The following is a 55669-nucleotide window of genomic DNA, read 5'->3' as shown; positions in this document are numbered from 1 at the left end:
CGGCCACGTCGAACTTGGGCAGCGTCAGCAGGCAGCAGCCGCTCATCAGGCTCACCAGGATCGACAGCGTCGTGCCGGCCACGTGGAAATACGGACGGATGCTGAAATAGCGATCGTCCGGCCGCACGCCGATGCGCTGCGCCGCGGCCCAGGCGTTGGTCAGCATGTTGGCGTGCGTCAGCATCACGCCCTTGGGAAACGAGGTGGTGCCCGAGGTGTACTGGATCAGCAGCACGTCGTCCGGCGCCACCGCGCGCAGGCAGGCCTGTAGCGCCGCGTCGTCCACGGCCTCGCCGGCCCGCAGGAAATCAGTCCAGCTGCGCGCGCCCCGCGGGCAGCGCTCGCCCAGCACCACCACCTGCCGCAGCAGCGGCAACGCCGCGCCCGGCAGGGCCCGGTCCAGCGCCGGTTCCACCTGCGCCAGCAGGTCGAGGAAATCGATACCCAGGAAGGTATCCGCCGTCAGCAGCACCTTGACGTCGGCCTGCTTCAGGCAGAACGCCAGCTCATCGGTCTTGAAGCGCGTGTTGACCGGCACCGTCACGGCGCCGAGCAAGGCGCAGGCATAGAACACCTGCACCCAGGTGCCGCCATTGCCCAGCAGCACGCCGACATGGTCGCCGCGGCGCACGCCGGCCGCATGCAGGCCGCGGGCGATGCGTCGCGCGCCGTCTTGCAACGCGGCCCAGGTGTGGCGTTCGCCGGGCGCGACGAAGGCCTCGGCGGCGCCGCGTTCGGCCACCTGGCGCGCCAGCGCCTGCGACAGGGTCGTCGGGCCGATCATGCCTTGTCTCCCGCCGCGCCGAAGCCGGCGATGGCCTGCTTCCAGTCGGTGCCGCGCAGGTTCTCCTCGATCGCCAGCAGCTCGATCGCCATCGCGCCTTCGCGCGTCGTCGCCAGCCCCTGGTCGATGCTGCGCTTGGTCAGCCTGACCGTCAGCGGCGCGGCGCGCGCGATGGCGGCGGCCATCTGCGCGGCTTCGCCCGCCAGCGCCTCGGGCGCATACACCTGGTTGACCAGGCCGATCTCGCGCGCCTCGGCCGCGTCGAAGCGACGGCCGGTGAACAGCAGTTCCTTGGCCTTGCGCGCGCCGGCCACGCGCGGCAGCCGCTGCGTGGCGCCGACGGTGCCCCAACCCACTTCGGGATAGCAGAACGTCGCCTCGGACGAGGCCAGCACGAAGTCGCTGGCCGCGGCGATCTCGCAACCCGAGCCGAACGCCGCCCCCTGCACCACCGCGATCACCGGCTGCGGCATGCGCTCGATGGCGGCATAGGCGGCGAAGCCCTGCACCCGGCGCGCCGTCATCTCGGCGTTCGACATGGTTTTGCGCTCCTTCAGGTCAGCGCCGGCGCAGAACGCCGCACCCGCCGCGGCGATCAGCACCACGTGCGCGTCCGGATCGTCCGCCAGGTGCTGCATGGCCTGCACCAGCTCGGCGCACATGAGGGAATTGAGCGCGTTGCGGCTGTCGGGCCGGTTCAGCGTCACCGTGGCGACACGGTCCTGCACGTCCAGCAGGATCGTGTGAAAAGTCGGGGTCATGCCTGCTCCTGGATGTTCTAGGTATGAGGCCGGGCCGCGCGCGGCGTCCGGCCATGCCAGGAAATATAGGGCATATAGTTGATTTAATCCACTAAATTTCGGCGACACTCAATGGTGTTACACTTGCGCCCCTGGTCTTTCCCTGGAATATCAAGGCACTAGGCTCCCCGCGAGCCCGGTGCGATTCCGGCGCGAAGCCATCCCGCCCGCCTCGCCGTAGTTAAATGGATATAACCGGCCCCTCCTAAGGGTCAATTGGTGGTTCGATTCCACCCGGCGAGGCCACGCTCCCGACCGCGGTTCCGCAGGTCGCTTCCCACGAAATCCCCGCGCGTTCAGCCGGATGAGGGTTAATCCGGGCTACGCTCACGCGCCGCGCGCCGGTAGCGTCTCGGGACGCCGCGGGCGACGAATAAGCTACCCGTCAATACGTCCCTGATATTTTTTTAGGCGATGATAGCGAATCGCCTTGCGCCGAACTTGAAATTACTGTTTAAATTCGACGCGTAAGCCTCTAATTCATCTGGACTTTTCCCGAACCGCAGCAAGCCCGGCCGGGGAAATAATTCTTCACAGACTGACAAGCCTGCTCAAACCATGGCATTTACCTGGAAACGTGCAATTGCGAACGCGATAGCGCCGGCGGCGCTGGCGATGTGCGCGCTCCTGCCCTCAGCCGCGCTCGCCGCGAAAAATACCGATCCCTGCAAGACCAACGCCAAATCGGCGGCTTGCAAGGCGCAACAAGCCAAGAAGGCCCCCGCCCCCGCCAAGAAGGCCGGCGCCGGCAAGGTCGCCGCCCCCAAGCAGGCCGCGGGCAAAACCGCCCCCAAGGCCGCCGCCGGCAAGCAGGCCGCGCCGAAATCTGCCGCCGCCAAGGCCCCGCCCAAGGGCGCCGCCGGCAAACAGGCCGCGGCCAAGGGCGCGCCCAAGCAGGCCGCGGGCAAGAAAGCCCCGCCCAAGGGCGGCAAGCAAGCCGTCGCCCAGCAGAGTTCGTCCAAGAAGGGCGCGGCCGGCAAGAACGGCAAGCCCAACAAGCCGTCGCGCGCGCAGCGCACGGCCGCCGCCGCCGCGGCAGCCGCCATGCCGCCGCCCGCGGTGTCGGTGCGCGCCGAAGCCGCCGCGCTGCGGTCCAGCACCGCCTACGTGCAGGACCTGGCCACCTCCACCGTGATCATCGCCAAGAACGAAAACGTGGTGCGCCCCATCGCCTCGATTTCCAAGCTGATGACCGCGGTCGTGGTGGTGGACGCCAACCAGCCGATGGACGAGATGCTGGAGATCACCGATGAAGACATCGACGGCCTCAAGCACACCACCTCGCGCCTGCGCGTGGGCACCAAGCTGTCGCGCGGCGACATGCTGCACCTGGCGCTGATGTCGTCCGAGAATCGCGCCGCCAACGCGCTGGGCCGCCACTATCCGGGCGGCCTGCCGGCTTTCGTGGCCGCCATGAACGCCAAGGCGCAGTCGCTGGGCATGACCAGCACGCACTTCATCGAACCCACCGGCCTGTCCAGCAACAACGTGTCGTCGCCGCACGACCTGGCCCGCCTGCTGCGCGCCGCGTCGCAGCGTCCGCTGATCCACCGCTACTCCACCGACACGGAGTACGACGTCGAGATCAACAACCGCACGCAGACCTTCCGCAACACCAACCTGCTGGTGCGCAAGCCCGACTGGGACATCAAGGTGTCCAAGACCGGCTACATCAACGAAGCCGGCGAGTGCCTGGTGATGCTGGCGCGCATCAATGGCCGCGACCTGGCCATCGTGCTGCTGGACTCGCAGGGCAAGCTGTCGCGCATCGGCGATGCCGTGCGCATCCGCCGCATCGTGCAAAGCGAAGTGGCCATGGCCTCGGCCCAGCCGGGCGGCTGATCGCTGCCCAGTTCCAGCCACGAAAAAGCCCGATCCAGGATCGGGCTTTTTTTCGTCCGTCGTGGCGCCCGCCTAGGCCGCCACCGGCCGTTTCGGACGCAATGGCTGCGGGTCGTACATCGACGGCGGCAGGCCTTCCAGCACCGCCTGGGGGTTGAGCGAGCGGATCGGCACCGCGGCATCGGCAGGGATGCGGCCCTCGGCCTGCAGCAACTGGTAGCGCAGGCAGCACACGCGCAGGAACGAGGTGAAGTTGGCGGCCTCGCCGCGGTACTCCACCAGTTCGTCGTACAGCCGCTCGATCAGCTGGGTCACGCGCATGCCGTCGCGCGCCGCGATCTCTTCCAGCACCTGCCAGAACAATTGCTCCAGGCGCAGGCTGGTGGCCACTCCGTGCAGGCGCAGGGAGCGGGTTTCGGGCGCGTACGACTGTTCGCTCGCGCGGATGAAGATTTCACACATGGGAGCTCCTGGGGCGGACACGGTGCTTGCGGGCCACTGTACGACGATAGCCACCGGGGCGGCAAGGCTGGGTAGGGACGGTGACCGGCTGGTCAATCTGCAACCACACGTTTCTCTCGGCCTGCCCATCGGGACAGCGTTGATATAAATCAAGGTCTCGGACGCGTCCCCATCCGAGCATGCTAAGACTGATCTGACTTCGGAGGTAGCGATGAACAAAACCATGAAGGCCGCCGTGGCTCGCGCATTCGGCAAACCCCTGGAAATCGAAGAAGTCGAAGTACCCCGCCCCCGCGCCGGCGAACTGCTGGTGAAGATCGAGGCCTGCGGTGTCTGCCACACCGACCTGCACGCGGTCGAGGGCGACTGGCCGGTCAAGCCCAATCCCCCCTTCATCCCCGGCCACGAGGGCGTGGGCCACGTGGTGGCCGTGGGCGAAGGCGTGACGCACGTCAAGGAAGGCGACCGCGTCGGCATCCCCTGGCTGTATTCCGCCTGTGGCCATTGCGAGCATTGCCTGGGCGGCTGGGAAACGCTGTGCGAGCAGCAGCAGAACGCCGGCTACTCGGTCAATGGCGGCTTCGCCGAATACGCGCTGGCGGCCGCCGACTACGTCGGCCTGCTGCCCAGGAATGTGGGCTTTGTCGACATCGCCCCGGTGCTGTGCGCCGGCGTCACGGTCTACAAGGGCCTGAAGATGACGGACACGCGGCCAGGCAACTGGGTCGTGGTCTCCGGCATCGGCGGCCTGGGCCACATGGCGGTGCAATATGCGCGCGCCATGGGGCTGAACGTCGCCGCGGTGGACATCGACGACGACAAGCTGGCCTTCGCCAAGAAGCTGGGCGCCGAGGTGGTCGTGAACGCCAGGACCACCGATCCGGCGGCGTACCTGAAGAAGGAAATCGGCGGCGCCCACGGCGCCCTGATCACGGCGGTCTCGCCCAAGGCCTTCGAGCAGGCGCTGGGCATGGTGCGCCGTGGCGGCACGGTGGCGCTCAATGGCCTGCCGCCGGGCGACTTCCCGCTGTCGATCTTCGACATGGTGCTCAACGGCGTGACCGTGCGCGGCTCGATCGTGGGCTCGCGCCTGGACCTGCAGGAATCGTTGCAGTTCGCGGAAGAAGGCAAGGTGCACGCGACCGTGGGCACCGAGAAGCTGGAGAACATCAACAGCGTGTTCGACCGCATGCGCCGCGGCCAGATCGAAGGCCGCATCGTGCTGGACATGGCGGCCTGACCGGCCGCGCGGGGCGGGCCATGTGCATGGCCGCCGCGCGGCGCGCGATACTCAATGCGTGATCTTGGTGCCGAGCACGGCCAGGAACTGCGCCAGCCACGCCGGATGCGCGGGCCAGGCCGGCGCCGTCACAAGGTGGCCGTCGGTGTAGGCCTGGTCGATGCCGATCTCGGCGTAGGTGCCGCCGGCCAGCCGCACTTCCGGCGCGCACGCGGGATAGGCCGAGCAGGTGCGGCCTTCCAGGATGCCCGCGGCCGCCAGCAACTGGGCGCCGTGGCAGACAGCGGCGATCGGCTTCTTGGCCTTGTCGAAGGCGCGCACGATCTCCAGCACCTTCTCGTTCAGGCGCAGGTATTCCGGCGCGCGGCCGCCGGGGATCACCAGGCCGTCGTACGAACCCGCCTCGACGCGGTCGAAATCGTAGTTCAGCGCGAAGTTGTGGCCACGCTTTTCGCTGTAGGTCTGCGCGCCCTCGAAATCGTGGATCGCGGTGGCGATGCTCTCGCCGGACTTCTTGCCCGGGCAGACCGCGTGCACCGTGTGTCCCACCGCCAGCAGCGTCTGGAACGGCACCATGGTTTCGTAGTCTTCGGCGTAGTCGCCGACCAGCATCAACAGTCTCTTGCTCATGATTGTCTCCTGGGGATGGGGGATCGCCGGCTGGAGCGCCCGAGGGCCGGGCGGCAGGTTCTTGATGTTCTGCGATCCATTGTGCCCCCGCCCGCGCGGATGGGGGTGGTAACGGGATACCACGCCAGGCCGTGGCCGGCGCCCTACTCCAGCGCCACCGTCACCGGCTTGGCGCCCAGCAGGCTCACCAGCACGTTCGGGTCGATGCCGATCAGATAGCCGCGGCGGCCGCCATTGATGTAGACGACAGGGTATTGCAGCACCTCGGCCTCGACCCACACCGGCATCTTCTTGCGCGTGCCGAACGGCGAAGTGCCGCCGACCTGGTAGCCCGAATGGCGCTGCGCGACTTCCGGCTTGCAGGGCTCGACCTTCTTCAGGCCGGCCTGGCGCGCCAGGTTCTTGGTGGAGACCTCGCGGTCGCCGTGCATCACCACGATCAGCGGCTTGGCCGATTCGTCTTCCATCACCAGCGTCTTGACCACCGCGTGCGGATCCAGCCCCAGCTGGCGCGCGGCCTCGCCGGCGCCGCCGTGATCGATGTAGTCGTAGGTGTGCTCGGTGTAGGCCACCTTGTGCTGCTTGAGGAACTGGGTGGCGGGCGTTTCGGAGACGTGGCGGGCTTTGCTCATGGCATTGCGTTGGAAAGGCGAAGGCAAAAGTGTAGGCAGGCGGACGGCGGCGCGCAAACGCCGGCTTCAACCGCGCGGATGATGCGCGGCATGCAGCGCCTTCAGGCGCTCGCGCGCCACGTGGGTGTAGATCTGCGTGGTGGAGATGTCGGCGTGGCCCAGCAGCATCTGCACCACGCGCAGGTCGGCGCCGTGGTTGAGCAGATGGGTGGCGAAGGCGTGGCGCAACACGTGCGGCGACAGCGGCGCATGCACGCCCGCCAGCACCGCGTATTTCTTGACCAGCTGCCAGAATGCCTGGCGCGACATGGCCTCGGCCCGGCCGGTGATGAAGAGCGCGTCGCTGACGCGGCCGGCGGCCAGCTCGGGCCGCGCGGTCTTCATGTACTGGTCGATCCAGTGCGCCGCCTCCGCCCCCAGCGGCACCAGGCGGTCCTTGCCGCCCTTGCCCAGCACCACGCGCACCACGCCCTCGTTCAGGCTGACGTCCAGCGCCCGCACCCCGACCAGTTCGGACACGCGCAGGCCGGTGGCGTACAGCGTTTCCAGCATGGCGCGGTCGCGCAGGCCGCGCGGCTGGCCCAGGTCGGGCGCGCGCAGCAGCGCGTCGACCTGCTGCTCGGACAGCGTCTTGGGCAGGCGCGGCGGCTGCTTGGCGGCCACCAGCGTCAGGCAGGGGTCCTGCGCCGCGCGATGCTCGCGCAGGGCCCAGGCATAGAAGCGCCGCAGCGCGGCCAGGCGCCGGTTGGCGGTGGTGGCGCGGGTCTCCTCGTGGCGGAAGGCGAACCAGGCCTCGATATCGGCCTTGCCGGCCTCGGCCAGCGCCTTGGCGGGGCCGGCCGGCAGCGCGTGGGCCGAGGCCGCGTCGCCATAGCGGTCGGCCATCTCGCGGGCATAGGCCTCGGGGTCCTCCAGCCAACGCGCGAAGCCGGTCAGGTCGCGCCGGTAGGCCGCCAGCGTGTTGGCCGACAGGCCGTCCTCGAGCCAGACGGCGTCGATGAAGGCGTCGATGTCGGCCTGGGAGGCAAGCGGCTGGCGGGCGTCGGACATGGGCGGGGGCAAGGCGTCAGGGAATGGCAGGTCGGCGGCAGGATCGCCGGTCGCGGGATGGGCCACATTCTACGGCCGCGGCCCCGCGCCGGGCCGGACCATCAGCGCCCCGCCACCGCCGCGGCGGCCGACTTGAGCCAGGTCTCGAACAGCTTCAACGCCTCGGAGCGCTCGCTGCGCTGCGGATAGCCGAAGTAGTAACCCTGGCTGACCGTCAGCGACTGCGGCACGGGCATCGCCAGCGTGCCCTGGTCCAGCGCCGGCTGCGCCAGGAAGCGCGGCATCAGGCCCACGCCCAGCCCGGCCTGCACCGCCGCCATCACCATGGTGAACAGCTCGTAGCGCGGCCCGCCCGCGGCCTGGGGGCCATAGAGATAATTGTTAGCGCCGTACCACTGGCGCCAGGCGTCGGGGCGCGAGCTCAGGTGCAGGTGGGTCATGCCCGCCAGCGCGCCAGCCCCGGCCTCGGTCACGCGCGCCGCCAGTTCGGGCGCGCAGACCGGCACCAGCTCGCGCTCCGGAAACAGCAGCACGCCCTGGGTGCCCGGCCACAGCGTGTCGCCGTGATACAGCGCGCCATCGAACGGCTGGTCCTTGAACTGGAACGGCAGGGTGCGCACCGACAGGCTGACGGTGATGTCCGGCTGCTCGCGCTGGAAATCCGCCAACCGCGGGATCAGCCAGGTGGTGGCCAGCGTCGGCACCACGGCGATGTGGATGCTGCGGCCCATGCCCGTGCGGCTGACCAGGCCGAAGGTGTCCTTCTCGATCTGGTCGAGATGGTGGCGGATGCGTCCCGCATATTCCGCGCCGTGGTCGGTCAGCACGATGCGGCGGCGCACCCGGGTGAACAACTGCACGCCCAGCCGCGCCTCCAGGCTGGCCACCTGGCGGTAGACCGCGCTGTGCGTCAGGGACAGCTCTTCGGCCGCCCTGGAAAAACTGCCCAGGCGGGCCGAGGCCTCGAAGGCCTGCAGGGCGCTGAGGTTGGGAATGCCGTTTCTCATGGAGCGGGAACCGCCAGGAAGGAACCGAAGAACGCCGGAAACACCCGCCGCGCCTGCCGCGGCGCAACATCCGGGTCGTGCCGGCGGGTCACTAGATTGTGCAATTTTATCAATTGCGTTGTGCGATCAAGGAACATTATGCTCGGATGTCTTAATCTCGGCTCATCCTGACACCCACCATGTCCCAGCAAGCATCCCGCCTCGGCGGCCACATCCTGGTCGACCAACTCGTCGCCCAGGGCGTCAAACACGTTTTCTGCGTTCCCGGCGAAAGCTATCTGGCGGTGCTGGACGGCCTGCACGACGCCGACATCAAGGTCACCGTCTGCCGCCAGGAAGGCGGCGCCGCCATGATGGCCGACGCCCATGGCAAGCTGACCGGCGAACCCGGCATCTGCATGGTGACCCGCGGCCCGGGCGCATCCAACGCGCTGGCTGGCGTGCACATCGCCAAGCAGGACTCGACCCCGATGATCCTGTTCGTCGGCCAGATCGAGCGCGGCATGCGCGAGCGCGAAGCCTTCCAGGAAATGGACTACCGCGCCGTCTTCGGCACGCAGGCCAAGTGGGTCACCGAGATCGACCAGGTCGAGCGCATTCCCGAACTGATCTCGCGCGCCTTCCACATCGCCACCTCGGGCCGTCCCGGCCCGGTGGTGATCGCGCTGCCCGAAGACATGCTGGTCGAAGCCGCCCAGGTGGCCGACGCGCCGCGTTACGACATCATCGATTCCGCCCCCACCGCCGGTCAGCTGGCCGACCTGGAGCAACTGCTGGCCAAGGCCAGCAATCCCGTCGCCATTCTCGGCGGCACGCGCTGGGACGCGCGCGCGGTGCAGCAGTTTGCCGATTTCGCGCAGCGCCACGCGCTGCCCACGGCGGTGTCGTTCCGCCGCCAGATGCTGTTCCCGGCCGACCATCCGTGTTTCATCGGCGACGTCGGCCTGGGCATCAACCCCGCCCTGCTCAAGCGCGTGGCCGACGCCGACCTGGTGCTGCTGGTCGGCGGCCGCATGTCGGAAAACCCCAGCCAGGCCTACACGCTGCTGGACATCCCGGTGCCCAGGCAGAAGCTGGTGCACGTGCACCCGGACGCCGCCGAACTGGGCCGCGTCTACCGCCCCACGCTGGCCATCAACACCTCGCCCGCCGCCTTCGCCGAAGCGCTGGCCGGCCTGAAGGCCCCCGCGCAACCGGCCTGGGCCGACGGCACGCAGGCCATGCGCGAGTCGTACCTGAAATGGAGCGATCCGGGCGCCGTCACCACCCCGGGCGCGCTGCAGATGGGCCAGGTCATGGCCTACCTGGAAAAGACGCTGCCGGCCGACGCCATCATGACCAACGGCGCCGGCAACTACGCCACCTGGCTGCACCGCTTCCACCGCTTCACCCGCTTTGGCACGCAACTGGCCCCGACCTCGGGCTCGATGGGCTACGGCCTGCCGGCGGCCGTGGGCGCCAAGCGCGTCTGGCCCGACAAGACCGTGGTCTGCTTCGCCGGCGACGGCTGCTTCCTGATGCACGGCCAGGAATTCGCCACCGCCGTGCAGTACGACCTGCCCATCATCGTGGTGCTGGTCGACAACGGCATGTACGGCACCATCCGCATGCACCAGGAAAAGCACTACCCCGGCCGCATTTCCGCCACCGAATTGAAGAACCCGGACTTCGCCGACTACGCCCGCGCCTTCGGCGGCCACGGCGAACGCGTCGAGACCACCGAGCAGTTCGGCCCGGCCTTCGAACGCGCGCTGGCCAGCGGCAAGCCGGCCATCCTGCACTGCTTCATCGACCCGCAGACCATCACGCCGTCGACCACGCTCGACAAGATCCGCGACGCGGCGCTCAAGGCCCAGCACTGATACCCGAGGCGGCGGCAACCCCACGGCGATGCGCCCGCGCGCGTCGCGTAAACCCCGGGTTGCCGCGCCAATTATTTTAGGTTTAAACTTTCCAGATTCCGAAAACGGAAATCCATAGCGGAGACCCAGCATGTCCTCGAATCCCTCGTTCCATTGGCAAGATCCCCTGTTGCTGGACCAGCAGCTCACCGAAGAAGAACGCATGGTGCGCGATGCCGCCCACGCCTACTCGCAGGACAAGCTGGCCCCGCGCGTGCTGAATGCCTTCCGCAACGAAAAGACCGATCCGGAAATCTTCTCGGAAATGGGTGAACTGGGCCTGCTGGGCGCCACCATCCCCGCCGAATACGGCGGCGCCGGCCTGAACTACGTCAGCTATGGCCTGATCGCCCGTGAAGTCGAGCGCATCGACTCCGGTTACCGCTCGATGATGAGCGTGCAGTCGTCGCTGGTGATGGTGCCCATCAACGAATTCGGCAGCGAAGCGCAGAAGCAGAAGTACCTGCCCAAGCTGGCCCGCGGCGAGTGGATCGGCTGCTTCGGCCTGACCGAGCCCAACCACGGCTCCGACCCCGGCGGCATGGAAACGCGCGCGGTCAAGACCGCCGACGGCTACAAGCTGACCGGCAACAAGATGTGGATCACCAACTCCCCCATCGCCGACGTGTTCGTGGTGTGGGCCAAGTGCGTCGGCGGCGAGTTCGACGGCAAGATCCGCGGCTTCATCCTCGACAAGGGCACCAAGGGCCTCTCCGCCCCCGCCATCCACGGCAAGGTCGGCCTGCGCGCCTCGATCACCGGTGAAATCGTCATGGACGAGGTGGAAGTGTCCGCCGACCAGATGATGCCCGGCGTGTCCGGCCTGAAGGGTCCGTTCACCTGCCTGAACTCGGCTCGCTACGGCATCGCCTGGGGCGCCGTCGGCGCCGCCGAGGCCTGCTGGCACACCGCCCGCCAATACACCCTGGATCGCAAACAGTTCGGTCGTCCGCTGGCCGCCAACCAGCTGATCCAGAAGAAGCTGGCCGACATGCAGACCGAGATCACGCTGGCGCTGCAAGGCTGCCTGCGCCTGGGCCGCATGAAGGACGAAGGCACCGCCGCCGTCGAGATCACCTCGATCATGAAGCGCAACTCGTGCGGCAAGGCGCTGGACATCGCCCGCCTGGCCCGCGACATGCTGGGCGGCAACGGCATCTCCGACGAATTCGGCGTGGCCCGCCACCTGGTCAACCTGGAAGTGGTCAACACCTACGAAGGCACGCACGACGTGCACGCGCTGATCCTCGGCCGCGCGCAGACCGGCATCCAGGCCTTCTATTGATTTGATTTGCAGTACGCCGCGCGGACGGAGCCCGGCTCTGCTCCCGACGCGCGGTTCGCCGGCGTGGCGAAGACTGTGCGCCCCTTTCGAGGGGCGTTTTTTTTTGCCTGCGGAATGACATGCCAAAGCATAGGTAACAAGGGAAAATAATTATTGATAACGATTCGCGCTATCAATAATATTCAACCCTTTTACGCTGGAGACCCATCTTGGCCCGCCCCACCTCTTCCCGCGGGAAGAACCGCCGCGGCACGCCCGTGCGCCCCATCCTCACTCCCGCGGTCCTGGCCGCGGCGCTGGGCCTGGCCCACAACGCCACCGCCCAACAGGCCGCCCCGCAAGGCGACGCCGTGCAATTGCCCGCCGTCACCGTGAACGCCACGGCGGTCGACGAGTCGCTGGTGCACCTGGATCGCCCGGTCAACGGTGGCGCGCTTGGCAGCCGCACGCAGCTGGAAACGCCCTTCTCCACCACTGTCGTCACGGCGGCCGACATGGAAGCGCGGCAGGTCGCCAAGCTGGGCGACGTGTTCGCGCTGGACGCCTCGGTCTCCGACAACAGCTCGGCCAACGGCGCCTGGGCCAGCTACCTGACGGTGCGCGGACTGCCGCTGGACTGGCAGAACTCCTACCGCATCGATGGCAAACCGTTCCTGAGCTACGTGACGACGCTGCCCTACGAGCATTTCGAGCAGATCGACCTGCTCAAGGGGGCCTCCGGCTTCATGTACGGCTTTGGCACGCCCGGCGGCCTGGTCAACTACGTGACCAAGAAACCCACCGACGAGCCCGTGCGCGCCATCGACCTCGGCTACGGCTCCAAGGGCCTGCTGCGCGAACACGTCGACCTGGGCGGCCGGGCCGGCGCCAGCGGCGCCTTCGGCTACCGCCTGAACGCCACGCACGAGGAGGGCAAGACCTACAACGACGGTTCGCTCTACCGCGACTCCGTGTCGCTGGCGCTGGACGCGCGCCTGAGCGAGCGCCTGACCTGGGACTTCCAGTCGATCTACCAGGACCGCAAGGCGACCGGCATCGAGCCCACCATCACCACCAGCGCCATGACCGGCGGCAAGCTGCCGGGCACGGTGCGCAACAGCGACACCCTGGTGGGCGAAGGCCCCTATGCCGACAACCACTTCCGCTTCTACGCCACCGGCCTGAAGTACCAGCTGAACGACGCCTGGACCTTCAGCACCAACTACAGCTACAGCTCCACCCGGACGCGCCGCAACGAATCCGTGCTGACGCTGCGCAACGGCGCCGGCGACTACGACGACTACCGTTCCGACTACGGCGAGGCCTACCAGTACAACCAGTGGCAGGGCATGGCCGAGGGCAAGTTCAACACCGGTTCGCTGCGCCATCACGTGGTGCTGGGCGCCTCGTGGCAGAAGCAGAAGAACGACTACAGTTCCAACGGCGTCTACCAGCTGATGGGCACCGGCAACCTGCGCAGCCAGAACACCAACACCTACTACAGCGACGGCAACCTGCACCTGTATCGCGCGGCCGAGATCACGCAGAAGGCGCTGTTCGCCAGCGACACGATCGACCTGACGGACCGCTGGTCTGTGCTGGGCGGCGTGCGCTACACCAACTACGAGCAGACCGGCTTCGACACGACCGGGGCGCGCACCACGCGCTACGAGAAGAACGGCGTGCCGACGCCGACGGTTGCGCTGATGTTCAAGATCACGCCGCAGACCATGGCCTACGCCAGCTACATGGAGTCGCTGGAGCCGGGCTCCTCGGTCGGCACGCAGTACGCCAACTACGGCGCCCTGCTCGATCCGCTCAAGAGCAAGCAATACGAACTGGGCGTCAAGACCGAACAGGAAGACTGGGCCGCGTCGGCCGCGCTGTTCCGCATCGAGAAGAAGGCCGAATACTCGAACGCCGACCGCGTCCTGGTGCAGGACGGCAAGTCGATCTACCAGGGGCTGGAACTGGCCGGCTCCGCGCGCGTCGCGACCAACTGGAACGTCGGCGGCAGCCTGATGCTGCTGGATTCCGAGTACCGCAAGGGGGTGGGCTTCAGCGGCAACCGCGTGGCGGGCGCGCCGAAGTTCGTGGCGGCGGCGCAGGTGGCCTACTCGGTGCCGCAACTGCCGGGGCTGAAACTGCGTGCCGACGTCAAGTACACCGGCAAGACCATGCTCGACCCCGGCAACGTGATCGACGTGCCGGGCTACGCCATCGTCAACATCGGCGCCACCTACGACACGCGCATCTACGGCTACGAGACCACTTTCCGCGCAGGCATCAACAACCTGGCGGACAAGCGCTATTGGCTGTACCAGAGCCCCAACTACGTGAAGGTCGGCGACCCGCGCACGTATGGGTTGAGCGCCAGCCTGAAGTTCTAGGAACCTAGGGTTATCAGGAACTAGCCTGGCCCGGGCCCTTGCCGTACGCTTTGCGGCATTGGCCTGGTGCCGGCCCGCAGCATCCGCCCGCCCGACCCCGGATTTTTCGTCACGACCAGGAGTCGCGCATGCTGGGCAGTCCTTCCATCCGCCTGTGGGCGGGCATCGCCATCGCCTTTGCGAGCCACGGCGCATTCGCCGCCACCACCCTCACCATGACCACCGAATACCCGGCCACCTCGATGCCCGGGCAAGGCGTGTCCACCTTCGCCGACCTGGTGCGCAGCAAGAGCGCCGGCCAGGTGCAGATCGACGCCAGCTTCGATGCCGCCCGCGGCATCAAGTCTGGCGACATGATCGACGCCGTCGAGGCGCGCAAGGTCGATGCCGGCGACGCCTTCGCCGGCGCGCTGGCGGCGAAGTATCCGCTGTTCGGCGTATCCTCGCTGCCGTTCCTGGCCGACTCGCTGGCCAAGGCGCGCGCGCTCAACAAATCGGCGCGCCCGGCCTACGAGAAGCTGCTGGCCGCGCATGGCCAGAAGCTGCTCTACACCACGCCCTGGCCGGCGTCCGGCATCTGGTCCAAGGACAAGGTGGACAGCGTCGCGGCGCTCAAGGCGTTGAGCATCCGGACGTATGACGCAACCTCGCAGGACGTGATGCAGAAGGCCGGCGCGCGCGCGCAGAACATCTCGTTCGCCGACGCCATGCCGCGCATCGCCTCGGGCGAGGTCAACGCGGTGCTGTCCTCGGGCGACGGCGGCGCCGGCCGCAAGCTGTGGGAACACCTGCCGCGCTTCGCCGAGATCAACTATGCGATGCCGATCTCGGTGGCGACGATGAACCTGAAGGCCTATCAGTCGCTGGACGCGAAGTCGCGCAAGGCGATCGACCAGGCCGCCGCGCAGACCGAGGCCGAGCAGTGGAAGCGCATCGAGGGCCGGCTGCAGCAGAACTACGCCAACATGCGCAAGAACGGCGTGACCATCGATACCGCGGTGCCGATGCCGGTGCGCCAGGCGCTGAAAAGCGCGGCGGCGGATTCGGTGAAGCAATGGGAGGCGGCGGCGGGAACGGATGGGGTGAATATCCTGAAGGCGATGCGGCGGCCGTGATACCCCGCGGGCCATCGCGCAGGCGCGATGGCCCGGTCGCGGCGAGCCCGATCAGCGGTACTCCATCCACTTTTTCAGCGAGTTCCCGTTGGTCAGGCCTGCCGCGACGATCCAGTAGGACGCCCCCGACGGCACGATACTCGACACGCCGAATTCGGCGCCGGTGCCCGCGTAGGTGCTGGTGGACACGACCGTTCCATTGACCACCAGCGCCATGCTGGCCCCCGCCGCAACGGATGTGCCCGCGCCATACACGACGATGGGACGAGCGGTCGGATTCGTGTAATTCGTTGCCAGGGCCCGCTGCGCGGTCACATCCTGCAGCGTCTGTCCGATGCCCAGGACACTGGCCAACTGGCCTCGCAGCGCTTGCATCTCCGCGCTCACGCTCGCCAGGTCGGAGGCCAATTGCAAGGCATCCAGCTTGCCGGCGTTGATCGCCACGCCGGCAAGCTTCACCACCCAGCAACCGGTGGCGTTCAAGGGGCGCGTTTCGGACGCGGTGCGCACCATCCGGGAAGCATCCAGCGTAATGTCATAGGCGGCACCGGATGCTCCGGAAGCGTAGACCCCCGTCCCTCTCGCCTGGACCCCAAGCGCGCCGCTGGCGATCGCGGCCGAGCCAGGATTGACGCTGTACTGGATAATGCCCGTGATGTTCTGCTGGGCATCCTGCTGGATCAGCCCATCCGAGCCCGTTGAACGAGCCCCGTCTCCGCGCAACATCACGGCTCCCAAAGCGCCGGACGATTTGCCGTTCAGGTCCGGCACGCGCAATGTGGTCGAACCATCTCCGACCGTATAGCTGGCCCGCGCCGTCACATCGCTCTGCCATGAGGCTTCGGAGACCAGCGGGAATGCACCGGCCAGCACCCGCGCCCACATGTCGGGAAAAGTCGCCCGGCTGATCGTCTGACCATCCAGCGGCGCCCACCCTGCGGGAATCGCCGCACGGCTCGGCCACCAGGACACGAAGCCCAGAGGAATGCTGTCGATCACCGGCAACTGGCCGGCGGGCACCTTGCCGTCGCCACCCAACGTGGCGACACCCCCCGCCTGACCCTTTTCCCCCAGCGGCACGGCATCCTGCACCGCGGGCAATTGCGCGGCGGGTACACGGCCCTGCGCATCGAGCGTGGGCACGCCGCCCGGCCGGCCCTTGTCGGCCGCGGGGATCAACGGCGGCAATTGGCCGAGAACGATCCGGCCATCGGCCGCCAGGGTCGCGACGCCATTGGGCTGGGCCTTTTCTCCCGCGGGAATGAGGTCGGGCAATTGCACCGGCGTGATCTTGCCATCGGCCGCCAACGTGGCGACGCCATTCGGCTGGCCTTTTTCCGTCAGCGGCACGGCAGGCACCGGAATTGGCAGGTGGTCGACGGGCACGCGGCCCTGTTCATCCAGCGGCGCCACGCCGCCAGGGGCGGATTTCTGCGACAGCGGCACTGCCGGTGGCGGAAGATGCGCGGCCGGCACTTTGCCCGCTGCATCCAGCGGGGTCACGCCGCCCGCGGCGCCTTTCTCGGCGGCTGGAAGCGCCGCGTCCGCCTTGCGCTGGGCGGCGGCGACAGAGACTTCCACCGCCTCCACGCCGGCACGCGTCTTGGCGAAGTTCTCGTTGGCGATCGTCATGGCATCGCGCAGCGTGTCGCCGGTCTGGTCGTTCGGTGCGTGGCCGACGTTGATGGGGTTGAGGAGTTGCATGGCGGAATCCTTAATGACGAATGCGGCGTCACGAATTAAAAGACGCCCGTATATTCGAAAGGCTGATGGAGGGGCCTACTCTGAAAAATTGCCGACGCTTCCAGTGTTTTTGAAAGCGTACGTGGCGCTTTATCGATACTCGGTCCAGAAAACCTGCGTCATGCTGTCGGCCACCACGCGGTACGTGATCCCGGGGGGAATGACGGCAGTAAGCGCCAGCGAGACACCGTTCTGTGCCGTGATCACTCGCGTTCCCGCAATTCCCCCCACCATCAAATACATGTTCCCGCCGGAGCTGCTGTTGGAAGATCCAACGATGTAAACCGATATCGGCCGACCGGTACTGTTGGTGTATGCCACACCGAATGCGCGAGACGCACCCACATCTTGAAGCACCTGACCAACACCGAAAACCTGCGCGCGCAAGGTCTGAAATGCCGCATTGAGCGCAGCATGATCGCTCGCCAATTGCGCGACGTCGACGCTGCCAGGATTGGTCGCGATGCTAAAAGCGTGGATAGTCCAGATGCCCGTAGCATTCGAAGGTCGCGTTTCCACGGCGCTCCTGGTCACCGCGGCGGAATTGATCCGGATGGTGTCTCCGCCCAAGGAAATCGGATACTCAGGACGGGACCTGACATAGGCATCACCTTGACGGGACCCGGCCAACGCCCCCGTCCCCGCTCCTGATGTAGCACCGTAGGCCATGACCAAATCGCCAGTGATGGGCTGCATGGCATCGCGCTGGATAACGCCAGCGGTACCTGCCGAAAGTGCACCATCCCCGCGCAGGAACAGCGCCCCAATCGAACTGCTGGACTGACCATTCAAATCCGGAACCCGAATGCTCGTCGCCCCATCCCCCACCGTATAACTCCCCCGCTTGAGCGGATCCGCCAGCCAATCCGCTTCCGTCACCACCGGCACCTTGCCGCCCGTCACCATGGCCGCCAGGTCGGGAAAGGTGGCTCGCGACACGGTCTGCCCATCGGCGGGAATCTGACCCGCGGGAATGGACGTGCGCAGCGGCCACCACGCGACCGAGGCGACGGGCGGACCGCTGGGGATCGGAGGCAGTTGGCCGACCGGCACCTTGCCGCCGGCATCCAGCGTGGCGACGCCGCCGGCCTGGCCTTTTTCCGCCGACGGCACCGCGGCCAATTGCAGCGCCGGCACGCGGCCGTCGGCGCCGAGCGTGGCCACGCCGCCCGGGCGGCCCTTGTCCGATGCGGGCACCAGGGGCGGCAGTTGGTTCGCGACGATCAGGCCGTCTTCGGCCAAGGTCGCCACGCCGTGGGGCTGCGCCTTTTCCGCGGCCGGAATCAGGGCGGGCAGTTGGGCCGGCGCGATCTTGCCGTTGGCGGCCAGCGTGGCGACGCCGTTCGGCTGGCCCTTTTCGGCCAGCGGTACCGACGGCTCCACCGGCGCGGGGATCGGCAGGTGATCGACCGGCACGCGGCCATCCTCGCCCAGCGGCGCGACGCCGCCCGGCGCGGATTTCTGCGACAACGGAATCGCGGGCGGCGGCAGGTGCGCGGCGGGCACTTTGCCGGCCGCGTCCAGCGGCGTCACGCCGCCCGCGGCGCCCTTCTCCGATGCGGGCACGGCGGCGTCGGCCTTGCGTTGGGCGGCGGCGGCGGACACTTCGACCGCTTCCACGCCGACGCGGGTCTTGGCGAAGTTCTCGTTCACGAGCGCCATGGCGTCGCGCAAGGTGTCGCCGGTCTGGTCGTTCGGCGCGTGGCCGACGTTGATGGGTTTCAGGGATTGCATGAGGGGCCTCGATGAAAACGATGTGGGCGCCACAAGACAAAAGGCCCGCCGGCAATTGCCGGCGGGCCTGGATATGGGCGGACCAATGCAAAAAGCCCGCTCGGATCACCGGGCGGGCTAGCGGAATCGCTGGACGCAATGGCCCCACGACGGAATCATCTTACGGGCGCACGGCCTCGCGGACAAGGCAACTGCGACATGGGCCCGGACGGGCCGGGCTCGGCGGCGCCTGACGCACCCGGCGCCCCAGATGAGGTCATTCCCCCGACAGGTCGAACAGACTGGTGGCGTCCAGTTCCAGCACGCCTTCGTCGTGCTGGTTGATCACCGTCCAGGCCCAGGTGATGATGCCCAGGTCGGGACGCGAGGACGAGGTGCGCACGCCCTGCACCCGCGCTTCCAGGCGCAGCTGGTCGCCGGGACGCACCGGCATGCGCCAGCGCACTTCGCCCAGGCCGGGCGAGCCGAACGATTCCGAATCGTGCAGCGCGGCGTCGACCGCCATGCGCATGGCCAGCGCGCAGGTGTGCCAGCCGCTGGCGATGAGGCCGCCCCAGCGGCCTTCGGCGGCGCGCTTGACGTCGGTGTGGAACCACTGCGGGTCGAACTTGCGGGCGAACTCGAGGATTTCGGCTTCCGTGATGGTGACCGGGCCGGCCTTGATCAGCATGCCGTCCTTGAAATCTGCGAACTTCATTGGTGGACTTCCCCTGGCGTGTGGGACCTCTCAATAGGTCTCGAAGTGCAGCCGCCCCTCGCGGCGCAGCACATCGTGCAGGATAGTCCAATCCTGTCCCGCTTGCACTGCCACCTCGCGCAAGGCGTCCAGCACGCCGACTTCCATGCCCTTCAGGCCGCAGACGTAGATGCAGGTATTGCGATCCGCGAGCAGCTCGCGCACGGCGGCGGCGCGTTCGCGGATCAGGTCCTGCACGTAGCGCTTGGGCTGGCCGCTCTCGCGCGACAGCGCCAGGTTGATGTCGATGAAGTCGCGCGGCAGTTTCATCAGCGGGCCGAAGTACGGCAGCTCGCGTTCGGTGCGGGCGCCGAAGAACAGCAGCAGCCGGCCGTTCTCGCCGGTCTCGATGCGGCGGCGGTAGCGCTCGGTCATGGCGCGCATCGGCGCCGAGCCGGTGCCGGTGCAGATCATGATGAGATTGGCGCGCGGGTGGTTCGGCATCAGGAAGGTATGGCCGAACGGCCCGATCACCTGCACGGTGTCGTTCTTGGCCAGGTCGCACAGGTAGTTGGAGCACACGCCGTGCGCCGACTGGCCCTGGTGGTCCTCGGTGACGCGTTTGACCGTCAGCGACAGGTTGTTGTAGCCGGCGCGCTCGCCATCGCGCGGGCTGGCCAGCGAGTACTGGCGCGCGTGATGCGGGCGGCCCTGGGCGTCGGCGCCGGGCGGCAGGATGCCGATGGACTGGCCCTCCAGCACCGGGAAGGGCAGCTCGCCGAAGTCCAGCACGATGTGGTGGATGTCGCTGTCAGTGTCGGCGCCGGTGACGCGGTAGTTGCCGACGACGGTGGCGGTCACCGGCGTCTTGTGGGTGTAGAGGTTGACGTAGGGATGCGCGGCGGACCACGGCGGCACGCTGGCGCCGGGCGTCACGGACGTCACGACAGCAGCGGCGGCGGCAGGCGCCGCTTCGCTGGCCGCCTGCGTTGCCGGCTCCGCGGCCACCGCGGCGTCCGGCAAGGGCTGCTCGCGCGGCAGTTCGTCCCAGCCCAGCTGGTCCTGCAACGAGTAGGCCTCGGCGCGCACCACCAGCCGCCAGTTGTCGATCGAGCCGGTCGGGCACGGCGGCACGCAGGCCATGCAGCCGTTGCAGATCTCCGGGTCGACCACGTAGTTGTTGCTGTCGTGCGTGATCGCGTCGATCGGACAGGTTTCTTCGCAGGTGTTGCAGCGGATGCAGATCTCGGGATCGATCAGGTGCTGCTTCAGGACTTCTACGGGCAGGGCTGCGTTCATCGCGGTCATCCGAATGCGCGGGCGGCGGCGCCGGGCGCCGCCGCGAGGGCCTTAGTTGAAACGAACGTACTCGAAGTTCACGGGCTGGCGGTTGATGCCCATGACCGGCGGCGCGATCCAGTTGGCGAACTTGCCCGGCTCGGTCACGCGGCCCATCAGCGAGGCGACGAACTCGCGGTCCTCGGGCGTGGGCAGCCATTGATGGCGATGCGCCTGCCACTGCGCTTCGGACAGGATCTCGCCCTCGGGCGACATGCGGATGCCGGCGAGCGTGCCGATCTGGCGGTTGAAGGCCTTGTGCGGCACCTGCAGGCGGAAGGCGATGCCGCTTTTCTCGATGACCTTGTTCCAGCGGCCGATGCCGGCCACCGAGTCGCGGATGAAGTCATCGCGCAGCACTTCGTTCAGCGCGTTCAGCATCGGCACCTCGATCTCGCGCAGCCGGCCGTTGTCGACCGACAGCACGCGGTAGGTGTCGTTCTTGAGCTGATGGTCGTCGGTGCGCTTGCTCTCTTCGTAGCGGCCCTTCAGCCCCGAGCCGTAGAAGATGGCGGCGTTGGACGACTGGTCGGCGCCGAACAGGTCGATGGTGACGCTGTAGTGGAAGTTCAGGTAGCGCTGGATGGTCGGCAGGTCGATCACGCCGGCGGCGCGCACGGCGGCCGGGTCGTCGGTCTTCAACTGGTTCATCACTTCGCAGGTGCGCTGGATCACGCGCGAAATGCCCGATTCGCCCACGAACATGTGGTGGGCCTCTTCGGTCAGCATGAACTTGGTGGTGCGGGCAAGCGGGTCGAAGCTGGATTCGGCCAGCGCGCACAACTGGAACTTGCCGTCGCGGTCGGTGAAGTAGGTGAACATGTAGAACGCCAGCCAGTCCGGCGTCTTCTCGTTGAAGGCGCCGAGGATGCGCGGGTTGTCCGAATCGCCGGAGGTGCGCTGCAGCAGCGCGTCGGCCTCTTCGCGGCCGTCGCGGCCGAAGTAGCGGTGCAGCAGGTAGACCATGGCCCACAGGTGGCGGCCTTCCTCGACGTTGATCTGGAACAGGTTGCGCAGGTCGTACTGCGACGGCGCGGTCAGGCCCAGGTGGCGCTGCTGCTCGATCGAGGCGGGCTCGGTGTCGCCCTGCGTGACGATGATGCGGCGCAGGTTGGCGCGGTGTTCGCCCGGCACGTCCTGCCACACGTCGCGGCCCATGTTCTCGCCGAAGTGGATCTTGCGCTGGCCGTCCTGCGGCGCCAGGAAAATGCCCCAGCGGTAGTCGGGCATGCGCACGTGGTTGAAGTGGGCCCAGCCGTCGGGCTCGACGCTGACGGCGGTGCGCAGGTAGACGTCGAAGCCATGCGAGCCGTCCGGGCCCATGTCCTGCCACCATTGCAGGTAGTTGGGCTGCCAGTGTTCCAGCGCGCGTTGCAGCGTGCGGTCGCCGGACAGGTTGACGTTATTGGGGATCTTGTCGCTGTAGTTGATGCCTGACATTGTCTCTGCTCCTGGATGGAAGGCCGCGTCGGGGCGGCGTCGGGTCTTGGGGCGCCGGCCGCGCTGCGGGGGCCGGCGCCGTGTCTCGGTACTTGCCTCAAGCGCGGCGGGACGGCCGCGCTAGACGCGGTTCCAGTCGAACGTCGCCTGCTCGCCCTTGCCGTACAGCTTGAGCGCGCCCTTCTCGCCCGCCGCGTTGGGGCGGTTGAAGATCCAGTTCTGCCACGCGGTCAGGCGGCCGAAGATGCGCGTTTCCATGGTTTCGCGGCCGCCGAAGCGCAGGTTGGCTTCCAGGCCGGTGAGCGCGTCGGGCGACAGCGCGCGGCGCTCTTCCAGCATCATGCGCACTTCGTCGTCCCAGTCGATGCTGTCGGGCGCGTAGGTCACCAGCCCCAGTTCCAGCGCGTCGCGCGCGGCCAGCGGCTGGCCGGCGCGGGCCCGCACCGCTTCCAGCGGCGCCGTTTCCTCGTGGAAGCGGCGCTGCAGGCGGCTCTGGCCGTTGACCATCAGATAGGCGCCGAAGTTGGCCTCGCCCACGATCAGGTGGGCCGCGTCGTGCTCTTCGCCTTCGCTGTCCAGCATGTAGCCGCGGTCGGCGGCCAGCGCCAGTTCCAGCAGCGTGCCGGCAAAGCACGAGCCCGGCTCGACCAGCGCGAACAGGCTGCGCGAGGTGACGTCCAGGCGCGCCAGCGTGCGGCGCAGCAGGCCGGCGGTTTCGCGCACGAACCAGTGATCGGCGTGGCGTTGCAGCGCGGCGTCCGCGGCCAGCACGGCCTGCGCGTCGCCCTCGGTCTTGAGGATCCAGGTGCCGATGTCCAGCTCGTTGGTGCGCAGCGACAGGATGGCGTCGTCCAGTTCGCGCGCCATCTGCAGCGGCCACCAGGCCGCGCCGGCGGCCAGGATGTCGGCCAGTTCCGATTCCACCGTTCCCTGCGGCGCGCGCACGGTCCAGGTGGCCTGGCGCTTGTCGCGGTCCAGCTTCACATCGACATAGCGGTACGACAAGGCATCGGCGCTTTCCTCGCGCGCCAACGGCGTCAGCGCCACGCCGGCCTCGCCGACCGGACGCTGGCTGCCGGCGGCCAGCGCCAGCGCGCGCTCGCGCACCGCGGCCTCGAACTGCGCCGGCTTGACCACGTCGTCGACCAGGCGCCAGTCCTTGGCGCGCTGGCCGCGCACGCCTTCGACCAGGGTGCAGAAGATATCGGCGTGATCATGGCGCACGCGGCGCTTGTCGGTGACGCGGGTCAGGCCGCCGGTGCCGGGCAGCACGCCCAGCAGCGGCACTTCGGGCAACGCGACCGAGGACGAGCGGTCGTCGATCAGCAGGATCTCGTCGCAGGCCAGGGCCAGCTCGTAGCCGCCGCCGGCGCAGGCGCCGTTCAGGGCGGCGATGAACTTCAGGCCGCTGTGGCGGCTGGAGTCCTCGATGCCGTTGCGGGTTTCGTTGGTGAACTTGCAGAAGTTGACCTTCCAGGCGTGCGAGGACAGGCCCAGCATGAAGATGTTGGCGCCCGAACAGAAGATGCGGTCCTTCATGCTGGTGACGACCACGCTGCGCACCTCGGGGTGCTCGAAGCGGATGCGTTGCAGCGCGTCGTGCAGCTCGATGTCCACGCCCAGGTCGTAGGAATTGAGCTTGAGCTTGTAGCCGGGGCGCAGGCCGCCGTCTTCGGCCACGTCCATCGCCAGCGTGGCGACCGGGCCATCGAACGACAGGCGCCAATGACGGTACTGGGTGGGATCGGTCCGAAAGTCGACCTTGCTGGCGGTGCTGCTCATCGCTTGTCTCCTAATGCCCTAACCTGACAGGAAAAATACTGCACGACATGAATTATTATGCAGATTAGTGCAGGCGAAAATCAGCGTCAAGCAAAAGATGCACAAAAGTGCAGGTCGCGAGGTTGCACTGCGGCGCCCGCCAATGACGCCCTCTCTCCAGCGCGGACAGGCCGGCACCCGCGCCACGCCAAAAAAAAGGCCGCCCCGAAGGGCGGCCCTGGTGGTCGTCGGCGAAAGACGCGAGCGCTACAACGGCAGGCCGCAGGCCTTGCGCACCTGGGTGCGCAAGCCTGCGAAGCTCTCCTGCACCTCCAGGTGGCTGGTGACCCAGGTCAGGTCGGCCTTGGCGTAGAAGGCCTCGCGCCCGGCCAGGATGCGCTTGAGGTCGGCCATTGCCTCGTTGTTGCCGGACATCGGTCGGAAGTCGCCCTGCGCCATCACCCGGCCCATGTGCTCTTCGGGGGTGGCGCGCAGCCACACCGTGTAGCAGTGCGCCAGCAGCAGGTTGAGCGTGGCGGGCTCGGACACCAGGCCGCCGGGCGTGGCCAGCACCATCTCCGGATAGATCTGCACCGCCTCTTCCAGCGCGCGGCGCTCGTAGCGGCGGTAGGCGTTGGGGCCGTACAGGTTGTGGATTTCCAGGATGCTGCAGCCGGCCACGCGCTCGATTTCGCGGTTCAGCTCGACGAACGGGTAGCCCAGGTCATCGGCCAGCATCTGCCCCAGGGTCGACTTGCCGGCGCCGCGCAGGCCGATCAGCGCCACGCGCTGGGTGCGGTTGGGCCGCTGCGCGCCGGCGCCCACGCCGAACAGCTGCGTCAGCGCCTCGCGGGCGCGCTGGAGGTCGGATTCGGTGCGGCCGCTGAGCAGTTCGCGGATCAGCAGCCAGTCGGGCGATTCGGTGGTGACGTCGCCGACCAGCTCGGCCAGCGCGCAATTGAAGGCCTTGGCGATCTGCAGCAGCACCAGGATCGAGGCATTGCCCACGCCGTGCTCGAGATTGGCCAGGTGCCGCTCGGACACGCCGGTCACCTGCGACAGGCCCTTGCGCGTCATGCCGCGGATGGCCCGCAGGCGGCGCACCCGCTCGCCCAATGCCACCAGGAAAGCTTCCCGCCTGGGTTCGGTTGGCGCCGCGTCTAGCGCTTGATTCATGGTGTAGCTGACTCCGCAAAAACCCTGATAACACCCGATTTATGCACTATAGTGCTTGACCCACATCAATGGAAGCACTATTTTTCCTTCAACAGCTTCAACAGGGCGTCAGGTGCGGCAAAACAGCACTGGACTGCATCCGCCGCTGAAGCGCCGACAGTGTATAGGAGGAGACCGGTGAGCACGCCAGAACGATTCCACGCCCTGATGCGCCAGGTGACGGGCCTGATGGCCGGCCAAGCGCTGGACAGCGCCCTGCAGCAGCGCCTGAACCAGGAGGCCGGCCCCGACAGCGCGCTGTACGCCGACATCTTCGCCACCTGTAGGCAGGGCGTGGCCGACGGCTGGATGTGCGACCGCGAAGGCGGCGGCATCCGCTACGGCCGCGTCATCAAGCCGGCCGAGGACCTGGGCGGCTGTTCGGTCGACGTGGTCGACATGGACGACCTGGCCGGCCCGCACCACGCCCATCCCAATGGCGAGATCGACATGATCATGCCGCTGACCGACGCGGCGCGCTTCGACGGCCACGGCGCCGGCTGGCTGGTCTACGGCCCGGGCAGTGCCCACCGCCCCACCGTGACGCAGGGACGCGCGCTGGTGCTGTACCTGCTGCCCGGCGGCGCCATCGAGTTCACCCGCGCATGAAGCCGCGCCCCGCTTCCCCCCACCGCCCCGGCCGCGCCCCGCGTGGCCGGCCGGCCGCCGGCGCGGGCTGACCCATGCCCCACGCCCTGCCGCCGGTCACGACAAGCCGCCAGACGCTTGCGGACCGCCGGACAGGCCGCCCCGCCCGCCAGGACACCAGGAGACAACCGTGAATGCCTGCCCCGCCGAACTGAACTTCGCCAGCCACCTGGCCGCCTTGAACGCGCCGCGCGCCGCCAAGCTGGCCTACATCGACGACACCCGCCAGCTCACCTATGGCGAACTGGCCGAACGCGTGGCGCGCATGGCAGGCGCATTGCGCCAGCTGGGTCTGCGGCGCGAGGAACGCGTCCTGCTGCTGATGCAGGACACGGCCGACTGGCCGGTGGTGTTCCTGGGCGCGCTGCACGCGGGCGTGGTGCCGGTGGCCGTGAACACCCTGCTGACGCCGGACGACTACGCCTACATCCTCGATCACAGCCGGGTGCGGGCCGCCTTCGTCTCCGAGAACCTGCTGCCGACGCTGCAAGCCGCGCTGGCGCAGGCGCCCGGCGAGATCGAGCACCTGGTGGTGTCGCGCCCGACGGCGGCGCTGCCCCCGGGCGCGCACGCGCTCGACGCGCTGCTGGCCGCCGCGCCGCTGGCGCCGGCCGCGCGCACGCTGTCCGATGAGATCGCCTTCTGGCTCTATTCGTCGGGCTCCACCGGCAAGCCCAAGGGCGTGGTCCACACCCATGGCAACCTGTGGCACACCGCCGAGCTGTACGCCAAGCCGGTGCTGGGCATTCGCGAGGACGACGTGGCGTTCTCGGCGGCCAAGCTGTTCTTCGCCTACGGGCTGGGCAACGGCCTGACCTTTCCGCTGTCGGTCGGCGCCACCGTCGTGCTGATGGCCGAGCGGCCCACGCCGCAGGCCGTGTTCCAGCGCCTGGTGCGGCATCGCCCGACCGTGTTCTACGGCGTGCCGACGCTGTACGCCAGCATGCTGGCCGCGCCCGACCTGCCGCCGCGCGAGCAGGTGGCGATGCGCGTCTGCACCTCGGCCGGCGAAGCCCTGCCGCGCGACATCGGCGAACGCTTCCAGCGCCATTTCGGCTGTGACATCCTGGACGGCATCGGCTCGACCGAGATGCTGCACATCTTCATCTCGAACCGCGCCGGCCAGCTGCGCTATGGCACCACCGGCAAGCCGGTGCCCGGCTACGAGGTGCAATTGCGCGACGACAACGGCGCGCCGGTGGCCGCCGGCGCCATCGGCGACCTCTACATCAAGGGCCCGAGCGCCGCGCTCATGTACTGGAACAACCGCGACAAGACGCGCCAGTGCTTCCTGGGCGACTGGCTCAAGAGCGGCGACAAGTACCTGTGCGACGCCGACGGCTACTACACCTATGCCGGCCGCAGCGACGACATGATCAAGGTCAGCGGCCAGTACGTGTCGCCGGTCGAGGTCGAGAACGTGCTGGTGCAGCACGAGGCGGTGCTGGAAGCCGCGGTGATCGGCGTGCCCGACCACGACGGGCTGGTCAAGACCAAGGCCTACGTGGTGCTGCGGCCGGGCTACGCGCCGGACGCGGACACCGGCGCCGATCTGCAGCGCTATGTGAAGCAGCACCTGGCGCCCTTCAAGTATCCGCGCCAGATCGACTTCACCGACGAACTGCCCAAGACCGCCACCGGCAAGATCCAGCGCTTCCGCCTGCGGCAGCTGGAACAGGTCACGCAATGAGCGCCGTGTCCGCCCCCGAGCCCATCGCCCTGGCCGAGGTGTGCGCGCCCGGCGTCGACCTGCGCCTGGAATACCAGTGGATCGCGGCGCCCCGCCAGGATGCGCCGCTGCTGGTGTTCCTGCACGAAGGGCTGGGCTCGGTGTCGATGTGGAAGGACTGGCCGCGGCAGGCCTGTGAGGCCGCCGGCTGCCGCGGGCTGGTCTATTCGCGCCATGGCTATGGCCGCTCCACGCCGCTGGCCGCGGGGGAAAAGCGGCCGGTCGACTTCATGCATCGCGAGGCCTTTGAAGTGCTGCCGGCGCTGTTCGCCGCGCTCGGCATCGACGCGGAACGGGACCGTCCCATCCTGTTCGGCCACAGCGATGGCGGCTCCATTGCCCTGCTCCATGCCGCCATGCATCCCGGCGCGGTGGCGGGCGTGGTGGTGGCCGCGCCGCACATCTTCGTCGAGGACCGCACCGTGGCGCACATCGAACAGGCGCGCCAGGCCTACCGGGACACCGACCTACGCGCGCGGCTGGCGCGCCATCACGACGACGTCGACTCGGCCTTCCGTGGCTGGAACGACGTCTGGCTGGCCCCCGCCTTCCGGCGCTGGAACATCGAGGACCGCCTGCCCGCCATCGCCTGCCCGGTGCTGGCGATGCAGGGCGTGGACGACGAGTACGGCACGCTCGAACAGATACGCGGCATCCGCCGCGCCGCGCCGCAGACGCAACTGCTGGAGATTCCCGACTGCCGGCATTCGCCGCACAAGGACCAGCCCGCCACCGTTATCCAGGCCATCGCCGGCTTCGTCGGCGCGCTGGACCAACCCGGCCGCCCCACCGGCAGCCCATGACAAGCACGGAGACACCACCATGACCCACGCCCTGACCCGGGCCGCGCTAGGCGCGGCGCTGATGCTGGCCGCAAGCGGCGCCCTGGCCGCAGACAAGCTCAAAGTCGGCTTCATGCTGCCCTACAGCGGCACCTTCGCCGCGCTCGGCACCGCCATCGAAAACGGCTTCAAGCTGTACGTGGCCGAACAGGGCGGCAAGCTCGGCGGGCGCGAGATCGAATACTTCAAGGTGGACGACGAATCCAACCCGTCCAAGGCCGCCGAGAACGCCAACCGCCTGATCAAGCGCGACCAGGTGGACGTGCTGATCGGCACCGTGCACTCGGGCGTGGCGATGGCGCTGGCCAAGGCCGCCAAGGATGCCGACACCACCCTGATCGTGACCAACGCCGGCGCCAACGCCATCACCGGCCCGCTGTGCGGCCCCGGCATCTTCCGCACCTCGTTCACCAACTGGCAGCCGGCCTACGCCATGGGCCCGGTGGCCAAGGCGCGCGGCCACAAGACGGCGGTCACCATCACCTGGAAGTACGCGGCCGGCGACGAGGCCATCGGCGGCTTCAAGGAAGGCTTCGAACAGGCCGGCGGCAAGGTGGTCAAGGAACTCAGCCTGCCCTTCCCCAACGTCGAATTCCAGTCGCTGCTGACCGAGATCGCCGCGCTCAAGCCCGACATGGTGTTCACCTTCTTCGCCGGCGGCGGCGCGGTGAAATTCGTGCAGGACTATCACGCGGCGGGCCTGGACAAGACCATTCCGCTGTACGGCTCGGGCTTTCTCACCGACGGCACGCTACAGGCGCAGGGCGCGTCGGCGCAGGGGCTGCTGACCACGCTGCACTATGCCGACGGCCTGAACACGCCGCGCGACAACGCCTTCCGCGCCGACTACGGCAAGGCCTACAACATGCAGCCGGACGTCTACGCGGTGCAGGGCTACGACGCGGCGCAGCTGATGCAGTCGGGGCTGGCGGCGGTCAAGGGCGACTTCGGCAAGAAGGCGGAATTCCGCGAGGCCATGCGCGGCGCCACCGTCGACAGTCCGCGCGGCGCCTTCACGCTGTCCAAGGCCGGCAACCCGGTGCAGGACATCTACCTGCGGCGCGTCGACGGCCTGGAGAACAAGGTGGTCGAGGTCGCCGTGCGCAAGCTGGCCGATCCGGCCCGCGGCTGCAAGCTCTAGGAACGGCGGCCCCATGGACGTCGGCATCCTGCTCATCCAGAGCCTGAACGCCTTCCAGTACGGCCTGCTGCTGTTCCTGGTGGCGAGCGGGCTCACGCTGATCTTCGGCATCATGGGGATCATCAACCTGGCGCACGGCAGCTTCTACATGATCGGCGCCTACATGGCGTTCGCGCTGGGGCCGGCGGTGGACCGCTGGCTCGGCGGCGGCTTCATCGCCACGCTGGCGGTGTGCGTGCTGGCCGCCGCCGCGCTCGGCTACCAGCTGGAAGCGGCGTTCTTCAGCTATCTGTATCGCCGCAACCACCTGCAGCAGGTACTGATGACCTACGGCCTGATCCTGGTGTTCGAGGAACTGCGCAGCATCCTGGTGGGCAACGACGTCCACGGCGTGCCGCTGCCGTCCTGGCTGCAGGGCAGCATCGCGCTGGGCGACGTGATGACCTATCCGGTGTACCGGCTGTTCATCTCGGCGGTGGGCATCGCGGTGGCGCTGCTGCTGTACTGGGTCATCGCGCGCACGCGGCTCGGCATGATGCTGCGCGCCGGCGCCAGCAACCGCGAGATGACCGGATCGCTCGGCATCGACGTCAACAAGCTGTACCGGCTGGTGTTCGCCGCCGGCGTGGCGCTGGCGGCGCTGGCCGGCAGCATCGCCGCGCCGGTGTCGTCGGTGTATCCCGGCATGGGCAACGGCGTGCTGATCATCTGCTTTGTGGTGGTGGTGATCGGCGGCATCGGCTCGATCCGCGGCGCGTTCCTGGCGGCGATGCTGGTGGGCGTGGTCGAGACCTTCGGCCAGGTGCTGTTCCCCGCCGCCGCCGGCGTGCTGGTGTACGTGCTGATGGCCGCGATTCTTCTGTGCAAGCCCGAAGGGCTGTTCAAACAGGGCTGACCATGAATGTGAATCGACTCCTGCCTGTCGCGACCCTGCTGGCGCTGGCGGCCTTCGCCTGGAGCGGCAGCGACTACTACACCGGGCTGGCCGTGAAGATCATGATCTACGCGGTGTTCGCGCTCAGCCTGCAATTGCTGGTGGGCGGCGCCGGGCTGGTCAGCCTGGGGCACGCGGCGTTCTTCGGCATCGGCGCCTACGCCGCCGCGCTGCTGTCGCCGCAGTCGGAGGCGGCCAGCCTGTGGTGGCTGCTGCCGGCGGCGCTGCTGGCCGCGGCCGCCTACGCCGCGCTGACCGGCGCGCTGGCGCTGCGCACGCGCGGCGTGTACTTCATCATGGTGACGCTGGCGTTCGCGCAGATGGCCTACTACGTGTTCCACGACACCAAGGTCGGCGGCGGCAGCGACGGCATCTACCTGTATTTCCGGCCGCAGGCCGAGATCGGCGGCTGGCGGCCGTTCGACCTGGACCAGGGCCAGGCCTACTACTTCTTCGTGCTGGCCTGCCTGGCGCTGACCTGGGGCTTCCTGGCGCTGCTGCGGCGCTCGCCGTTCGGCGCGGCGCTGGCGGGCATCCGCATCAATGAACAGCGCATGCGGGCGGCCGGCTATTCGACCTATCCGTACAAGCTGGCGGCCTACGTCATCGGCGCCGCGCTGGCGGGCCTGGCCGGCTTCCTGTTCGCGCTCAAGGACGGCTTCGTCACGCCCGAGCTGCTGGCCTGGGAACAATCGGGCCTGGTGCTGCTGATGGTGATCCTGGGCGGCATGGGCAGCCTGGGCGGCGCGGTGCTGGGCACGGCGACGCTGGTGCTGCTGCAGGAACTGTTCCAGTCGCAGGCCCTGTTCGGCGACTACGCGCGCCATTGGCACCTGCCGCTGGGCCTGGCCATCATCGCGCTGGTGGCGCTGCTGCCCGACGGCCTGGCCGGCCTGCCGGCGCAATGGCGCCGTCGCCGGGCGCGACAAGCCCCGGCCACGCCGGTCGCATCGGCCAACGCCGCCAAGCCCCTGCCCCTGCCGATCCAAGGAGAGCCACATGCCTGATCCCTTGCTGGCCGCCGACGCGGTCACCCGGCGCTTTGGCGGCCTGACCGCCGTCAACGGCGTATCGCTGGCGCTGCGGCGCGGCGAAGTGCATGCCGTCATCGGCACCAATGGCGCGGGCAAGTCGACGCTGATCAACATCCTGTCCGGCGAACTCGCGCCCAGCAGCGGCCAGGTGTCGCTGGGCGGCCGCGACATCACCGCCTGGGGCCAGCCCGAACGCGCCCGCGCCGGCCTGGGCCGCAGCTACCAGCGCTCGACCCTGTTCCCGGAACTGAGCGTGTTCGAGAACTGCCGCCTCGCCGCGCAGGCGCGGCGCCAGCGTTTCTGGCACTGGTGGCGGCCGGCCTCGGCCTGCGCCGCCAGCGCCGGGCTGGCCGCGCAGGCGCTGGAACGCACCGGCCTGGCGGCCGACGCCGCGCAATTGGCCGGCCTGCTGCCGCATGGCCGCAAGCGCCAGTTGGAGATCGCCATGTGCCTGGCCGGCGAGCCGCAGGTGCTGCTGCTGGACGAACCGCTGGCCGGCATGGGCCCGGAGGAAACCGACCGCATCCTGGCGCTGCTGCAGACGCTCAAGGCCAACCACGCCATTCTGCTGGTGGAGCACGACATGGACGCGGTATTCCGCATCGCCGACACCATCACGGTGATGGTCAACGGCAGCAGCATCGCCAGCGGCGACCCGGCGCAGATCCGCGCCAACGCCGACGTGCGCACCGCCTACCTGGGCGAAGACCAGGACCCGCATGGCGCCACCGGAGAACCCGCATGCGCGCACTGATCGAGGCCGACGGCCTGCATGTGTACTACGGCGCCAGCCACGTGCTGCGGGGCGTCGGCCTGCGCATCGCGGCGGGCGAATCAGTGGGGCTGGTGGGCCGCAACGGCATGGGCAAGACCACCCTGATCCGCAGCCTGGTCGGCCAGATCCGCAGCGCGCAGGGCCGCGTGGCGGTGCGCGGCGCCGATTGCACCCGCGCCCGGCCGCACGCCATCGCGCAGCTGGGCGTGGCCTACGTGCCCGAGGGCCGCGGCATCTTCCCCAACCTGAGCGTGCGCGAGAACCTGCTGGTGGCGGCGCGCGCCGGCGAACAGGGGCGGCGCGACTGGACCTATGCGCGCGTGCTGGAGACCTTTCCGCGCCTGACGGAGCGGCTGGGCCATGGCGGCCAGCAATTGTCGGGCGGCGAGCAGCAGATGCTGGCGATCGGCCGGGCGCTGATGACCAACCCCGACCTGCTGATCCTGGACGAAGCCACCGAGGGCCTGGCGCCGCTGATCGTGGCCGAGATCTGGAAGATCATCCGGCAGATCCGCGCCACCGGCATGTCCACGCTGATCGTCGACCGCAACTACCGCGCGGTGCTGGCGCACACCGACCGCTGCCTGGTGATGGAAAAGGGCTTGATCGTGCAGGACGGCGACAGCGCGGCGCTGGCCGCCCGGCCCGAACAGCTGACGCGCTATCTGGGCGTCTGAACGCGCCGCGCCGGGCCCTGCCGGCGCGGCGCGCGCGACATCAGATCAGCGCTTCGATCAGGAACGGTCCACGGCGCTTCAGGCCGTCCTGCAAGGCGCGGGCGAAGCCTTCCACGGTATCGACGCTGACCGCCTCCACGCCCATGCCGCGCGCCAGGTGGGTCCAGTCCAGATAGGGCTCTTCCAGGTCGAGCATGCGGCGCGCGTTGCGGCCCGGCTCGACCACGCCCACGTTCTTCATCTCGCCATGCAGCGTGGCGTAGGAACGGTTGGCCAGGATCACCGTCAGGCAGTCCAGGTTCTCGCGCGCCTGCGTCCACAGCGCCTGCAGCGTGTACATGCCGCTGCCGTCTGCCTGCAGGGTGATGACCTTGCGGTCCGGGCACGCCACCGCCGCGCCGGCCGCCATCGGCAGGCCGATGCCGATGGCGCCGCCGGTCAGCATCAGCCAGTCGTGCGGCGCGCTGCTGGCGCTGTAGATCGGGAATTCGCGGCCCTGGGTGATGGACTCGTCGCAGACGATGGCGTTCTCGGGCAGGTGATGCGCCACCAGGATGTTGACGGCGGCGCCGGTCAGCTTGCCGCTGGCCGGCACCTCGTAGGCCGGGGCCGGCGCGGCCAGGCGCGGCGCGTCGGCGGCGATGCCGAGTTCGTCGGCCAGCCATTCCAGCGCGTGCGCCAGGTCCTGCTCGACCGTGGCCAGCACGATCTTCTCGCAATCCTCGGGCGCCAGCAGGCTGGGCTTGCCGGGATAGGCGAAAAAGCCCACCGGCGCCTTGGCGCCGACCAGCACCAGGTGGCGCACGTCCTTGAGCTTGGCCACGGCCAGGTCGATCGGGTATGGCAGCCGGTCCACCGGCGTGCGGTCGCCGCCGCGCTCGACGCGGCGATTGGAGGTCTCGGACACCAGGCGCACGCCGGTGGCGCGGGCGATGCGGCCGGCGGCCTTGAGCGCGCGTTCGCGCAGCGCGGTGCTGCCCAGCATCAGCGTGGTGACTTCGCCGGAACGGATCGCCTTGGCGGCGGCGCGCACGGCCTCGATGGTGGTGTGCGGCACGGCTTCGTCGACCACCTTGACCGTCGCGGTGTCGGCCGGCAGTTCGGTCCAGGCGGAGTTGGCCGGCAGGATCAGGGTGGCGATGTTGCCCGGATGGCGGCGCGCCACGGCGATGGCCTCGGCGGCGTCGGCCGACATCGACTCGGCCGACATGCCGCGCTTGACCCAGTGCGACATGGGGCGCGCCACGCCTTCCACGTCGCTGGTGAGCGGCGCGTCGTATTGCACATGATAGGTGGCGTGGTCGCCGACGATGTTGACCATCGGCGTGCGCGCGCGCTTGGCGTTGTGCAGGTTGGCCAGGCCGTTGCCCAGGCCCGGGCCCAGGTGCAGCAGCGTCGCGGCCGGCTTGTCGGCCATGCGCGCGTAGCCGTCGGCCGCGCCCGTCACCACGCCTTCGAACAGGCCCAGCACGCAGCGCATCTTCGGTTTGCGATCCAGCGCCGCGACGAAGTGCATCTCGGACGTGCCCGGGTTGGCAAAGCAGACGTCCACATCATTGGCCAGAAGGGTATCGCAAAGACTATCAGCGCCGTTCATCGTGTTTCCCTGGTTGTTTTACGTAGGCTTGGGCCGGCGGCGGCGCGCCGGCCCGATTTGGCATGATAGGTAGCGTAGCGCAAACCCGGTGGAGCCATTTGCGCGGGCCGGCATGGAACCATTCGATAGGTTCCGGCAACCGGAATTCCGGCCTCGTCCCCAATCAGGCCGGGCCACGCCTACGCCAGGATCTGCCCGAGAAAGGCCTGCGCGCGCTCCGAGCGTGGCGCCCGGAAAAAATTGTCCGGCGTGTCGGTCTCGACGATGGCGCCCTGGTCCATGAACACCACCCGGTCGCCGACCTCGCGCGCGAACCCCATCTCGTGGGTCACGCAGACCATGGTCATGCCGTCGCGCGCCAGCGTCACCATGGTGTCCAGCACTTCCTTGACCATCTCCGGATCGAGCGCCGAGGTCGGCTCGTCGAACAGCATGATCTTCGGCTGCATGCACAGCGCGCGGGCGATCGCCACGCGCTGCTTCTGGCCGCCGGACAACTGGCCCGGATACTTGGCCGCGTGCTGCGGGATCTTGACGCGCTCCAGGTACTGCATGGCGCGGCTTTCGGCTTGCGCCGGCGCCACGCCCTTGACCAGCATCGGCGCCAGCGTGCAGTTTTCCAGCACCGTCAGGTGCGGGAACAGGTTGAAGTGCTGGAACACCATGCCCACCTCGGCGCGGATGCGTTCGATGTTGCCGACGTCATCATTGAGCTCGATGCCGTCGACCACGATGGTGCCCTGCTGGTGTTCCTCCAGCCGGTTCAGCAGGCGGATGGTGGTGGACTTGCCCGAGCCGGACGGCCCGCACAGGATCAGCTTTTCACCGGGGCGCACTTCCAGGTCCAGCCCGTCCAGCACCTTGAAGTCGCCATACCACTTGGAGACGCCCCGCATCGTGATGATCGGCGCCGCGTAGTTCAATGCATCCATCGCGTCAGGCCTTCGAAATGTCATGGTTGTCGCCGGCGCCGCTCCAGTAACCCGGCACGGTCAGGCGCTTCTCCGAGCGGCGGAACTGGTAGGCCAGCACGCTGCACAGCGCGAAATAGATGACGCCCACCATGGTGTAGACCGTCAACGCCTGGAACGTGGCGCCCGCCAGCATTTCGCCGGCGCGCATCAGTTCGTAGACGCTGATGACGGCCACCAGCGAGGTCTCCTTGACCAGCACCAGCGCGTAGTTGCCGAGCGCGGGGAAAATGGTGCGCAGCGCCTGCGGCAGCACGATGCGCTGCAGCCGCTGCGTGCGCCGCAGGCCCAGCGCGCGCGCCGCCTCGTATTGCCCCGCGTCCACCGACTGGATGCCGCTGCGGAACAGCTCGGCCAGGTAGGCGCCGAAGTTCAGCGTCAGTCCCAGCACGCCGGCCACGAAGCCGTTGATCACCACGCCCAGCTCCGGCAGGCCGTAGTAGATGTAGAACAGCTGCAGCAGCAGCGGCGTGCCGCGGATGATGTCGATATAGACGCGCGCGGCGCGGCTCAGCGCCGGCCGCCGCGACAGGCGGCACAGGCACACCACCAGGCCCAGCGCCACCGCCAGGAAAGCCGAACAGAAGAACAGCGCCAGGGTCCAGAGCGTGCCCTCGGCCAGGGGACTCAGGTACATGCGCAACGTAGCGAAATCCAATTCTTGCTCCTTAACTCTTGCTCCGTGACCGCGAGGCGGCGGCCTTACTTGCTGAGCAGGTCGGACACGCCCCACTTCTGCCCGATCGCGGCCAGCTCGCCGTTGCGCTTCATCTCGGCCAGCGCGGCGTTGACGGCCTCCAGCAGCGCCGCGTTGCCCTTCTGCACCGCCAGGCCCACCTGCCACTTGCGCTGCGGCTGGTAACCAGTGTCCAGCTTCACGCCCGGGATGTTCTTGGTCTTGATCTGGTAGATGATGCTGGGCGGATCGACGATGCCCAGGTCGACGCGGCCGGCGCGCACGTCGGCCAGCAGCGTCGAATAGTCCTGGTAGGTCGAGACCTTGGTGCCCGGCATGTCCTTGATCATGTTGAACTGCACCGAGTCCACCAGCACGCCGACCCGCTGGCCCTGCATGTCCTCGAATTTGGCGTAGCGGCGCGAAGCCTTGTCGCTGACCACGATGCCTTCGCCCCATTCATACACGGGCGCCGAGAAGTCGATGGCGCGGGCTCGCTCCTCGGTGATGAACAGCGGCGCCGACATGACGTCGGCGCGACCCGAGGTCAACGTCGGGATCAGGCCCGAGAACGGCACGTCGGCCAGCTTGTCGGTCACGCCCAGGTGCTTGGCGATCGCCGCCGCCACGTCCACCATGATGCCTTCGAGCCGGTTCGACTGCGGGTTCTTGAAGCCGTGCGGCGGCGCCGACGCGGTGGTGACCACGTTCAAGGTCTTGTCGGCGCGCACCTCGTCGAGCGTGCGCGCCACGCTGGCGCCGGCCTGGGCCAGCAGCGCGGCCGAAGCCAGGCCGAGCAGGATGGATTTGAGTTTCATGCAATTCCCCTTGTATGAAATGGATGCCGCAATGCGCCGGTTCAGTCCGGGCGTCCTTGCGGGTACTGCCGTACCGCCACCGCCGCCAACGCGCAGAATTCCTGCATGACGGTGGCGGCCAGGAACGCCGTGGCGCCCTGCACGTCCTGCGGCGGCGAGACGGTGTTCACGTCGAACGCCACGAAATTGAGCCCGGCCAGCTGGCGCAGCAGGGCCAGCCCTTCCTTGGGCGACAGGCCGCCCCACTCCGGCGTGCAGACGCCGGGCGCGCAGGACGGGTCGAAGATGTCCATGTCGAAGCACAGGTACACCGGCCGCTCGCCGATCTGCTGCTTGATGGCGTCGAGCGCGCCGCGCTGGTCCGCGTCGAACTCGTCGAAAGGCATGATGGTGTAGCCGACTTCACGGCCGAACTCGAGCACGCCCGGCATGAACGAACTGCCTCGGGTGCCCACGTGGAAGCTGCGGCGCACGTCCAGCAGGCCCTCTTCGGCGGCGCGGGTGAAGGTGGTGGCGGTGTTGTAGCCGGGGATTGGATAGGTGTCGGTGTGCGAATCGAAATGCAGCACCACGAAGTCCGGATGGCGTTGCGCCACGGCGCGCAGCTGCGGCAGCGTCACGGCGCCGTCGCCGCCCATCGAGATCGGGATCGCGCCGGTGTCGAGGATGGCGCCGATGCCGGCCTCGATCAGCGGGTACGAGGCGTCGGGGTCGCCGGGATGGCAGGCCACGTTGCCGACGTCGATGACGCGCAGGAACTCGGGCGGATTGTCGATGCCATGGCGGCGGAAGATATCCACCGGCCGCAACAGCCGCGACTGTTCGCGGATGGCGTCCGGCCCCTGGCGCGAACCGACCCGGAAGGGATGGGTGCCGCAGTCGAACGGGATACCCACGACGCAGGCGCGCGCGGCGCCGGTCCCGGCGGCGCGGGCCGGCGGCAGGCCCATGAATCCCGGCACGGGATGAAAGCGGACTTCGGCGGACGACGGCACAGCACGGCTCCTTGGCGACAGCCCGCGCGCTGGCGTCAGGCTGAAATTTTAGATTCGATCAAATCGCTATACGATACGATCGTGTCAAAAATAGATTAACTCGCGCGCCAGTGAGCCGCCAATTAGGGTGTTCCCCTTGATCGACGAATTAATATCCGATTGAAATAGTATGGAATTCATTGAGCGGCGCACCTGAGCGGTGCGCCGCCGATGCCTCAGGCCAGCGCATCAAGCCGGCGTCTCAGACAACCGCTCCGGCAGGCTTGCCGGATTGCCCCTTGAGTGGCCGCGTGACGCCGATGCCTCGCATCTTCGCCGCCGCAAGCCCGCGCTCGCGGCGGGGCATGCCTGCGATCAGGCCTCGTCTTCGCCCAGGGGCGCGGCGCGCAAGGCGCCGCCGGGCGGTTCGAGTTCGTAGAACGGATGCGAGCGCCCCAAGGTGCGCGAGGCGCTGATGGCGTGCGCCGTCTCCACCACCTGCGGCCCGAACACGGCCTGCGCCTGCTCGAACGACCAGCGGCTCGACGGCACCGAGACATTGACCGCGCCCAGCGGCGTGCCACCCGCATCCAGCACGGCCGCGCTGACGGTGATGTCGCCCGGATAGAACTCGCCGTTCGAACGCGCATAGCCGTGCCGGCGCGCGAAATCCACCTCGGCCAGCAGCGCATCCAGGTCGGTGATGGTGGCGGCCGTATAGGCCTTGCGCTCGCCGCGTTCCAGCAGGCCGCGCGCCACCTGAGGATCCAGCCGCGCCAGCACCGCGCGGCCCGCCGCGGTGCAGTACAGCGGCAGCCGCATGCCGACTGGCATGTTGACGAACATTTCCTTGTGGGTGGCAAAGCGCGCCACATAGACCATGTCCAGCCCGTCGGGCTCGGCCAGGCTGCAGGTTTCCTGGCAATTGCGGTTGAGCGTGTGCAGGAACGGATTGCCGCCCAGCACCAGTGGGCTGGTCTGCACATACTTCATGCCCAGTTCCAGCGACCACGGGCCGAGCGAGAATTTCTTGCTGACCGGATCCTTGCGCAGGTAGCCCAGCGTCCACAAGGTGTGGGTGAAGCGCTGCACCGAACTCTTGCTCAGGCCGGTGGCCTCGGCCAGCTCCGGCAGCGTCATCGCCGGCCGGCCTTCGCTGAAGGCCCGCAGCACGGAAACGCCGCGCGCCAGCGCGGCGATGAACAAGGGAGAATCCTCGGGTCGGGTCTGCGTCATGGCGCGGGGGTGCGTCCGGTGGAAAAGCGCATAGCGTACCGCATAACGCTTCAGCCATATCGCATGACGATCCCGCCAGCCGTCCCCCCAAACAAAACGGCCCGCGCAAGGCGGGCCGTCAGTGGTCACGTCACCGCGCTCAGCGGATCGGCCACGGGTACATCGCGCCGCCCTTGCTCCACAGCGCGTTGGTGCCGCGTTGCAGGCCCAGCTTGCTGTCCTTGCCGACGTTGCGCTCGAACACTTCGCTGTAGTTCCCCACGGCCTTGATGGCGTTGTAGGCCCACTTCTCGTCCAGGCCCATGTTCTTGCCGGCGCCCGGCGTCACGCCCAGGATGCGCGAGACGTTGGGATTGTTGCTCTTGAGCATCTCGTCCACGTTCTTCTGCGTGATGCCGTATTCCTCGGCTTCCAGCAGCGCGAACAGCGTCCAGCGGACGATGCCCAGCCAGTTCTCGTCGCCCTGGCGCACCATGGGGCCGAGCGGCTCCTTGGAGAAGCGTTCCGGCAGGATCTCGTAGTCGTCCGGCTTGGCGACCTGGGTCGCGCGCACGGCGGCCAGCTGCGAGGCGTCGTCGGTGAAGGCGTCGCAACGGCCCGATTCGAACGCGCGCACGACTTCGGTGACCTTGTCGATCACGACCGGCTTGAACTCGATGTTGTTGGCGCGGAACCAGTCGGCCAGGTTCAGTTCGGTGGTGGTGCCCGGCTGCACGCAGACGGTGGCGCCGTTCAGTTCCTTGGCGCTTTTCACGCCCAGCTTCTTGTTCACCAGGATGCCCTGGCCGTCGTAGAAGCTGGCGGCCACGGCCGACAGGCCCAGCGAGGTGTCGCGGGTCTGCGTCAGGGTGACGGTGCGCAGCAGCACGTCGACTTCGCCCGATTGCAGCGCGGTGAAGCGTTGCTGGGTCGACAGCGCGGTGCCCTTGAATTTGGTCGGGTCGCCGAACACGGCGGCGGCGACGGCGCGGCAGATGTCCACGTCCATGCCTTCCCATTCGCCCTTGCTGTTGGTGGCCGAGAAGCCCGACACGCCGTCGGTCAGGCCGCACTGCACGTAGCCCTTCTTCTTGACCGCATCCAGCGTGGGGCCGGCCACGGCAGCCTGGGATGCGCACGCCAGGGCAAGCGCGCCGGCAGCAAACGAAATCAACCGCTTCATTATTGCTTCTCCTGAATTAGATGCCCGCGCCGGCCTGTAGGCCCGCTGCGGCTGAAACCGAGCCCATGCTTTGCGGGCCGGCCGCCAGATTACGCGATGTCCACGGCGTGAACAACGCGCAAAGGCCTAGTGGAAACCCGAGTAGCAAGCGGTTAGCAAAATGCACACGAAGTCCGGTGATCGAACTTTATTGACGGGTCCGCGCGGCGGTTGGCCGAACCCTGCGTGCCATACTTTTTTCGCGTCCTGACCGACAGGCAACGCGATCACCATCCCTCAGGAAAACCGGCCGCGCCACTACAAAAACCCGGGGCGCGCACCGGCATTCGGCCGACTCATGGAGGAGACAAATCCATGGCACTCGCAAGGAAACCGCAGCCCAGCAACCCCGCGGCAAGGCATCGCCGCAACGTCCTCAAGACCCTGCTCTACACCGCCGTGGCCGCCGTCGGCCTGGCCGCCGGCCCCGCCCATGCGGACGACTGGCCCAGCAAGCCGATCAAGATCATCGTGCCCTACACGCCGGGCGGCTCCACCGACATCGTCACGCGCATCGTGATGGAAAAACTCGGCCCGCGCCTGAAGCAGACCATCATTGTCGAGAACCGCCCCGGCGCCAACAGCAGCGTGGGCGCGTCGGTGGCCGCCAAGGCCGATCCGGACGGCTACACCTTCCTGTCGATCCTGCCCGCCTACATCATCAACTTCCACCTCTACAAGCTGGCCTACAAGCCCGAGGACCTGACGCCGGTGGCGCAGATGGCCGACCTGCCGCTGTTCCTGTTCGTGTCGCAGGACCTGCCCGTCAACAGCGTGGCCGAGCTGGTGGAGTACGCCCGCAAGCATCCGGACAAGCTCACCTATGCCTCCAGCGGCAACGGCTCCAGCGCCCACCTGACCGGCGCCGATTTCGCGCTGCGCAACAAGATCACCATGACGCACGTGGCCTACAAGGGCAGCGCGCCGATCCTGACCGACCTGCTGGGCGGCCGGGTGTCGATGGTGTTCGACCCGATCCTCGTGCCGATGCAATACGTGAAGCAGAACCGCCTGAAGGCGCTGGGCTTCACCGGCAAGCAGCGCTGGCCGACCGAGCCGTCGATTCCCACCATGGAAGAAGCCGGCATGCCGGGCTTCGTCACCGGCTCGTGGGCCGGCCTGATGGCGCCGGCCAACACGCCCAGGCCGATCATCGAACGCATGGCGCGCGAGATCAGCGAGATCGTGCAGGAGCCCGACGTGCGCCAGAAATTCCTGGACGCCGGTTTCCTGCCGGCCAGCGGCCCCACCGCCCAGTTCGCCGAGCTGATGCGGCAAGACTCGGCGCGCTATGCCGAGATCGTCAAAGCGGCCCGCATCACGCTGGATTGAGCCACACCGGGCGCGCCGGCCAGGCGGCGCGCCCCTTCAGGAAACCAAGACGATGATCGACAAGTTCCTCGACACCCCCGCGGCCGCCGTGGCCGACATCCACGACGGCGCCACCGTGCTGGTCAGCGGCTTCGGCGGCGCGGGCATGCCCACTGAACTGCTGCACGCCCTGATCGATCAGGGCGCGCGCGAACTCACCGTGGTCAGCAACAACGCCGGCAACCACGAGACCGGCCTGGCCGCGCTGATCAAGGCCGGCCGCGTGCGCAAGGTGATCTGCTCGTTCCCCAAGGCGTCCCATTCATGGGTCTTCGACGACCTGTACCGGCGCGGCGGCATCGAGCTGGAATGCGTGCCGCAGGGCACCATCGCCGAACGGCTGCGCGCCGCCGGCGCCGGCCTGGGCGGCTTCTTCACCCCCACCGCCTACGGCACCGAACTGGCCGCCGGCAAGGAAACCCGCATCATCGACGGCCGCGGCCATGTGTTCGAAACCCCGTTGCGCGGCGACTTCGCGCTGGTCAAGGCCGACCTCGCGGACCGCTGGGGCAACCTCACCTACCGCAAGAGCGCCCGCAACTTCGGCCCCATCATGTGCATGGCGGCCAAGACCACCATCGTCCAGGTGCGCGCCGCCGTGGCGCTGGGCGAGCTGTCGCCCGAGGCCGTGGTGACGCCGGGCATCTTCGTCCAGCGCGTCACCCGCGTGGCCCACTCCGCGTTCTCCAGTTGAAGGAATCGCCATGCCCACTCCCCTCTCCCGCGAAGCCATGGCCCGGCGCCTGGCGCAGGACATTCCCGACGGCAGCTACGTCAACCTGGGCATCGGCATGCCGGTGCTGGTGGCCGCGCAACTGCCGGCCGGCCGCGAGATCGTGCTGCACAGCGAAAACGGCATCCTCGGCATGGGCCCGCCGCCCGCCGAAGACCAGATCGACCTGGACCTGATCAACGCCGGCAAGCAGCCGGTCACGCTGCTGGAAGGCGGCGCCTATTTCCACCACGCCGACTCCTTCGCCATGATGCGCGGCGGCCACCTGGACATCTGCGTCATGGGCGGCATGCAGGTCGCGGCCAACGGCGACCTGGCCAACTGGTCGCTCAACAAGCCGGGCGAGGCGCCCGCCGTGGGCGGCGCCATGGACCTGGCGGTGGGCGCGCGCAGCGTCTACATCCTGATGGAACACAACAGCAAGGACGGCACGCCCAAGATCGTCGAGCGCTGCACCTACCCGCTGACCGGCGCCGGCGTGGTCGACCGCATCTACACCGACCTGGCCGTGATCGACGTCACGCCCGATGGCCTGCGGGTCCGGGATATGATCGACGGCATGACACTGACCGCGCTGCAGGCGCGCACCGGCGCCCCGCTGCGCGCAGGCTGATGCTGCCCAACCATCCCCCGCCCGGCTACGCCGCGCCCCTCGCCCCCGAAGACCATCCCGATCAGTTGCGCGGCGATCCGGACTACATGCTGACGCTGGCGCGCGGCCTGCACGTGATCCGCGCCTTCGGCACGCGCCGCCATCCGCAGACCGCGGCCGAGCTGGCGCGCCGCGCCGGCCTGCCGCGCGCGGTGGTGCAGCGCTGCCTGCATACGCTGATCCTGCTGGGCATCGCCGAACAGCATGGCCGCCAGTACATCCTGACGCCACGCATCCTGGGGCTGGGCTACGCCTACTTCTCGTCGACGCCGTTCGTCTCGCTGGCGCAGCCGGTGCTGGAGGAATTGAGCGCCAGTGTCAACGAAACCTGTGCGCTGGCCATCATGGAAGGGCACGAGATGCTGTACCTGGCACGCTCGGAAGTGAACCGGCTGCTGGCCACCTCGATGGGGCTGGGCAGCCGCCTGCCGGCCTACTGCACCTCCATCGGCCGGGTGCTGCTGGCGCAGCTGTCCGAGCCGGCGCTGGCGCGCTACTTCGCCGCCATCGAACTGCAGCCCTACACCGAATTCACCCTGACCACCGAAGCGCGGCTGCGGGCCGAGCTGGCGCGCATCCGCGAGCAGGACTACGCGGTGGTCGACCAGGAACTGGAATTGAATGTGCGCGCCATCTCGGTGCCGGTGCGCTCGGCCAGCGGCAAGGCCTGCGGCGCCGTCAACGTCAGCGTCAAGGCGGCGCGGGTGCCGCTGGAGCGCCTGACGGGGGAATTCCTGGCGCCGATGCGCCAGGCGGTGGCCAGGATCGGGGAATTCCTGGCGGCCTGAGCGGCGCCCCCGCCCTACAGGTCGGTGGTATCGAGCGTGAACGCGGCAGCGGCGCGGCCGATGCGGTCGTTGACCGCGTGCCAATCGTCATTGGCCGGAGGGGCCTGCACGATGATGCGTTCAAAACCCTTGCCGTCCAGGTCGCGCAGCAAGGCGTACAAGGCCTGGGCGTAGCGCGCCGGATCGGCCGGCACCTGTTGCCACTGGATGCGCGCATCGACGGCCGGCGGCGGCGGCGTGTACGCCACCACCACGACCTTGCCCGGCGGCAGGCCGCGGCCTTGCAGCGCGGCTTGCAGGCGGGCGTCGGAGGCCAGCTCCAGCGCGGTGCGCGGCGCGTAATGCGCCTTCAGCGTGCCCGAGGCGCGCGGCGCGGCTGCGTCGGGCGCGAACACCTGCACGCCCAGCACGGCCTCGATCTGCGCGGCGCTGATGTGGCCGGGGCGCAGCAGCACCGGACCGGCGCCGCGGTCCAGCCGCGACAGGTCCAGGATGGTGGATTCGATGCCGACCTCGGACGCGCCGCCTTCCAGCACCGGCATGCCGGCCGCGACCTCGTCGGGGAATTCGCTGCGCACGTGGTCGGCGCGGGTCGGCGAGACCTGGCCGAACTTGTTGGCCGACGGCGCGGCCACGCCGCCCTGCCCGTTCGGCTTGCCGGCCGCGAACGCCGCCAGCAGCGCCTGCGCCACCGGATGCGAGGGGCAGCGGATGCCGATGCTGTCCTGGCCGCCGCTGACGGTGTCGGCGATGTGCGGCGCGCGCTTGAGGATCAGCGTCAGCGGACCGGGCCAGAAGGCGTCGATCAGCAGGCGCGCCTCGGGCGGCACCTCGGCCGCCCAGTACGACAGGTCGCCCTGCGGCGCGATATGCACGATCACCGGGTGGTTCGACGGCCGGCCCTTGGCGGCGTAGATCCTGCCCACGGCCTGCGGGTTCTCGGCGTCCGCGCCCAGGCCGTAGACGGTCTCGGTCGGGAACGCGGCCAGCTCGCCGGCCAGCAGGCGCCGGGCGGCGTCGGCGATGTCCGCGGCGCTGGCGGAGTCGAACGAAGCGGACATGGCGTTACTCGGGCGCCTGCATGCCCAGCGCGGCGGCGACGCGCGCCGCGTCGGCCTGGGCCTGTTGCAGCGTCGGCGCGACGATGGTGACGTGGCCCATCTTGCGGCCACGGCGCGCCTCGCGCTTGCCATACAGGTGCAGCTTGGCCGTGGGCACCGCCAGCGCGGCGGCCCAGTCGGGCTCGCGCTGCGCGTCGCCGGTGGCCGACGGATACCAGATGTCGCCCAGGATGTTCAGCATCACGGCCGGAGCCAGCAGGTCGGTGCCGCCCAGCGGCAGGCCGGCCATGGCGCGCGCCTGCTGCTCGAACTGACTGGTGAGGCAGGCGTCCATGGTGTAGTGGCCGCTGTTGTGCGGACGCGGCGCGATCTCGTTGACGATCAGGCTGCCGTCCTTGAGCACGAAGAATTCGACGCACAGCACGCCGTGATAGCCCAGGCCCTGGGCGATGCCCTGCGCGGCCGCGGTGGCCTGCGCCTGGCGTTCGGCGTGGGCGGCGTCGAGCTTGACCGGCGCCGCCGTCGATACGGCCAGGATGCCGTCGCGGTGCACGTTGCGCGCCACCGGGAACACCACGCTGGCGCCGTCGAAACCGCGCGCGATCACGACCGAGATTTCATAGTCCAGCGGCATCAGCGCTTCCAGCACGCAGGCCACGCCGCCGAACTCGGCGAAGGCGGCCAGCGCGGCCTCGCGCGTGTCGATGCGGGCCTGGCCCTTGCCGTCGTAACCCAGGCGCGCGACCTTCAGGATGCCGGGGAACAGGCTGTCGGGCGCGGCGCGCAGATCGGCCTCGCTGCGGATGGCGGCGTGCGGCGCGACCGTGATGCCCTGGCTGGCGATGAAGGCCTTTTCGGCGATGCGGTCCTGCACGATGGCGACCGCGTCGGCGGCCGGGCTGACGCGGCAGCGGGCGGCCAGCGCGCGCAGGCTGTCGGCCGGCACGTTCTCGAATTCGGTGGTGACGGCCTGACAGGTCCGCGCCAGGCGCGCGAGGCCGTCTTCGTCGTCATAGGCGGCCTGGATGTGCAGGTCCGCCACCATGCCCGCCGGGCATTCGGCGGCCGGGTCCAGCACCGCGACCTTGTAGCCCAGGCTTTGCGCCGCGTGGCAGAACATGCGGCCCAGCTGGCCGCCGCCCAGCAGGCCGAGCCAGCCGCCGGGGGCAATGGTGAAAGCAGTCGATTGCGTCATGGGGATCAAGCCTCGGGCGGAACCTTCATGTCGCGCGCGGCCTGCGTCTGGCGCGCGCGGAATGCCACCAGCTTCTTGTGCAAGCCGGCATCGGTGCCCGCCAGCGTGGCGATCAGGTGCAGCGCGGCGTTGGCGGCGCCGGCCTCGCCGATGGCGAAGGTGGCAACCGGCACGCCCTTGGGCATCTGCACGATGGACAGCAGCGAATCCTCGCCGCGCAGGTACTTGGACGGCACCGGCACGCCGAACACCGGCACTTCGGTCAGGGCCGCCATCATGCCCGGCAGGTGGGCCGCGCCGCCGGCGCCGGCGATGATGCCGCGCAGGCCGCGATCGAACGCCGCGGCGCCGTACTCGGCCATGTCCTGCGGCATGCGGTGCGCGGAAATCACGCGCGCCTCGTACGGCACGCCGAAGTCTTCCAGCATGGTGACCGCGTGCTTCATGACCTCCCAATCGCTGGAAGAACCCATAATCACGCCCACCACGGGGGTGGCGTCTGCCGCTGCGGAAGTCTTGGCTGTCATAACCGGTGTCGAGTCGTTGAAGGTTGCGGCCAGGCCGCGAAACCCGGTATTTTACCCGGCGCCGGCGGCACCCCTATGGCGTGGCGCCAGACCCCAGCCAGAGGTAGCCCGTGGGGTTGTCCGGGCAGGGCCCGAAACCGCATTGCAGCGTGGTGCTGCCCAGGTTGGCAAGCACCGTGATGAAAAACAGGGCCATGACCAGCATGCCCAGCATGGGCACCGGCCGCTTGAGCATGTTGTCGCCCCACTTGCGGTCGGCCGACTGCATGACCACGCAGAACACGACCAGACCGCAGAAGGCGATGAAGGCCCAGGTATAGAAGTGCATGCCCAGCAGCGGCGTGCCGTAACCGGGATCGCCAGGGGCGATGTGCAGCAGGATCTGGCGGCCCGACGCCACCATGCCGCCCAGCGCCGCGGCGATGGTCATGGCGTAGTGCATGGGCGACGGCCCCAGCCGCAGGTTCAGCAGCAGCCCCACCCCGGCCAGCATGAAGGCCACCCGTTGCAGCAGGCACAGCGGGCACGGCACCTCGTCATAGGCGAACTGCCAGGCGAAGGCCATGACCAGGATGGCCGTCACGGCCAGCAGCGCCAGGCCGTTGAGCAGGCGCGAGCCGCGCGCCGGATTGCGGGAAAAGATCATGACGGCGGACCTAGAGCGACAGCGCCAGCGGGCTGGTCATGTGGAACTGGCACCAGGCCGCGAACACCCCCAGGGTGATCAGCCAGAAGGCGACGCAGGGTCGGCGCTTGCCCAGCAGGCCGAACCACACGGCGACCAGGCCGGTCAGGAAAGGCAACATCATGATCATGCGCAGCTCCTTTCTACATCCGGCGGGCATGGCGCCCGGGCGGCGGCTGCGGGCCGCGTCGTCCGGCTGGTTGGCAGAGGGGAAGCCGCGCGGGCGCGCCGGCTTCCTGGTGCAGGTTGCCGGCGAGTATAGCGTAACAATAAGCAATAATTTTTACCGAAAAACAGGGATTTCCCTGATCGGAAGCGGCGCGGGGACAAAAAAAACCGCCCGGCGGGCGGGCGGTCTTTTCGAGGCGGGCGCGGATCAGGCGACCAGGCGGTCGAGCGCTTCGCGGTACTTGGCGGCGGTCTTTTCCAGCACGTCCCGCGGCAGGCGCGGCGCGGGCGGGGTCTTGTCCCAGGTCTGGGTCTCGAGCCAGTCGCGCACGAACTGCTTGTCGAACGAGGGCGGGCTGATGCCCACGCGGTAGCCGTCGGCCGGCCAGAAGCGCGAGGAATCCGGCGTCAGCACTTCGTCCATCAGGTACAGCGTGCCGTCGTCGTCCAGGCCGAACTCGAACTTGGTGTCGGCGATGATGATGCCCTTGGTGGCGGCGAACCTGGCGGCTTCGGCGTACAGCTTGAGCGTGACGTCGCGGATGCGCTCGGCCATTTCCTGGCCGACTTCCTTGACCACGTGGGCGAAATCGACGTTTTCGTCGTGCATGCCGAATTCGGCCTTGGCCGCCGGCGTGAAGATCGGCTCGGGCAACTGGCTGGCCTGTTGCAGGCCGGCGGGCAGCTTGATGCCGCAGACGGCGCCGGTGGCCTGGTAGTCCTTCCAGCCGGAACCGATCAGGTAGCCGCGGGCCACCGCTTCCACCAGGATCGGCTTGAGGCGCTTGACCACCACGGCGCGGCCGCGCACCTGGTCGACTTCGTCGGCCGCCACCACGTCTTCCGGCTTGATGCCGGTGGAGTGGTTCGGCAGGATGTGCGCCAGCTTCTGCAGCCAGAACTCGGTCAGTTCGGTCAGCACCTGCCCCTTGCCGGGGATGGGATCGTCGAGGATGACGTCGAACGCGGAGATGCGGTCCGACGCGACGATCAGCAACTTGTCGTCGCCCACCGCGTACATGTCGCGGACCTTACCGCGGCCCAGCAGCGGCAAGGACTTGATGCTGGATTGATGCAAAGCAGAAGTCACGGAAAAATGGCCTATGGCAAAAATGGGGGTCGCGCAAAGCGCATAGGTTACTGCAAATAGCCCTGTCTTGCCGGGCGGCGGACGGCGGGTTAGTCTGGCCGCGTTCCAATATATGCGCCGACCGCGAACCGCGTCACGGCGCCCCCTTTTCACCTGGAGGAGACACAGTCGTATGCAGGATGCAACCCAGAAACGCCCGCCCCACGCCGACGCGCAAGTCCACCTGACCGGTGGCTGCCAATGCGGCGCGGTGCGCTACGCGGTGACCGATGAACCCATCATGGCGGCCACCTGTCATTGCCGCGATTGCCAGTATTCCAGCGGCGGCGCGCCGGCCCACGCGCTGATTCTGCCGGCCGGCTCGGTCACCCTGCTGCGCGGCAAGGCGCGCGAGCATCGCTACCAGGGCGATTCCGGCCACACCGTCATGCGCAGTTTCTGTGCGGACTGTGGCACGCCGCTGTTCGGCGGCTCGGAAGGCATGCCCTACGAAGTGGTGCGGGCCGGCTCGCTCGACGACCCCGAGGCCTTCCACACCCGCGTCAGCCTGTGGACCGACTCGGCGCCGTCCTGGCACCACGTCGACAAGAGCGTGCCGAACTTCCCCAGGAACGCCCCGCCCGCCTGAGGCGGCCGTGACGCGCACGAAAAAAAGGCGGGCCCGCGAGGGCCCGCCTTTTTGCTGCCCGCCTCCCGTGCAAGGGAAGCGGCCGGCAGCTTACTGCACCACCTGGGCCAGCTTGCCGGCGGCGTACTGGGCGGCGATCTCGGTCAGGGGCAGCGCCTTGATCTTGCTGGCGTTGCCGGCGGTGCCGAACTCGGTGTAGCGAGCCACACAGATCGCCTTGGCGGCGGCGCGGGCCGGCTTCAGGTATTCGCGCGGGTCGAACTTCTCGGGGTTCTCGGCGAAGAAGCGGCGGATGGCGCCGGTCATGGCCAGACGGATATCGGTGTCGATGTTGATCTTGCGCACGCCGTACTTGATGGCTTCCTGGATTTCCTCGACCGGCACGCCGTAGGTTTCCTTCATGTTGCCGCCGAATTCACGGATCTCGGCCAGCAGTTCCTGCGGCACGCTGGAGCTGCCGTGCATCACCAGGTGGGTGTTGGGCAGGCGGGCGTGGATTTCCTTGATGCGGGCGATCGACAGGATGTCGCCGGTGGGCTTGCGGGTGAACTTGTAGGCGCCGTGGCTGGTGCCGATGGCGATGGCCAGGGCGTCCAGCTGGGTGCGGCGCACGAAGTCGGCGGCCTGCTCCGGGTCGGTCAGCAGCTGGTCCATGGTCAGCTTGCCGTCGGCGCCGTGGCCGTCTTCCTTGTCGCCTTCCATGGTTTCGAGCGAGCCCAGGCAGCCCAGTTCGCCTTCGACCGTCACGCCCAGCTTGTGGGCCACGTCCACCACCTTCTTGGTGACGTCGACGTTGTAGTCGTAGTCGGCGATGGTCTTGCCGTCTTCCTTCAGCGAGCCGTCCATCATGACGCTGGAGAAGCCCAGGTCGATGGCGCCCTGGCAGACCTTGGGCGACTGGCCGTGGTCCTGGTGCATGACCACGGGAATGTGCGGGTAGGACTCCACGGCGGCCTGGATCAGGTGCTTCAGGAAGCCTTCGCCGGCGTACTTGCGGGCGCCGGCCGAGGCTTGCATGATCACCGGGCTGTCGGTCTCCGCCGCGGCTTCCATGATGGCCTGGACCTGTTCCAGGTTATTGACGTTGAATGCCGGAATGCCGTAGCCGTGCTCGGCGGCGTGGTCGAGCAACTGGCGCATGGAGACTAGGGCCATGAGTGGTCCTCCTTAGGTACTGTCGATTGAAAGATGGTTGAAACCGAGCGGGATGGTGGGATTTTACGGGGGATTCGAAGAAAGGTCTTGAAACGGCCGGTATCCCTATCCGCCAGGACTAAACCGGCCGTCCGGCCCTCTCCCCCATCCGCCTGAAAACGGCCTAGGGCCGCCCGGCATGCGGCACATCCACCTCGGTCACCAGGATCCGCCCTTCCGGCTTGGCGCGGCGGTTGGCCTCGATGAAATCGGGCGCCGCCGCCATGAACAGCGTTTTGCCGTCCGGCCCGCCCTGGGCGGCGGCGAAGATGCCCAGCTCGCCGGTATCGATCTGCTCCAGGATCCGGCCGCCGCGGGCCATCCGCACGATGCGCTTGCCGATGGCGTCGGCCACCCACAGCGCGCCCTCGGCGTCCAGCGCGCCGCCGTCCGGGCCGATGGCCGAGGCCTCGATCAGCACCGCCAGGTCATCGGAGTCCGGCAGGGCGCCGAAGTGGGCCCAGTCGCGCCGCGGCCCCAGCGCGCCGTCGGGCAGGATGTCGAATTCCGAGATCCGGTTGCCGAAGGTCTCGTTGACGATCAGGGTCTTGCCGTCGGGGCTGATGAACGAGCCATTGGGAAACCACAGCCCGTCCGCCACCACCTGCGCCACCCCGTCCAGGTCCACCCGCACCAATGTGGTGGTGGCGAAGGGCTCGCCCGCCATCAGGTCGAAACCGAAGTTCCCGACATAGGCGCGGCCCTGGGCGTCGACCACCAGGTCGTTGATCGGGCCGCCGGTCAGCGCCGACAGGTCCGCGTGCGGCACCAGCCGGCCATCCGCCTCGCGGCGCAGCAGCTTGCGGTCTTTCATGGAAGAGATCAGCAGCCGCCCGTCGGGCAGCCAGCCCAGGCCCGAGGGTTGCTCCAGCACCCGGCAGATCACCTCGGCCCGCCCCTGCAGGTCGACGGCGATCACCTTGCCCGTATAGAAATCGGACGCCCACAGGCGTCCCTCGTGCCAGCGCAGGCCCTCCAGGAACGTATACCCCGACACCAGCACGGACAATTCGCGTTGCGGCATAGCTCTGTCTCCTCATGGGTGGCGGGCCGTCGCGGCCCTTTTTTGTGTGCCCGGCACGGCGGGGCCGGATCGGGCCAGCCCATTTTGTCATGACGCGGCGCCGCCGGCAGTCAGGTATGACCCGTCCCCAACCTGACAACTAACTGTCAGGTTCGGAGCGTTAACATCGCGCCCCAAGGGTTAACCCGCGCCGCTCCGGGTCCCCTCCGGCATATCCGTCATTGGACCGCTTCGCCCCGCCCCATGCCGGCGGGTAAGGCCTATCCGGCCGACCGATCGGGTCCCTGTTTTCCGTTTTTGAAGATGAATACTAAGAAGCTGACGCGTTACATCGGCATCGCCATGGTGCTGGGCGTCGTGGTGGGTTATTTCTGCAACAAGTATGCGCAGAACGCGCAAGAGGCCAAGGAAATCGCCTCGTACTTCAGCCTGATCACCGACATCTTCCTGCGCATGATCAAGATGATCATCGCGCCCCTGGTATTCGCCACCCTGGTGTCCGGCCTGGCCAGCATGAGCGACGCCAGCGCCGTCGGCCGCATCGGCCTGCGCGCCATGTTCTGGTTCATCGCCGCCTCGGCCATCTCGCTGCTGCTGGGCCTGGCGCTGGTCAACATCTTCCAGCCCGGCGCGCACCTGAACCTGGCGCTGCCCGACGCGGCCGCCACCGCCGGCCTGAAGACCGGCGACTTCACCCTCAAGGCCTTCATCGCGCACGTGTTCCCCAAGAGCATCGCCGAAGCCATGGCCAACAACGAGATCCTGCAGATCCTGGTGTTCTCGCTGTTCTTCGGCGCGGCGCTGTCGTTCGTCCGCGGCAAGGGCCACAACACCATCTACAACATGATCGACGAGCTGGCCAAGATCATGTTCCGCGTCACCGACTACGTGATGCGCTTCGCGCCGCTGGGCGTGTTCGCCGCCATGGCCGCCGCCATCACCACCGAGGGCCTGGGCGTGCTGGTCAGCTACGGCAAGCTGATCGGCGAGTTCTACCTGGGCCTGGCGCTGCTGTGGGCCATCCTGTTCGGCGTGGGCTACCTGTTCCTGGGCCGTTCGACCTTCCGCCTGGGCGGCCTGATCAAGGAACCGACCCTGCTGGCCTTCTCGACCGCCAGCAGCGAATCGGCCTACCCCAAGACCATCGAGGCGCTGGAGCGTTTCGGCGTGTCCAAGCGCATCTCGGGCTTCGTGCTGCCGCTGGGCTACTCGTTCAACCTGGACGGCTCGATGATGTACCAATCGTTCGCGGTGCTGTTCATCGCGCAGGCCTACAACATCGAGATGAGCTTCTCGCAGCAGCTGACGCTGCTGCTGGTGCTGATGGTGACCAGCAAGGGCATGGCCGGCGTGGCGCGCGCTTCGCTGGTGGTGGTGGCGGCGACGCTGCCGATGTTCCACCTGCCCGAGGCCGGCCTGCTGCTCATCATGGGCATCGACCAGTTCTTCGACATGGGCCGCACCGCCACCAACGTGGTCGGCAACAGCCTGGCCACCGCCGTCATCGCCAAGATGGAAGGCAACGAAGAGGACCTGGCGCCCAAGGCCGACCCGGCCCAGCCGGCGACCCGCGACGCCTGAGCGCGGCGCGTCGCGCTGACGCTTTTCTGAATCTTCCGGCGAAGGCCCCGCGCATGATGCGGGGCCTTTTTTCATGGGGCCCGCGACCTTGACCGGCGCGGTCGCCCGGCGCAACATAGAAGCCCCTCGGCACCCCTTAAGGGCACCGCGCCAAGGCGGCGGCGCTCATTGCATATGCCATGAAATCGTTACGCCCGCGCCACGCGCTCGCGGCCGCCGTCCTGATGGCCGCCCTGCCCTCCGCCCACGCCTGGACCCGCATTTCCTGCGACCTGTCCGGCACCGTCGCCAACCCGCCCGTGCAGATGCGCCAGTACCGTACCGACGGCACCGAGGTCTCGCATCTGCTGTTCCGGCTGAATGTGAAGGCGGCCGATATTCCCGAAGGCGCGCGCGCCGATACCGACTGCACCGAATTCGTCGACCGCCAGATCGACGTGGCGCTGGACGGCGCCGACATGGCGGCCGTGCGCAAGGGCAAGCCGCTGAAATTGCGCTATCGCTACGACGAATCGCTGGGCGAGGCGCGCGCGACCCGCTTCGAGCTGGCCCGCTGAACGCGCGGCCGCCCGCCGGGGCGGCGCGCGTCGGGGCAGATCAGTCGTTGACCGAGCACGACACCGGGGTGCCGTCCTCGAATTCGACGTCATAGGTGTGGACCGGGTCCCACGGCAGCGTGAACCACAGTTCGTAGCCGTCGCCATCCTCGTCGAACAGCCACAGCGCCCGCAGCACGGCCTTATCGGCCATGGCTTCGGCGGTTTCCTCGCGCAGCAGCTGGTCGTCCTCGATGCCGAGCTTCTTGTAGTGCTCGTACGAGTAGTTGTCCAGCAGGAAGTCGGCCGCGGCCAGGATCTGCTCATCGAGGTTGTCGATGATGGCCTTGACCACCTTGGAGGCCGCGCCGTCCGGCTCTTCGCCGTCGGTCTGGATCATGACGTGGATCGGCGGGCGGCCTTCGCCCACGGGCACGTTTTCCGCCGCCCAAAGATCGGGTTCTTCGGGGTCTTGGGTGAAATTGAATCGTGCCATCGTGCGCTCCGGAAAATAAGGGAGACGCGCCGCGCAAGCCGCGGCCGCGTCGTCATCGCCCATTTAACCAGATGCGCGTGTCCGCCGCTTGTCCGGCGACAAGGTTTGTCGCGGTCCGCGCCGGGTCAGGCCGCCACCAGGCCGCGCGCCTCGGCGGCCGGCGCCGGCGCGCGGGCGGACGGATAGTGGGTCGAGAACACCAGCCGGCCGGCGCACCAGGTGTAGCTGATGAGCGGCAGCGCGCCAACCTGCGCCACCGCCACCAGGTCGGCGCGCAGGCCCACCGCGATGCGGCCGCGGTCCGACAGGCCGCAGGCGTCGGCCGGATTGGCGGTGACCAGCGCCAGCGCCTGCGGCAGCGTCAGGTCGCTCTGCGCCGCCACCGCGAAGGCCGCGGCGATCAGCGTCGAAGGCTGGTAGTCCGAGCACAGGCAGCTCGCCACCCCGGCGCGGACCGCGTCGATGGCGCGCATCGAGCCGCTCTGGCTCTTGCCGCGCAGCACGTTGGGCGCGCCCAGGATGGTGGGCAGGCCGCAGGAGACGGCGGCGCGGGCGGTGTCCAGCGTGATCGGGAACTCGCTCATCGCCACGCCCAGGTTGCGCATGGTGGCGATGCGGTGGATCGAATCGTCGTCATGGCTGGCGGTGGGGATGCCGCGTTCCCGCGCATGCGCCAACAGCGTCTCGACCCGTTGCACCGCGCCGTCCTTGGCGCGGGTCTTGGCGTGCGCGGCCTCTTCGGCCTGCTCGCGGCTCATGGCATGGTTGCCGATCATGTACTGCAGGTACGACTCCAGCGTCTTGAACTGGCCCTGGCCCGGGGAATGGTCCATCACCGACAGCAGGTCCACCGCGCCCTCGTCCATCAGCTGCCGCAGCACCGGCACCGAGGTGGCGTCGGTGACTTCGTAGCGGCAGTGCACGCGGTTGTCGACCAGGCTGTGGGGGCGGAAGGCGCGCACCCCGCGCACCACCTGGGCGGCGGTCTCGTTGTTGCGCACGCCCCATTCGCTATTGGCGAACGACAGCGCGTGGTACGGCGTGGTGATGCCGGCGGCGGCGTTGCGGCGATCCACCTGCGCCACCGCGAAGTCCAGCGGAAACAGCACGCGCGAACGTGGCTCGGCTTCCTTCTCGATGGCGTCGCAATGCAGGTCGACCAGGCCCGGCACCAGCGTCAGGCCGCGCAGGTCGATCTCTTGATCCGCCGCCGCGCCGTCGGGCGCGATGGCGGCGATGACGCCGTCCTCGATCAGGACGGCGCTGTCTTCCAGCACGCGGTCGGGCAACACGACGCGGGCGTGGGTCAGGTAAGTGCTGGTCATGCTCACTCCAATTCGACGGCGGCCTGCGCGGGGCGCAGGGCCAGGACCCGCGACGCCACCGCGTCGCGCACTTCTTCATCGTGGAAAATGCCCAGCAGGCAGCGGCCGGCGGCGCGCGCTTCGCGGATCAGTTCCACCACCACGGCGCGGTTGTCCGGGTCCAGCGACGCGGTCGGTTCGTCCAGCAGCAGGATCGGATGGCGCGCGATGAAGCCGCGGGCGATGTTGACGCGCTGCTGTTCGCCGCCCGAGAAGGTGGCGGGCGCCAGCCCCCACAGGCGCGGCGGCACGTTCAGGCGGCGCAGCATGGCGGCGGCGCGGTCGCGCGCTTCGTCCGC

Annotated in this window: 53 protein-coding genes and 1 tRNA gene (2 of these 54 only partly in view); 22 read left to right on the top strand and 32 right to left on the bottom strand. The window is 68.4% G+C overall.

Translation table 11 applies throughout. The annotated features are described in order from the left end of the window. Both AC1HFW_RS28120 and AC1HFW_RS28115 read right to left on the bottom strand, forming a co-directional pair. Nucleotides 1–784 carry the beginning of an AMP-binding protein gene (locus AC1HFW_RS28120; protein WP_479285983.1) on the bottom strand. It extends 839 nt beyond the left edge of the window, so only the first 784 of its 1623 coding nucleotides appear in the window; the start codon lies at nucleotides 782–784; its stop codon lies off the left edge, out of view. Continuing rightward, nucleotides 781–1545, bottom strand: coding sequence for an enoyl-CoA hydratase/isomerase family protein (locus tag AC1HFW_RS28115; protein ID WP_006390730.1), 765 nt, complete (start codon nucleotides 1543–1545; stop codon nucleotides 781–783). The genes AC1HFW_RS28120 and AC1HFW_RS28115 overlap by 4 nt, the downstream gene beginning before the upstream one ends. Before the next feature lie 210 nt (nucleotides 1546–1755). Between AC1HFW_RS28115 and AC1HFW_RS28110 the strand changes: the two genes are divergently transcribed. After that, a tRNA-Arg gene (locus tag AC1HFW_RS28110) sits at nucleotides 1756–1830 on the top strand. 312 nt (nucleotides 1831–2142) lie between these two features. Further along, nucleotides 2143–3426, top strand: coding sequence for a D-alanyl-D-alanine endopeptidase (pbpG, locus tag AC1HFW_RS28105; protein WP_479285982.1), 1284 nt, complete (start codon nucleotides 2143–2145; stop codon nucleotides 3424–3426). A gap of 72 nt (nucleotides 3427–3498) precedes the next feature. Here the strand turns inward: pbpG and AC1HFW_RS28100 are convergent, their stop codons facing one another. Next, nucleotides 3499–3888 carry a ribbon-helix-helix domain-containing protein gene (locus tag AC1HFW_RS28100; protein ID WP_006390768.1) on the bottom strand — a complete coding sequence of 130 codons (390 nt, stop codon included), beginning with the start codon at nucleotides 3886–3888 and terminating at the stop codon, nucleotides 3499–3501. 211 nt (nucleotides 3889–4099) lie between these two features. Between AC1HFW_RS28100 and adhP the strand changes: the two genes are divergently transcribed. Beyond that, nucleotides 4100–5128 carry an alcohol dehydrogenase AdhP gene (gene adhP / locus AC1HFW_RS28095; protein WP_479285981.1) on the top strand — a complete coding sequence of 343 codons (1029 nt, stop codon included), beginning with the start codon at nucleotides 4100–4102 and terminating at the stop codon, nucleotides 5126–5128. A gap of 51 nt (nucleotides 5129–5179) precedes the next feature. Here the strand turns inward: adhP and AC1HFW_RS28090 are convergent, their stop codons facing one another. From AC1HFW_RS28090 to AC1HFW_RS28075, 4 genes are all read right to left on the bottom strand, one after another. Next, entirely contained in the window at nucleotides 5180–5758 is a 579-nt protein-coding gene (locus AC1HFW_RS28090; protein ID WP_006390770.1) for a DJ-1/PfpI family protein, read from the bottom strand. 143 nt (nucleotides 5759–5901) lie between these two features. Continuing rightward, nucleotides 5902–6390, bottom strand: a complete 489-nt coding sequence (gene ybaK, locus AC1HFW_RS28085; RefSeq protein WP_116520264.1) for a Cys-tRNA(Pro) deacylase — start codon at nucleotides 6388–6390, stop codon at nucleotides 5902–5904. Nucleotides 6391–6456: 66 nt separating this feature from the next. After that, nucleotides 6457–7440 carry a site-specific tyrosine recombinase XerD gene (xerD, locus tag AC1HFW_RS28080; RefSeq protein WP_006390772.1) on the bottom strand — a complete coding sequence of 328 codons (984 nt, stop codon included), beginning with the start codon at nucleotides 7438–7440 and terminating at the stop codon, nucleotides 6457–6459. A gap of 101 nt (nucleotides 7441–7541) precedes the next feature. Beyond that, complete coding sequence (locus tag AC1HFW_RS28075) at nucleotides 7542–8447, bottom strand: LysR substrate-binding domain-containing protein (protein ID WP_061073662.1); 906 nt, start codon at nucleotides 8445–8447, stop codon at nucleotides 7542–7544. Nucleotides 8448–8626: 179 nt separating this feature from the next. Here AC1HFW_RS28075 and AC1HFW_RS28070 point away from each other — a divergent pair, with 179 nt between their 5' ends. From AC1HFW_RS28070 to AC1HFW_RS28055, 4 genes are all read left to right on the top strand, one after another. Next, the gene (locus tag AC1HFW_RS28070) at nucleotides 8627–10309 is read left to right on the top strand and encodes a thiamine pyrophosphate-binding protein (protein WP_241070656.1); all 1683 of its coding nucleotides are present in this window, start codon (nucleotides 8627–8629) and stop codon (nucleotides 10307–10309) included. 130 nt (nucleotides 10310–10439) lie between these two features. Beyond that, complete coding sequence (locus AC1HFW_RS28065) at nucleotides 10440–11633, top strand: acyl-CoA dehydrogenase (protein WP_006390775.1); 1194 nt, start codon at nucleotides 10440–10442, stop codon at nucleotides 11631–11633. Between the two features lie 209 nt (nucleotides 11634–11842). Continuing rightward, nucleotides 11843–14002: a TonB-dependent siderophore receptor gene (locus tag AC1HFW_RS28060; RefSeq protein ID WP_479285979.1), complete on the top strand. Its 2160-nt coding sequence runs from the start codon at nucleotides 11843–11845 to the stop codon at nucleotides 14000–14002. Nucleotides 14003–14130: 128 nt separating this feature from the next. After that, the gene (locus tag AC1HFW_RS28055) at nucleotides 14131–15117 is read left to right on the top strand and encodes a TRAP transporter substrate-binding protein (RefSeq protein ID WP_479285978.1); all 987 of its coding nucleotides are present in this window, start codon (nucleotides 14131–14133) and stop codon (nucleotides 15115–15117) included. A 51-nt stretch (nucleotides 15118–15168) separates the two neighbouring features. On the opposite strand, the gene AC1HFW_RS28050 is transcribed toward AC1HFW_RS28055, so the two are convergent. The 7 genes from AC1HFW_RS28050 to AC1HFW_RS28020 form a co-directional block, all read right to left on the bottom strand. Continuing rightward, nucleotides 15169–16821 carry a phage tail protein gene (locus AC1HFW_RS28050; protein WP_479285977.1) on the bottom strand — a complete coding sequence of 551 codons (1653 nt, stop codon included), beginning with the start codon at nucleotides 16819–16821 and terminating at the stop codon, nucleotides 15169–15171. 129 nt (nucleotides 16822–16950) lie between these two features. Then, the gene (locus tag AC1HFW_RS28045; RefSeq protein WP_479285976.1) at nucleotides 16951–18594 is read right to left on the bottom strand and encodes a phage tail protein; all 1644 of its coding nucleotides are present in this window, start codon (nucleotides 18592–18594) and stop codon (nucleotides 16951–16953) included. A 256-nt stretch (nucleotides 18595–18850) separates the two neighbouring features. Beyond that, on the bottom strand, nucleotides 18851–19291 hold the full coding sequence (locus AC1HFW_RS28040) for a MaoC family dehydratase (protein WP_006390780.1): 441 nt from the start codon (nucleotides 19289–19291) through the stop codon (nucleotides 18851–18853). Nucleotides 19292–19321: 30 nt separating this feature from the next. Beyond that, nucleotides 19322–20569, bottom strand: a complete 1248-nt coding sequence (gene boxA / locus AC1HFW_RS28035) for a benzoyl-CoA 2,3-epoxidase subunit BoxA (RefSeq protein WP_479285975.1) — start codon at nucleotides 20567–20569, stop codon at nucleotides 19322–19324. A 51-nt stretch (nucleotides 20570–20620) separates the two neighbouring features. Further along, nucleotides 20621–22048: a benzoyl-CoA 2,3-epoxidase subunit BoxB gene (boxB, locus tag AC1HFW_RS28030; protein WP_006390782.1), complete on the bottom strand. Its 1428-nt coding sequence runs from the start codon at nucleotides 22046–22048 to the stop codon at nucleotides 20621–20623. Between the two features lie 120 nt (nucleotides 22049–22168). Continuing rightward, a complete protein-coding gene (gene boxC / locus AC1HFW_RS28025) occupies nucleotides 22169–23830 on the bottom strand; it encodes a 2,3-epoxybenzoyl-CoA dihydrolase (protein WP_479285973.1) in 1662 nt (553 codons plus the stop codon). A gap of 246 nt (nucleotides 23831–24076) precedes the next feature. Next, nucleotides 24077–24985, bottom strand: coding sequence for a helix-turn-helix transcriptional regulator (locus AC1HFW_RS28020; RefSeq protein ID WP_035359379.1), 909 nt, complete (start codon nucleotides 24983–24985; stop codon nucleotides 24077–24079). Nucleotides 24986–25162: 177 nt separating this feature from the next. On the opposite strand from AC1HFW_RS28020, the gene AC1HFW_RS28015 reads away from it, so the two are divergent. From AC1HFW_RS28015 to AC1HFW_RS27980, 8 genes are all read left to right on the top strand, one after another. Beyond that, nucleotides 25163–25633 (top strand): DUF4863 family protein, encoded by a 471-nt coding sequence (locus AC1HFW_RS28015; protein ID WP_035359381.1) that lies wholly within the window; start codon nucleotides 25163–25165, stop codon nucleotides 25631–25633. Between the two features lie 169 nt (nucleotides 25634–25802). Further along, entirely contained in the window at nucleotides 25803–27362 is a 1560-nt protein-coding gene (locus AC1HFW_RS28010) for a benzoate-CoA ligase family protein (RefSeq protein ID WP_479285972.1), read from the top strand. Then, nucleotides 27359–28204 (top strand): alpha/beta fold hydrolase, encoded by an 846-nt coding sequence (locus AC1HFW_RS28005; RefSeq protein WP_479285971.1) that lies wholly within the window; start codon nucleotides 27359–27361, stop codon nucleotides 28202–28204. Before AC1HFW_RS28010 ends, AC1HFW_RS28005 begins: the two co-directional genes overlap by 4 nt. A 19-nt stretch (nucleotides 28205–28223) precedes the next feature. Next, on the top strand, nucleotides 28224–29384 hold the full coding sequence (locus AC1HFW_RS28000) for an ABC transporter substrate-binding protein (RefSeq protein ID WP_006390788.1): 1161 nt from the start codon (nucleotides 28224–28226) through the stop codon (nucleotides 29382–29384). A gap of 13 nt (nucleotides 29385–29397) precedes the next feature. Then, nucleotides 29398–30279 carry a branched-chain amino acid ABC transporter permease gene (locus tag AC1HFW_RS27995; protein ID WP_479285968.1) on the top strand — a complete coding sequence of 294 codons (882 nt, stop codon included), beginning with the start codon at nucleotides 29398–29400 and terminating at the stop codon, nucleotides 30277–30279. Nucleotides 30280–30281: 2 nt separating this feature from the next. Next, nucleotides 30282–31325, top strand: coding sequence for a branched-chain amino acid ABC transporter permease (locus AC1HFW_RS27990; protein WP_479285967.1), 1044 nt, complete (start codon nucleotides 30282–30284; stop codon nucleotides 31323–31325). Then, complete coding sequence (locus AC1HFW_RS27985; protein ID WP_479285965.1) at nucleotides 31318–32106, top strand: ABC transporter ATP-binding protein; 789 nt, start codon at nucleotides 31318–31320, stop codon at nucleotides 32104–32106. The genes AC1HFW_RS27990 and AC1HFW_RS27985 overlap by 8 nt, the downstream gene beginning before the upstream one ends. Further along, the gene (locus AC1HFW_RS27980) at nucleotides 32094–32804 is read left to right on the top strand and encodes an ABC transporter ATP-binding protein (RefSeq protein WP_006390792.1); all 711 of its coding nucleotides are present in this window, start codon (nucleotides 32094–32096) and stop codon (nucleotides 32802–32804) included. The genes AC1HFW_RS27985 and AC1HFW_RS27980 overlap by 13 nt, the downstream gene beginning before the upstream one ends. Before the next feature lie 40 nt (nucleotides 32805–32844). Here the strand turns inward: AC1HFW_RS27980 and AC1HFW_RS27975 are convergent, their stop codons facing one another. From AC1HFW_RS27975 to AC1HFW_RS27945, 7 genes are all read right to left on the bottom strand, one after another. Continuing rightward, nucleotides 32845–34401 carry an acetolactate synthase large subunit gene (locus AC1HFW_RS27975; RefSeq protein ID WP_479285964.1) on the bottom strand — a complete coding sequence of 519 codons (1557 nt, stop codon included), beginning with the start codon at nucleotides 34399–34401 and terminating at the stop codon, nucleotides 32845–32847. A 179-nt stretch (nucleotides 34402–34580) separates the two neighbouring features. Beyond that, entirely contained in the window at nucleotides 34581–35333 is a 753-nt protein-coding gene (locus AC1HFW_RS27970; RefSeq protein WP_479285963.1) for an amino acid ABC transporter ATP-binding protein, read from the bottom strand. A 4-nt stretch (nucleotides 35334–35337) separates the two neighbouring features. Next, nucleotides 35338–36030 carry an amino acid ABC transporter permease gene (locus tag AC1HFW_RS27965; protein WP_479285961.1) on the bottom strand — a complete coding sequence of 231 codons (693 nt, stop codon included), beginning with the start codon at nucleotides 36028–36030 and terminating at the stop codon, nucleotides 35338–35340. Between the two features lie 44 nt (nucleotides 36031–36074). Beyond that, the gene (locus tag AC1HFW_RS27960; protein ID WP_006390796.1) at nucleotides 36075–36866 is read right to left on the bottom strand and encodes an ABC transporter substrate-binding protein; all 792 of its coding nucleotides are present in this window, start codon (nucleotides 36864–36866) and stop codon (nucleotides 36075–36077) included. Between the two features lie 41 nt (nucleotides 36867–36907). Beyond that, nucleotides 36908–37816 carry an arginase family protein gene (locus tag AC1HFW_RS27955; RefSeq protein ID WP_238891787.1) on the bottom strand — a complete coding sequence of 303 codons (909 nt, stop codon included), beginning with the start codon at nucleotides 37814–37816 and terminating at the stop codon, nucleotides 36908–36910. Nucleotides 37817–38215: 399 nt separating this feature from the next. Further along, the gene (locus AC1HFW_RS27950) at nucleotides 38216–39076 is read right to left on the bottom strand and encodes an IclR family transcriptional regulator (protein ID WP_479285959.1); all 861 of its coding nucleotides are present in this window, start codon (nucleotides 39074–39076) and stop codon (nucleotides 38216–38218) included. Between the two features lie 139 nt (nucleotides 39077–39215). After that, complete coding sequence (locus AC1HFW_RS27945) at nucleotides 39216–40238, bottom strand: amino acid ABC transporter substrate-binding protein (protein ID WP_006390799.1); 1023 nt, start codon at nucleotides 40236–40238, stop codon at nucleotides 39216–39218. 354 nt (nucleotides 40239–40592) lie between these two features. Between AC1HFW_RS27945 and AC1HFW_RS27940 the strand changes: the two genes are divergently transcribed. The 4 genes from AC1HFW_RS27940 to AC1HFW_RS27925 are packed head-to-tail and all read left to right on the top strand — an operon-like array spanning nucleotide 40593 to nucleotide 43821. Beyond that, nucleotides 40593–41609: a Bug family tripartite tricarboxylate transporter substrate binding protein gene (locus AC1HFW_RS27940; RefSeq protein WP_116520277.1), complete on the top strand. Its 1017-nt coding sequence runs from the start codon at nucleotides 40593–40595 to the stop codon at nucleotides 41607–41609. A 52-nt stretch (nucleotides 41610–41661) separates the two neighbouring features. Next, nucleotides 41662–42342, top strand: coding sequence for a 3-oxoacid CoA-transferase subunit A (locus tag AC1HFW_RS27935; protein WP_479285957.1), 681 nt, complete (start codon nucleotides 41662–41664; stop codon nucleotides 42340–42342). Between the two features lie 10 nt (nucleotides 42343–42352). Then, on the top strand, nucleotides 42353–42994 hold the full coding sequence (locus AC1HFW_RS27930) for a 3-oxoacid CoA-transferase subunit B (protein ID WP_241073957.1): 642 nt from the start codon (nucleotides 42353–42355) through the stop codon (nucleotides 42992–42994). Then, nucleotides 42994–43821 (top strand): IclR family transcriptional regulator domain-containing protein, encoded by an 828-nt coding sequence (locus AC1HFW_RS27925; protein WP_006390803.1) that lies wholly within the window; start codon nucleotides 42994–42996, stop codon nucleotides 43819–43821. The genes AC1HFW_RS27930 and AC1HFW_RS27925 overlap by 1 nt, the downstream gene beginning before the upstream one ends. Nucleotides 43822–43835: 14 nt before the next feature. Here AC1HFW_RS27925 and AC1HFW_RS27920 read toward each other — a convergent pair whose 3' ends face one another. The 6 genes from AC1HFW_RS27920 to AC1HFW_RS27895 form a co-directional block, all read right to left on the bottom strand. After that, nucleotides 43836–44882, bottom strand: coding sequence for an L-threonylcarbamoyladenylate synthase (locus AC1HFW_RS27920; protein ID WP_006390804.1), 1047 nt, complete (start codon nucleotides 44880–44882; stop codon nucleotides 43836–43838). Between the two features lie 4 nt (nucleotides 44883–44886). After that, complete coding sequence (locus AC1HFW_RS27915; RefSeq protein WP_061073647.1) at nucleotides 44887–46077, bottom strand: 5-(carboxyamino)imidazole ribonucleotide synthase; 1191 nt, start codon at nucleotides 46075–46077, stop codon at nucleotides 44887–44889. Nucleotides 46078–46082: 5 nt separating this feature from the next. Further along, nucleotides 46083–46604 (bottom strand): 5-(carboxyamino)imidazole ribonucleotide mutase, encoded by a 522-nt coding sequence (gene purE, locus AC1HFW_RS27910; protein WP_026383173.1) that lies wholly within the window; start codon nucleotides 46602–46604, stop codon nucleotides 46083–46085. 73 nt (nucleotides 46605–46677) lie between these two features. Continuing rightward, complete coding sequence (locus AC1HFW_RS27905; RefSeq protein ID WP_479285954.1) at nucleotides 46678–47250, bottom strand: disulfide bond formation protein B; 573 nt, start codon at nucleotides 47248–47250, stop codon at nucleotides 46678–46680. A 10-nt stretch (nucleotides 47251–47260) separates the two neighbouring features. Then, nucleotides 47261–47419 carry a DUF5993 family protein gene (locus AC1HFW_RS27900; protein ID WP_006390808.1) on the bottom strand — a complete coding sequence of 53 codons (159 nt, stop codon included), beginning with the start codon at nucleotides 47417–47419 and terminating at the stop codon, nucleotides 47261–47263. A gap of 246 nt (nucleotides 47420–47665) precedes the next feature. Next, complete coding sequence (locus AC1HFW_RS27895; protein ID WP_241068213.1) at nucleotides 47666–48547, bottom strand: phosphoribosylaminoimidazolesuccinocarboxamide synthase; 882 nt, start codon at nucleotides 48545–48547, stop codon at nucleotides 47666–47668. Between the two features lie 172 nt (nucleotides 48548–48719). On the opposite strand from AC1HFW_RS27895, the gene AC1HFW_RS27890 reads away from it, so the two are divergent. Then, nucleotides 48720–49175, top strand: coding sequence for a GFA family protein (locus AC1HFW_RS27890; RefSeq protein WP_006390810.1), 456 nt, complete (start codon nucleotides 48720–48722; stop codon nucleotides 49173–49175). Nucleotides 49176–49265: 90 nt separating this feature from the next. Here AC1HFW_RS27890 and fba read toward each other — a convergent pair whose 3' ends face one another. Together fba and AC1HFW_RS27880 are read right to left on the bottom strand one after the other, a co-directional pair. Further along, nucleotides 49266–50330, bottom strand: a complete 1065-nt coding sequence (fba, locus tag AC1HFW_RS27885; protein WP_006390811.1) for a class II fructose-bisphosphate aldolase — start codon at nucleotides 50328–50330, stop codon at nucleotides 49266–49268. Nucleotides 50331–50493: 163 nt separating this feature from the next. Further along, nucleotides 50494–51393 carry an SMP-30/gluconolactonase/LRE family protein gene (locus AC1HFW_RS27880; RefSeq protein ID WP_479285951.1) on the bottom strand — a complete coding sequence of 300 codons (900 nt, stop codon included), beginning with the start codon at nucleotides 51391–51393 and terminating at the stop codon, nucleotides 50494–50496. 303 nt (nucleotides 51394–51696) lie between these two features. On the opposite strand from AC1HFW_RS27880, the gene AC1HFW_RS27875 reads away from it, so the two are divergent. Next, entirely contained in the window at nucleotides 51697–52974 is a 1278-nt protein-coding gene (locus AC1HFW_RS27875; protein ID WP_035359389.1) for a dicarboxylate/amino acid:cation symporter, read from the top strand. A gap of 179 nt (nucleotides 52975–53153) precedes the next feature. Beyond that, nucleotides 53154–53531 carry a hypothetical protein gene (locus tag AC1HFW_RS27870; RefSeq protein WP_006390814.1) on the top strand — a complete coding sequence of 126 codons (378 nt, stop codon included), beginning with the start codon at nucleotides 53154–53156 and terminating at the stop codon, nucleotides 53529–53531. Between the two features lie 40 nt (nucleotides 53532–53571). On the opposite strand, the gene AC1HFW_RS27865 is transcribed toward AC1HFW_RS27870, so the two are convergent. From AC1HFW_RS27865 to phnL, 3 genes are all read right to left on the bottom strand, one after another. Next, complete coding sequence (locus tag AC1HFW_RS27865; protein WP_006390815.1) at nucleotides 53572–54006, bottom strand: hypothetical protein; 435 nt, start codon at nucleotides 54004–54006, stop codon at nucleotides 53572–53574. Nucleotides 54007–54131: 125 nt separating this feature from the next. Beyond that, nucleotides 54132–55331 carry an alpha-D-ribose 1-methylphosphonate 5-triphosphate diphosphatase gene (locus AC1HFW_RS27860; protein WP_479285949.1) on the bottom strand — a complete coding sequence of 400 codons (1200 nt, stop codon included), beginning with the start codon at nucleotides 55329–55331 and terminating at the stop codon, nucleotides 54132–54134. A gap of 2 nt (nucleotides 55332–55333) precedes the next feature. After that, nucleotides 55334–55669, bottom strand: the 3' portion of a protein-coding gene (phnL, locus tag AC1HFW_RS27855; RefSeq protein WP_479285947.1) for a phosphonate C-P lyase system protein PhnL. 381 nt of this gene lie beyond the right edge of the window; 336 of the gene's 717 nt are visible here — the last part of the coding sequence; its start codon lies beyond the right edge, outside the window; it ends in the stop codon at nucleotides 55334–55336.

The sequence above is a fragment of the Achromobacter sp. ISS7 genome, from assembly GCF_056523125.1.
Note: the sequence above shows the minus strand (reverse complement) of the source record. Positions and strands in the feature narration are given on the sequence as shown.

Coding starts and splice junctions, on each gene's coding strand:
- AC1HFW_RS28115 (WP_006390730.1), bottom strand. CDS start 1,545: ATGACCCCGACTTTTCACACGATCCTGCTGGACGTGCAGGACCGTGTC.
- pbpG (WP_479285982.1), top strand. CDS start 2,143: ATGGCATTTACCTGGAAACGTGCAATTGCGAACGCGATAGCGCCGGCG.
- AC1HFW_RS28100 (WP_006390768.1), bottom strand. CDS start 3,888: ATGTGTGAAATCTTCATCCGCGCGAGCGAACAGTCGTACGCGCCCGAA.
- adhP (WP_479285981.1), top strand. CDS start 4,100: ATGAACAAAACCATGAAGGCCGCCGTGGCTCGCGCATTCGGCAAACCC.
- AC1HFW_RS28090 (WP_006390770.1), bottom strand. CDS start 5,758: ATGAGCAAGAGACTGTTGATGCTGGTCGGCGACTACGCCGAAGACTAC.
- ybaK (WP_116520264.1), bottom strand. CDS start 6,390: ATGAGCAAAGCCCGCCACGTCTCCGAAACGCCCGCCACCCAGTTCCTC.
- xerD (WP_006390772.1), bottom strand. CDS start 7,440: ATGTCCGACGCCCGCCAGCCGCTTGCCTCCCAGGCCGACATCGACGCC.
- AC1HFW_RS28075 (WP_061073662.1), bottom strand. CDS start 8,447: ATGAGAAACGGCATTCCCAACCTCAGCGCCCTGCAGGCCTTCGAGGCC.
- AC1HFW_RS28070 (WP_241070656.1), top strand. CDS start 8,627: ATGTCCCAGCAAGCATCCCGCCTCGGCGGCCACATCCTGGTCGACCAA.
- AC1HFW_RS28065 (WP_006390775.1), top strand. CDS start 10,440: ATGTCCTCGAATCCCTCGTTCCATTGGCAAGATCCCCTGTTGCTGGAC.
- AC1HFW_RS28055 (WP_479285978.1), top strand. CDS start 14,131: ATGCTGGGCAGTCCTTCCATCCGCCTGTGGGCGGGCATCGCCATCGCC.
- AC1HFW_RS28050 (WP_479285977.1), bottom strand. CDS start 16,821: ATGCAACTCCTCAACCCCATCAACGTCGGCCACGCACCGAACGACCAG.
- AC1HFW_RS28045 (WP_479285976.1), bottom strand. CDS start 18,594: ATGCAATCCCTGAAACCCATCAACGTCGGCCACGCGCCGAACGACCAG.
- AC1HFW_RS28040 (WP_006390780.1), bottom strand. CDS start 19,291: ATGAAGTTCGCAGATTTCAAGGACGGCATGCTGATCAAGGCCGGCCCG.
- boxA (WP_479285975.1), bottom strand. CDS start 20,569: ATGAACGCAGCCCTGCCCGTAGAAGTCCTGAAGCAGCACCTGATCGAT.
- boxB (WP_006390782.1), bottom strand. CDS start 22,048: ATGTCAGGCATCAACTACAGCGACAAGATCCCCAATAACGTCAACCTG.
- boxC (WP_479285973.1), bottom strand. CDS start 23,830: ATGAGCAGCACCGCCAGCAAGGTCGACTTTCGGACCGATCCCACCCAG.
- AC1HFW_RS28020 (WP_035359379.1), bottom strand. CDS start 24,985: ATGAATCAAGCGCTAGACGCGGCGCCAACCGAACCCAGGCGGGAAGCT.
- AC1HFW_RS28005 (WP_479285971.1), top strand. CDS start 27,359: ATGAGCGCCGTGTCCGCCCCCGAGCCCATCGCCCTGGCCGAGGTGTGC.
- AC1HFW_RS28000 (WP_006390788.1), top strand. CDS start 28,224: ATGACCCACGCCCTGACCCGGGCCGCGCTAGGCGCGGCGCTGATGCTG.
- AC1HFW_RS27995 (WP_479285968.1), top strand. CDS start 29,398: ATGGACGTCGGCATCCTGCTCATCCAGAGCCTGAACGCCTTCCAGTAC.
- AC1HFW_RS27990 (WP_479285967.1), top strand. CDS start 30,282: ATGAATGTGAATCGACTCCTGCCTGTCGCGACCCTGCTGGCGCTGGCG.
- AC1HFW_RS27985 (WP_479285965.1), top strand. CDS start 31,318: ATGCCTGATCCCTTGCTGGCCGCCGACGCGGTCACCCGGCGCTTTGGC.
- AC1HFW_RS27980 (WP_006390792.1), top strand. CDS start 32,094: ATGCGCGCACTGATCGAGGCCGACGGCCTGCATGTGTACTACGGCGCC.
- AC1HFW_RS27975 (WP_479285964.1), bottom strand. CDS start 34,401: ATGAACGGCGCTGATAGTCTTTGCGATACCCTTCTGGCCAATGATGTG.
- AC1HFW_RS27970 (WP_479285963.1), bottom strand. CDS start 35,333: ATGGATGCATTGAACTACGCGGCGCCGATCATCACGATGCGGGGCGTC.
- AC1HFW_RS27960 (WP_006390796.1), bottom strand. CDS start 36,866: ATGAAACTCAAATCCATCCTGCTCGGCCTGGCTTCGGCCGCGCTGCTG.
- AC1HFW_RS27955 (WP_238891787.1), bottom strand. CDS start 37,816: ATGGGCCTGCCGCCGGCCCGCGCCGCCGGGACCGGCGCCGCGCGCGCC.
- AC1HFW_RS27950 (WP_479285959.1), bottom strand. CDS start 39,076: ATGACGCAGACCCGACCCGAGGATTCTCCCTTGTTCATCGCCGCGCTG.
- AC1HFW_RS27945 (WP_006390799.1), bottom strand. CDS start 40,238: ATGAAGCGGTTGATTTCGTTTGCTGCCGGCGCGCTTGCCCTGGCGTGC.
- AC1HFW_RS27940 (WP_116520277.1), top strand. CDS start 40,593: ATGGCACTCGCAAGGAAACCGCAGCCCAGCAACCCCGCGGCAAGGCAT.
- AC1HFW_RS27935 (WP_479285957.1), top strand. CDS start 41,662: ATGATCGACAAGTTCCTCGACACCCCCGCGGCCGCCGTGGCCGACATC.
- AC1HFW_RS27930 (WP_241073957.1), top strand. CDS start 42,353: ATGCCCACTCCCCTCTCCCGCGAAGCCATGGCCCGGCGCCTGGCGCAG.
- AC1HFW_RS27925 (WP_006390803.1), top strand. CDS start 42,994: ATGCTGCCCAACCATCCCCCGCCCGGCTACGCCGCGCCCCTCGCCCCC.
- AC1HFW_RS27920 (WP_006390804.1), bottom strand. CDS start 44,882: ATGTCCGCTTCGTTCGACTCCGCCAGCGCCGCGGACATCGCCGACGCC.
- AC1HFW_RS27915 (WP_061073647.1), bottom strand. CDS start 46,077: ATGACGCAATCGACTGCTTTCACCATTGCCCCCGGCGGCTGGCTCGGC.
- purE (WP_026383173.1), bottom strand. CDS start 46,604: ATGACAGCCAAGACTTCCGCAGCGGCAGACGCCACCCCCGTGGTGGGC.
- AC1HFW_RS27905 (WP_479285954.1), bottom strand. CDS start 47,250: ATGATCTTTTCCCGCAATCCGGCGCGCGGCTCGCGCCTGCTCAACGGC.
- AC1HFW_RS27900 (WP_006390808.1), bottom strand. CDS start 47,419: ATGATCATGATGTTGCCTTTCCTGACCGGCCTGGTCGCCGTGTGGTTC.
- AC1HFW_RS27890 (WP_006390810.1), top strand. CDS start 48,720: ATGCAGGATGCAACCCAGAAACGCCCGCCCCACGCCGACGCGCAAGTC.
- fba (WP_006390811.1), bottom strand. CDS start 50,330: ATGGCCCTAGTCTCCATGCGCCAGTTGCTCGACCACGCCGCCGAGCAC.
- AC1HFW_RS27880 (WP_479285951.1), bottom strand. CDS start 51,393: ATGCCGCAACGCGAATTGTCCGTGCTGGTGTCGGGGTATACGTTCCTG.
- AC1HFW_RS27875 (WP_035359389.1), top strand. CDS start 51,697: ATGAATACTAAGAAGCTGACGCGTTACATCGGCATCGCCATGGTGCTG.
- AC1HFW_RS27870 (WP_006390814.1), top strand. CDS start 53,154: ATGAAATCGTTACGCCCGCGCCACGCGCTCGCGGCCGCCGTCCTGATG.
- AC1HFW_RS27865 (WP_006390815.1), bottom strand. CDS start 54,006: ATGGCACGATTCAATTTCACCCAAGACCCCGAAGAACCCGATCTTTGG.
- AC1HFW_RS27860 (WP_479285949.1), bottom strand. CDS start 55,331: ATGACCAGCACTTACCTGACCCACGCCCGCGTCGTGTTGCCCGACCGC.